General features: G+C 68.7%; 54 protein-coding genes (1 of these 54 only partly in view). 27 read left to right on the plus strand and 27 right to left on the minus strand.

What is annotated here, in order from left to right; all coding sequences use genetic code 11:
- From AC1DSC_RS24420 to AC1DSC_RS24440, 5 genes are all read left to right on the plus strand, one after another.
- On the plus strand, positions 1-216 hold a 216-nt coding region (locus AC1DSC_RS24420; RefSeq protein WP_478131935.1), incomplete at its 5' end, for a hypothetical protein.
- Positions 217-231: 15 nt separating this feature from the next.
- A complete protein-coding gene (gene nirD, locus AC1DSC_RS24425; protein ID WP_369663008.1) occupies positions 232-663 on the plus strand; it encodes a nitrite reductase small subunit NirD in 432 nt (143 codons plus the stop codon).
- Between the two features lie 14 nt (positions 664-677).
- On the plus strand, positions 678-1502 hold the full coding sequence (gene cobA / locus AC1DSC_RS24430; RefSeq protein ID WP_436287703.1) for a uroporphyrinogen-III C-methyltransferase: 825 nt from the start codon (positions 678-680) through the stop codon (positions 1500-1502).
- 62 nt (positions 1503-1564) lie between these two features.
- Complete coding sequence (locus tag AC1DSC_RS24435; RefSeq protein ID WP_012747948.1) at positions 1565-2377, plus strand: formate/nitrite transporter family protein; 813 nt, start codon at positions 1565-1567, stop codon at positions 2375-2377.
- A 24-nt stretch (positions 2378-2401) separates the two neighbouring features.
- Positions 2402-4135: a bifunctional protein-serine/threonine kinase/phosphatase gene (locus AC1DSC_RS24440; protein ID WP_369664491.1), complete on the plus strand. Its 1734-nt coding sequence runs from the start codon at positions 2402-2404 to the stop codon at positions 4133-4135.
- A gap of 27 nt (positions 4136-4162) precedes the next feature.
- Here AC1DSC_RS24440 and AC1DSC_RS24445 read toward each other — a convergent pair whose 3' ends face one another.
- The 5 genes from AC1DSC_RS24445 to AC1DSC_RS24465 all read right to left on the minus strand — a co-directional run bounded on the left by AC1DSC_RS24445 (position 4163) and on the right by AC1DSC_RS24465 (position 10099).
- Entirely contained in the window at positions 4163-8242 is a 4080-nt protein-coding gene (locus AC1DSC_RS24445; protein ID WP_412511023.1) for an autotransporter outer membrane beta-barrel domain-containing protein, read from the minus strand.
- A gap of 238 nt (positions 8243-8480) precedes the next feature.
- Complete coding sequence (locus tag AC1DSC_RS24450) at positions 8481-9113, minus strand: L,D-transpeptidase (protein WP_369663006.1); 633 nt, start codon at positions 9111-9113, stop codon at positions 8481-8483.
- A 10-nt stretch (positions 9114-9123) separates the two neighbouring features.
- Positions 9124-9432 (minus strand): proteophosphoglycan ppg4, encoded by a 309-nt coding sequence (locus AC1DSC_RS24455; RefSeq protein ID WP_369663005.1) that lies wholly within the window; start codon positions 9430-9432, stop codon positions 9124-9126.
- 134 nt (positions 9433-9566) lie between these two features.
- Complete coding sequence (locus AC1DSC_RS24460) at positions 9567-9812, minus strand: hypothetical protein (RefSeq protein ID WP_369663004.1); 246 nt, start codon at positions 9810-9812, stop codon at positions 9567-9569.
- Positions 9813-9838: 26 nt separating this feature from the next.
- Positions 9839-10099 (minus strand): hypothetical protein, encoded by a 261-nt coding sequence (locus tag AC1DSC_RS24465; protein ID WP_369663003.1) that lies wholly within the window; start codon positions 10097-10099, stop codon positions 9839-9841.
- 282 nt (positions 10100-10381) lie between these two features.
- Here AC1DSC_RS24465 and AC1DSC_RS24470 point away from each other — a divergent pair, with 282 nt between their 5' ends.
- From AC1DSC_RS24470 to AC1DSC_RS24510, 9 genes are all read left to right on the plus strand, one after another.
- Positions 10382-10792 carry a type IV pilin protein gene (locus AC1DSC_RS24470; RefSeq protein ID WP_369663002.1) on the plus strand — a complete coding sequence of 137 codons (411 nt, stop codon included), beginning with the start codon at positions 10382-10384 and terminating at the stop codon, positions 10790-10792.
- Positions 10786-11385 (plus strand): prepilin-type N-terminal cleavage/methylation domain-containing protein, encoded by a 600-nt coding sequence (locus AC1DSC_RS24475; protein ID WP_062366863.1) that lies wholly within the window; start codon positions 10786-10788, stop codon positions 11383-11385. The genes AC1DSC_RS24470 and AC1DSC_RS24475 overlap by 7 nt, the downstream gene beginning before the upstream one ends.
- Complete coding sequence (locus AC1DSC_RS24480; RefSeq protein ID WP_012747939.1) at positions 11382-12554, plus strand: PilW family protein; 1173 nt, start codon at positions 11382-11384, stop codon at positions 12552-12554. The genes AC1DSC_RS24475 and AC1DSC_RS24480 overlap by 4 nt, the downstream gene beginning before the upstream one ends.
- Positions 12551-13117, plus strand: a complete 567-nt coding sequence (locus tag AC1DSC_RS24485) for a pilus assembly PilX family protein (RefSeq protein WP_369663001.1) — start codon at positions 12551-12553, stop codon at positions 13115-13117. Before AC1DSC_RS24480 ends, AC1DSC_RS24485 begins: the two co-directional genes overlap by 4 nt.
- Positions 13118-13163: 46 nt before the next feature.
- The gene (locus AC1DSC_RS24490) at positions 13164-16259 is read left to right on the plus strand and encodes a pilus assembly protein (RefSeq protein ID WP_369663000.1); all 3096 of its coding nucleotides are present in this window, start codon (positions 13164-13166) and stop codon (positions 16257-16259) included.
- Positions 16260-16272: 13 nt separating this feature from the next.
- Complete coding sequence (locus AC1DSC_RS24495; protein ID WP_369662999.1) at positions 16273-16788, plus strand: GspH/FimT family pseudopilin; 516 nt, start codon at positions 16273-16275, stop codon at positions 16786-16788.
- Between the two features lie 120 nt (positions 16789-16908).
- Positions 16909-17751, plus strand: a complete 843-nt coding sequence (locus AC1DSC_RS24500) for a DUF6502 family protein (protein ID WP_062366867.1) — start codon at positions 16909-16911, stop codon at positions 17749-17751.
- Positions 17751-19142: a DUF5666 domain-containing protein gene (locus tag AC1DSC_RS24505; RefSeq protein ID WP_436301613.1), complete on the plus strand. Its 1392-nt coding sequence runs from the start codon at positions 17751-17753 to the stop codon at positions 19140-19142. Before AC1DSC_RS24500 ends, AC1DSC_RS24505 begins: the two co-directional genes overlap by 1 nt.
- A gap of 91 nt (positions 19143-19233) precedes the next feature.
- Positions 19234-20112 carry a L,D-transpeptidase family protein gene (locus tag AC1DSC_RS24510; RefSeq protein WP_369662997.1) on the plus strand — a complete coding sequence of 293 codons (879 nt, stop codon included), beginning with the start codon at positions 19234-19236 and terminating at the stop codon, positions 20110-20112.
- On the opposite strand, the gene AC1DSC_RS24515 is transcribed toward AC1DSC_RS24510, so the two are convergent.
- Positions 20109-20693, minus strand: a complete 585-nt coding sequence (locus AC1DSC_RS24515; protein WP_012747932.1) for a hemerythrin domain-containing protein — start codon at positions 20691-20693, stop codon at positions 20109-20111. The two genes, AC1DSC_RS24510 and AC1DSC_RS24515, sit on opposite strands and share 4 nt — an antisense overlap.
- Positions 20694-20882: 189 nt before the next feature.
- On the opposite strand from AC1DSC_RS24515, the gene AC1DSC_RS24520 reads away from it, so the two are divergent.
- Positions 20883-21392 carry a universal stress protein gene (locus AC1DSC_RS24520; protein ID WP_012747931.1) on the plus strand — a complete coding sequence of 170 codons (510 nt, stop codon included), beginning with the start codon at positions 20883-20885 and terminating at the stop codon, positions 21390-21392.
- A gap of 17 nt (positions 21393-21409) precedes the next feature.
- Here the strand turns inward: AC1DSC_RS24520 and AC1DSC_RS24525 are convergent, their stop codons facing one another.
- Complete coding sequence (locus AC1DSC_RS24525; protein ID WP_062366875.1) at positions 21410-21631, minus strand: hypothetical protein; 222 nt, start codon at positions 21629-21631, stop codon at positions 21410-21412.
- 247 nt (positions 21632-21878) lie between these two features.
- Here AC1DSC_RS24525 and AC1DSC_RS24530 point away from each other — a divergent pair, with 247 nt between their 5' ends.
- A complete protein-coding gene (locus AC1DSC_RS24530) occupies positions 21879-22109 on the plus strand; it encodes a BON domain-containing protein (protein WP_012747929.1) in 231 nt (76 codons plus the stop codon).
- Positions 22102-24453, plus strand: a complete 2352-nt coding sequence (locus AC1DSC_RS24535) for a phosphoketolase family protein (RefSeq protein ID WP_369662996.1) — start codon at positions 22102-22104, stop codon at positions 24451-24453. Before AC1DSC_RS24530 ends, AC1DSC_RS24535 begins: the two co-directional genes overlap by 8 nt.
- Positions 24454-24466: 13 nt before the next feature.
- Here AC1DSC_RS24535 and AC1DSC_RS24540 read toward each other — a convergent pair whose 3' ends face one another.
- The 10 genes from AC1DSC_RS24540 to AC1DSC_RS24585 all read right to left on the minus strand — a co-directional run bounded on the left by AC1DSC_RS24540 (position 24467) and on the right by AC1DSC_RS24585 (position 34058).
- The gene (locus AC1DSC_RS24540; protein WP_369662995.1) at positions 24467-25159 is read right to left on the minus strand and encodes a sulfite exporter TauE/SafE family protein; all 693 of its coding nucleotides are present in this window, start codon (positions 25157-25159) and stop codon (positions 24467-24469) included.
- A 2-nt stretch (positions 25160-25161) separates the two neighbouring features.
- The gene (hemN, locus tag AC1DSC_RS24545; RefSeq protein ID WP_369662994.1) at positions 25162-26574 is read right to left on the minus strand and encodes an oxygen-independent coproporphyrinogen III oxidase; all 1413 of its coding nucleotides are present in this window, start codon (positions 26572-26574) and stop codon (positions 25162-25164) included.
- On the minus strand, positions 26571-26867 hold the full coding sequence (locus AC1DSC_RS24550; RefSeq protein WP_436287702.1) for a FixH family protein: 297 nt from the start codon (positions 26865-26867) through the stop codon (positions 26571-26573). Before AC1DSC_RS24550 ends, hemN begins: the two co-directional genes overlap by 4 nt.
- A gap of 12 nt (positions 26868-26879) precedes the next feature.
- Entirely contained in the window at positions 26880-28340 is a 1461-nt protein-coding gene (gene ccoG, locus AC1DSC_RS24555; protein WP_369662992.1) for a cytochrome c oxidase accessory protein CcoG, read from the minus strand.
- Positions 28341-28358: 18 nt separating this feature from the next.
- A complete protein-coding gene (gene ccoP / locus AC1DSC_RS24560) occupies positions 28359-29270 on the minus strand; it encodes a cytochrome-c oxidase, cbb3-type subunit III (RefSeq protein ID WP_369662991.1) in 912 nt (303 codons plus the stop codon).
- Positions 29271-29289: 19 nt separating this feature from the next.
- Positions 29290-29430 (minus strand): CcoQ/FixQ family Cbb3-type cytochrome c oxidase assembly chaperone, encoded by a 141-nt coding sequence (locus AC1DSC_RS24565; protein ID WP_012747922.1) that lies wholly within the window; start codon positions 29428-29430, stop codon positions 29290-29292.
- A 13-nt stretch (positions 29431-29443) separates the two neighbouring features.
- Positions 29444-30073 (minus strand): cytochrome-c oxidase, cbb3-type subunit II, encoded by a 630-nt coding sequence (ccoO, locus tag AC1DSC_RS24570; protein WP_278878322.1) that lies wholly within the window; start codon positions 30071-30073, stop codon positions 29444-29446.
- Between the two features lie 9 nt (positions 30074-30082).
- The gene (ccoN, locus tag AC1DSC_RS24575) at positions 30083-31522 is read right to left on the minus strand and encodes a cytochrome-c oxidase, cbb3-type subunit I (protein ID WP_012747920.1); all 1440 of its coding nucleotides are present in this window, start codon (positions 31520-31522) and stop codon (positions 30083-30085) included.
- Positions 31523-31587: 65 nt separating this feature from the next.
- The gene (ccoS, locus tag AC1DSC_RS24580; protein WP_012747919.1) at positions 31588-31725 is read right to left on the minus strand and encodes a cbb3-type cytochrome oxidase assembly protein CcoS; all 138 of its coding nucleotides are present in this window, start codon (positions 31723-31725) and stop codon (positions 31588-31590) included.
- A complete protein-coding gene (locus AC1DSC_RS24585) occupies positions 31725-34058 on the minus strand; it encodes a heavy metal translocating P-type ATPase (RefSeq protein ID WP_369662990.1) in 2334 nt (777 codons plus the stop codon). Before AC1DSC_RS24585 ends, ccoS begins: the two co-directional genes overlap by 1 nt.
- Positions 34059-34163: 105 nt before the next feature.
- On the opposite strand from AC1DSC_RS24585, the gene AC1DSC_RS24590 reads away from it, so the two are divergent.
- Positions 34164-34607 carry a universal stress protein gene (locus AC1DSC_RS24590; protein ID WP_369662989.1) on the plus strand — a complete coding sequence of 148 codons (444 nt, stop codon included), beginning with the start codon at positions 34164-34166 and terminating at the stop codon, positions 34605-34607.
- A gap of 20 nt (positions 34608-34627) precedes the next feature.
- On the opposite strand, the gene AC1DSC_RS24595 is transcribed toward AC1DSC_RS24590, so the two are convergent.
- Positions 34628-35620: an AraC family transcriptional regulator gene (locus AC1DSC_RS24595; RefSeq protein ID WP_012747916.1), complete on the minus strand. Its 993-nt coding sequence runs from the start codon at positions 35618-35620 to the stop codon at positions 34628-34630.
- A 237-nt stretch (positions 35621-35857) separates the two neighbouring features.
- On the opposite strand from AC1DSC_RS24595, the gene AC1DSC_RS24600 reads away from it, so the two are divergent.
- Positions 35858-36907, plus strand: coding sequence for an aldo/keto reductase (locus tag AC1DSC_RS24600; RefSeq protein WP_369662988.1), 1050 nt, complete (start codon positions 35858-35860; stop codon positions 36905-36907).
- Here AC1DSC_RS24600 and bioD read toward each other — a convergent pair.
- From bioD to bioA, 3 genes are read right to left on the minus strand one after another with little or no spacing between them, the layout of a single operon-like run.
- Positions 36890-37690 (minus strand): dethiobiotin synthase, encoded by an 801-nt coding sequence (gene bioD, locus AC1DSC_RS24605; protein ID WP_369662987.1) that lies wholly within the window; start codon positions 37688-37690, stop codon positions 36890-36892. The two genes, AC1DSC_RS24600 and bioD, sit on opposite strands and share 18 nt — an antisense overlap.
- A complete protein-coding gene (gene bioF / locus AC1DSC_RS24610; RefSeq protein ID WP_369662986.1) occupies positions 37687-38919 on the minus strand; it encodes an 8-amino-7-oxononanoate synthase in 1233 nt (410 codons plus the stop codon). The genes bioD and bioF overlap by 4 nt, the downstream gene beginning before the upstream one ends.
- Positions 38903-40300: an adenosylmethionine--8-amino-7-oxononanoate transaminase gene (gene bioA / locus AC1DSC_RS24615; RefSeq protein WP_369662985.1), complete on the minus strand. Its 1398-nt coding sequence runs from the start codon at positions 40298-40300 to the stop codon at positions 38903-38905. The genes bioF and bioA overlap by 17 nt, the downstream gene beginning before the upstream one ends.
- A gap of 427 nt (positions 40301-40727) precedes the next feature.
- On the opposite strand from bioA, the gene AC1DSC_RS24620 reads away from it, so the two are divergent.
- Both AC1DSC_RS24620 and AC1DSC_RS24625 read left to right on the plus strand, forming a co-directional pair.
- Positions 40728-40925 carry a hypothetical protein gene (locus AC1DSC_RS24620; protein ID WP_012747911.1) on the plus strand — a complete coding sequence of 66 codons (198 nt, stop codon included), beginning with the start codon at positions 40728-40730 and terminating at the stop codon, positions 40923-40925.
- Between the two features lie 42 nt (positions 40926-40967).
- Positions 40968-41681: a UdgX family uracil-DNA binding protein gene (locus tag AC1DSC_RS24625; RefSeq protein ID WP_369662984.1), complete on the plus strand. Its 714-nt coding sequence runs from the start codon at positions 40968-40970 to the stop codon at positions 41679-41681.
- On the opposite strand, the gene AC1DSC_RS24630 is transcribed toward AC1DSC_RS24625, so the two are convergent.
- A complete protein-coding gene (locus AC1DSC_RS24630) occupies positions 41645-42253 on the minus strand; it encodes an alpha-ketoglutarate-dependent dioxygenase AlkB (RefSeq protein WP_369662983.1) in 609 nt (202 codons plus the stop codon). The genes AC1DSC_RS24625 and AC1DSC_RS24630 overlap by 37 nt on opposite strands.
- Complete coding sequence (locus tag AC1DSC_RS24635) at positions 42222-44579, minus strand: helicase C-terminal domain-containing protein (protein ID WP_369662982.1); 2358 nt, start codon at positions 44577-44579, stop codon at positions 42222-42224. The genes AC1DSC_RS24630 and AC1DSC_RS24635 overlap by 32 nt, the downstream gene beginning before the upstream one ends.
- 135 nt (positions 44580-44714) lie before the next feature.
- On the opposite strand from AC1DSC_RS24635, the gene AC1DSC_RS24640 reads away from it, so the two are divergent.
- The 5 genes from AC1DSC_RS24640 to AC1DSC_RS24660 all read left to right on the plus strand — a co-directional run bounded on the left by AC1DSC_RS24640 (position 44715) and on the right by AC1DSC_RS24660 (position 51333).
- Positions 44715-48233, plus strand: coding sequence for a response regulator (locus tag AC1DSC_RS24640; protein WP_369662981.1), 3519 nt, complete (start codon positions 44715-44717; stop codon positions 48231-48233).
- Positions 48230-49084, plus strand: a complete 855-nt coding sequence (locus AC1DSC_RS24645; protein ID WP_081247642.1) for a CheR family methyltransferase — start codon at positions 48230-48232, stop codon at positions 49082-49084. The genes AC1DSC_RS24640 and AC1DSC_RS24645 overlap by 4 nt, the downstream gene beginning before the upstream one ends.
- A complete protein-coding gene (locus AC1DSC_RS24650; protein WP_012747906.1) occupies positions 49081-49686 on the plus strand; it encodes a chemotaxis protein CheB in 606 nt (201 codons plus the stop codon). Before AC1DSC_RS24645 ends, AC1DSC_RS24650 begins: the two co-directional genes overlap by 4 nt.
- Complete coding sequence (locus AC1DSC_RS24655) at positions 49676-50896, plus strand: hybrid sensor histidine kinase/response regulator (RefSeq protein WP_062366906.1); 1221 nt, start codon at positions 49676-49678, stop codon at positions 50894-50896. Before AC1DSC_RS24650 ends, AC1DSC_RS24655 begins: the two co-directional genes overlap by 11 nt.
- Positions 50897-50970: 74 nt before the next feature.
- The gene (locus AC1DSC_RS24660) at positions 50971-51333 is read left to right on the plus strand and encodes a response regulator (RefSeq protein ID WP_369662980.1); all 363 of its coding nucleotides are present in this window, start codon (positions 50971-50973) and stop codon (positions 51331-51333) included.
- 20 nt (positions 51334-51353) lie between these two features.
- Here AC1DSC_RS24660 and AC1DSC_RS24665 read toward each other — a convergent pair whose 3' ends face one another.
- Both AC1DSC_RS24665 and AC1DSC_RS24670 read right to left on the minus strand, forming a co-directional pair.
- On the minus strand, positions 51354-51713 hold the full coding sequence (locus AC1DSC_RS24665; RefSeq protein ID WP_012747903.1) for a hypothetical protein: 360 nt from the start codon (positions 51711-51713) through the stop codon (positions 51354-51356).
- Between the two features lie 124 nt (positions 51714-51837).
- Positions 51838-52785, minus strand: a complete 948-nt coding sequence (locus AC1DSC_RS24670) for an adenylate/guanylate cyclase domain-containing protein (RefSeq protein WP_012747902.1) — start codon at positions 52783-52785, stop codon at positions 51838-51840.
- Positions 52786-53057: 272 nt separating this feature from the next.
- Here AC1DSC_RS24670 and AC1DSC_RS24675 point away from each other — a divergent pair, with 272 nt between their 5' ends.
- Positions 53058-53294: a hypothetical protein gene (locus AC1DSC_RS24675; RefSeq protein ID WP_012747901.1), complete on the plus strand. Its 237-nt coding sequence runs from the start codon at positions 53058-53060 to the stop codon at positions 53292-53294.
- A 22-nt stretch (positions 53295-53316) separates the two neighbouring features.
- Here the strand turns inward: AC1DSC_RS24675 and AC1DSC_RS24680 are convergent, their stop codons facing one another.
- Together AC1DSC_RS24680 and tadA are read right to left on the minus strand one after the other, a co-directional pair.
- Positions 53317-54276, minus strand: coding sequence for an LD-carboxypeptidase (locus AC1DSC_RS24680; RefSeq protein ID WP_278878787.1), 960 nt, complete (start codon positions 54274-54276; stop codon positions 53317-53319).
- A protein-coding gene (gene tadA / locus AC1DSC_RS24685) for a tRNA adenosine(34) deaminase TadA (protein WP_369662979.1) crosses the window boundary here: on the minus strand, positions 54273-55287 show its 3' portion. 95 nt of this gene lie beyond the right edge of the window; the window shows 1015 of its 1110 coding nt (coding positions 96-1110); its start codon lies beyond the right edge, outside the window — the gene reads right to left on this strand; its stop codon occupies positions 54273-54275. The genes AC1DSC_RS24680 and tadA overlap by 4 nt, the downstream gene beginning before the upstream one ends.

A 55287-nucleotide genomic window follows, 5' to 3' on the forward strand; every position in this document is an offset into this window, starting at 1 on the left:
GAGCGCACGGTGCACTACATCGGGCGGGTGGGGCTGGACCATGTGAAGAAGAAGATCCTGGAGGACACCGAAGGCCGCAAGGCGCTGTGGGAGCGGCTGCAGTTCGCGCTGGATGGGGAGCCCGATCCGTGGTTCGAGTCGAGCCAGGCCTCGGTGGATGTGCGGCAGTTCACGCCGGTGGCGGTGGTGGATGACAAGGCGACCCAGGCGGCCTGAAAGGAGCAACAGCAAATGAGCAACAACAACAGCAACCCCAACAACAGCGGCAACGAGTGGCAGGTGATCTGCCGCGTCGAGGACATCCCGGTGCTGGGGGCGCGCCGCGTGGCACGGCCGGTGGGCGTGGATGTGGCGGTGTTCCGCAATGCCGAGGACCAGGTGTTCGCGCTGCTGGACCGTTGTCCGCACAAGGGTGGGCCGCTCTCCCAGGGGATCGTGTTCGGCACCAGCGTGGCGTGTCCGCTGCACAACTGGGCCATCGGGCTGGAGGACGGGTGTGCCAAGTCGCCGGATGTGGGGTGCACGCCGAAGTTTGCGGTGAAGGTCGCCGAAGGCGTGGTGCATCTGGATTCGAAAGAACTCGCGACGCATGCCGTCGAACTGGAACGCCCCGTTGCAGGGCCCGCGAACCGCACCCGCCTGTCCGAAGACACGGCCGCCTGAACCGCGGAGCCACCATGAGCCTCACTCTGACTTCTTCGACGCCTGCGACGCATGTGCGGGCGCCCATGGCGCTCGGCCGCTGCACCCTCGTCGGCGCCGGCCCCGGCGATCCCGAACTGCTCACGCTGAAGGCGCTCAGGGCCATCCAGTCGGCCACCGTGCTGCTCGTCGACGACCTGGTCAGCGACGACATCGTCGCCATGGCAGCGTCGGGCGCGCGCGTGATCCACGTCGGCAAGCGCGGCGGCTGCAAGAGCACGCCGCAAAGCTTCATCGAGCGGCTGATGATCATGGCGGTGCGCGAAGGCGAGCACGTGGTCCGGCTCAAGGGCGGCGACCCCTTCATCTTCGGCCGCGGCGGCGAAGAGGTCGAGCACCTCGCGCAGGCCGGCATCCATGTGGAGGTGGTGAACGGCATCACCGCCGGCCTGGCCGGGCTGACCTCGCTCGGCGTGCCGCTCACGCACCGTGCGCATGCGCAGGGCGTGGTGTTCATCACCGGCCACGCGAAGCCCGGATCGCCGGGGCCGGACTGGCGCACGCTGGCGGCCACGGCCCATTCGGCGCGCCTCACGCTGGTCATCTACATGGGCGTATCGAGCGCGGGCTCGATCCAGGACGAACTGCTGAGCGGACTGCCGCCGGCCACGCCTGTCGTGGTGGTGCAGAACGCCAGCCTGCCGTTGCAACGGCACGCCGTCGGCACGCTGGCGACGCTGCAGCGCACGATTGCCGACAACAGCCTTGGCAGCCCCTCGATCATCGTGGTCGGCGATGTCCTGCAAGGGCTCGCGGCCGCAGCTTCCTCCGCGCAGCCCGCGCTGGAGAAGGCCGCCTGAGGCGCGGCCCCTCCCCCTTTTTCCGTTCAGCTTCTCACCCTTCAATTCCAAAGAAAAAATCCATGGCCTACCTGCAGCCTTCCGAATTCGTCACCAAGATGGTGGACGCCGGTGAATCCAAGATCTTCATGTCCACGCGCGACACGCTCATCCGCGCCTTCATGGCGGGCGCGATCCTCGCGCTGGCGGCGGTGTTCTCCGTCACCATCAATGTGCAGACCGGCTACTCGATCATCGGCGCGATCCTGTTTCCCGTCGGCTTCTGCATTCTTTACCTGCTCGGCTTCGACCTCCTGACCGGCGTGTTCGTGCTGACGCCGCTCGCGCTGATCGACAAGCGGCCGGGCGTGACCATTGGCGGCGTGCTGCGCAACTGGGGCCTGGTGTTCGTCGGCAATTTCCTCGGCGCCTTCACCGTGGCCGTGCTGATGGCCATCGTCTTCACCTTCGGCTTCACCAGCCCGCCCGACAAGGTCGGCCAGGTGATCGCCACGATCGGCGAAGCGCGCACGCTCGGCTACTCCGCCCATGGCGCCGCGGGCATGCTGACGCTCTTCGTGCGCGGCATGCTGTGCAACTGGATGGTGTCCACCGGCGTGGTGGGTGCGATGATCTCGACCTCGGTGACCGGCAAGGTGCTGGCCATGTGGATGCCGATCATGGTGTTCTTCTTCATGGTGTTCGAGCACTCGGTGGTCAACATGTTCCTGTTCCCCTCGGCGCTGCTCATGGGCGGCAATTTTTCGATCATGGACTACATCATCTGGAACGAGATCCCCACCGTGCTGGGCAACCTCGTCGGCGGCCTGTCGTTCACCGGCCTGACGCTGTACGCCACGCACGTGCGCACGGCGCCCAAGCGCGTTCCGCGCTGACCTGCGCACCGACGCCGCGTGACGATGCGCTCCGGCCTCGCGGTCTCCATCGGCCAGTACTCCGACAAGGGACGCAAGGATTCCAACCAGGACTTCCACGGCGCCGCCCTGCCGGAGGCGCCGGGCCGCAGCGCCAAGGGCGTGGCCGTCGCCATTGCCGACGGCATCAGCAGCAGCGACGTGAGCCACGTGGCCAGCGAGTCGGCGGTCAGGAGCTTCCTGACCGACTACTACTGCACCTCCGACGCCTGGAGCGTGAGCCGCTCGGCGCAGCGCGTGCTCACGGCCGCCAATGCCTGGCTGCACGCGCAGACCCAGAACAGCAGCGGCCGCTTCGACAAGGACCGCGGCTACGTCTGCACCTTCAGCGCGCTGGTGATCAAGTCGACCACGGCGCACGTCTTCCATGTGGGCGACACGCGCGTCTACCGCTGGCATGCCGGGGCGCTCGAGCAGCTGACCGAAGACCACCGCGTCTCGGTGGCCGGCGGGCACGGCTATCTGAGCCGGGCGCTGGGCGTGGGTCCGCATGTGGAGATCGACTACCAGGCCCTCGCCATCGAGAAAGGCGATGTCTTCCTGCTGACCTCCGACGGCGTCCATGAACACGTGGATGCGGCCGCCATCAGCACCGCGCTCGATGCCCACCCCGGCGACCTGGACGCCGCGGCAAGAAGCATCGCCGAGGAAGCGTACCGGCGCGGCAGCCCCGACAACCTGACGGTGCAGATCGTGCGCGTCGACGCCCTGCCCGACGGCGAGGTCAATGAACTGCAGGTGCAGCGCGCGGCACTGCGCCTGCCGCCGATGCTCGAAGCGCGCATGCAGTTCGACGGCTACACCATCGTGCGCGACCTGCACCGCAGCAGCCGCAGCCACATCTACCTGGCGGTCGACAACGACACGGGCGAGCGCGTCGTGCTCAAGACGCCGTCCGTCGACCTTCAGAACGACGAGGCCCATCTCGACCGCTTCCTGCTCGAGGAATGGGTGGCGCGGCGCATCGACAGTGCGCATGTGCTCAAGCCGCATGTGCCGCAACGCAAGCGCAGCTATCTTTATGTGGCCATGGAGTTCGTCGACGGGCAGACGCTCGCGCAGTGGATGGTCGACAACCCGCGGCCGAGCCTGGAGTCGGTGCGCGGCATCGTGGAGCAGTTGGCCAAGGGGCTGCAGGCCTTCCATCGCATGGAGATGCTGCACCAGGACCTGCGGCCCGAGAACATCATGATCGACCGCACGGGCACGGTGCGGATCATCGACTTCGGCTCGGCCTGGGTGGCGGGCCTGGGCGACAGCAAGCTGGCCGACCCGGCCCAGGTGCTGGGCACGGTGCAGTACACGGCGCCCGAATACTTCGTCGGCGACGGCGGCTCAGCGCAGTCCGACCTGTTCTCGCTGGCCGTGGTCGTCTACCAGATGCTGACTGGCCGCCTGCCCTACGGCGCGCAGGTGGCGCGCATCCGCACGCGCGCGGACCAGCGCAACTTGCAGTACCGCCCGGCACTCGAAGCGCAGCGCGCCATCCCCGCATGGATCGATGAAGTGCTGCGCAAGGCGCTGCACCCCAACCCGCTCAAGCGCCATGAAGCGCTGTCGGAATTCGTCGAGGACCTGCGCCAGCCGCATCCTGATTTCCTGGCCCGGCGCGGCACGCCGCTCGTCGACAAGAACCCGGTGGTCTTCTGGAAATGCACCGCCTTGCTGCTGGGCATGGCGGTGGTGGTGCTGCTTGGTGTGATCAGCCTGCGCAGCTGAGGGAGCGAAGGCCGCCCGCTCGGCCGCTCACCACTTGACCCGCACGCCGAGCGACGCGTTGACCGAACTCTTCACCTTGGCGTCCCCGCCCGAGGACCAGAGCTTGCCCACTTCGCCGTACAGGCTGGTGGTGTTGCCCAGCGCCAGCGTGAAGCCGCCCGCCAGCTCGGTGCTGGTGCCGCCGGTCGGCGCCGCGATGTCGGTGCGCGTGGCGCCGTTCACGAAGCGCGCCACATCCGCGCCGCTCGAACTCTTGTAGACGTTGAAGCGGCCGTACGGCTGCAGCGTGCCCAGGCCGGTGGCGAGCTCGCCCTTCACGCGGATGCCCGCGCGTGCGATCCAGCCGCTGTCGGCCTCGGGCTGGACCACCGCGCCGACGATGGCCGAGTTGTTCAGGTCCAGGTGCTGGTGGATCAATTGCAGCTGCGGCTCCACGCTCCAGCCGCTCGCGCCCAGCGCGAAGGCCTGGCCCACTTCGATCGAGCCCAGCAGGCTGTGGCCCTTGCCTTCCACGCCGCCGCCGAGGTTCGGCTGCACCGTGTAGCGGTGCCGGCCCGACTGCACCACGGCGTCGGCATACAGGCCGCTGTCGCCGCTGTAGGTGCCGTAGATGCCCACGTACTGGCTGCGCAGGTCGTTGCGGCCCACGCGCAGGTTCTGCAAGCCGCTGGCAAAGCCGTTGACGCGCGCATCGCCGTCGAGCTGGCCCACGTAGAGGCCAGCGCGCCAGTTGGGTGCGGCCAGCAGGTCGGTGCCGGCCTGGACGCCGGTCAAGCGCCCCTTGCTGGTGGGCGAGACGGTGCCGCCCTGCCGGATGTCGAGGTCGGCGGAGAGCACGCGTGCCCAGGCGCGGCGCTGCGAACCCGCCGGCGCTGCGGCCGTGCCCTTCACATCGTCGTCGCCCACGCGCTTGCGCAGGTCGCCCAGCATCGCGATGCTGCCCTGGCGCAGCTGGCTCGGTAGCGCGGAATACAGCGAGGCCTCGGCGCGGTAGGTGGGCACGACGACAGGTGGCGCGGCTGGAAGGTCCGGGGGAGACGGCGCCACGGGATCGGCCGGCGGGACCACGTTCGTGGTGGAGCGCAGGTACCAGTTCTCCCCTGCCCCACCCGCATCGGCGGCATGCAGGCGGTACTCGTAGGCACCCGCATCCACATGGCCGCCCGCGAGCGAGAAGGCGCTCTTCGTGGTCTGCGCGGTGGTGGTGGCGCCGTTGCGTGCACTGATCACCTCGATGCCGTTGCCGCTGGTGAGTGCGCCCAGTCCGCTCAGGTTGGTGACCTGCACCGTCGTGCTGCCGCTGGCAACGGCAGTGGGTCCGTCGAGCACCAGCCGGTCGCTCGCGCTGCCATCGGCGCCCAGCGCGGTGCCCAGGCGCAGCACGCCGTTGTTGCCGGCGTAGGGGCCGCTGACGGTCAAGGTGGTGCCCGGCGCACTGCCGACGAGCGAGACGGTGCCGCTGTTGGCAAGCGAGGCCACCGTCTGGCTGAAGCCCGCCAGGTCCAGCGTGGCGCCGGCCGCCACGCTGTGCGCGGAGCTCGCGCTGAAGGTGTTGGCCGCGCCGGCACGCAAGGTGCCCTGGGCCACGTTGGTGGCACCGGTGTAGGTGTTGGCGCCCGTCAGCGTGAGCGTGCTGCTGCCCTGCTTGGTGATGAAGCCGCCGCCGCTGATCGCGCCGCTGAGCGTTTCGCTGAAGGTGCCGGTGTCGATGACGGGGTCGTTGCTGCCGGTCAGCTCGATGGCATTGGCGATGGTCAGTCCGTCGGCGCTGAAGCCGAGCGTGGTGCCGTCGTCCATCGCCAGCGTGCCGGTGCCCAGCGCCTGGCTGTGGCCGAGGTCGAGGCGGCCCTGCTTCAGCGCGGTGCCGCCGGTGTAGGTGTTGGCGCCCGACAGCGTCAAGGTGCCGGTGCCGACCTTCACGAGCGAGCCGCCGGTGCCGCCGTTCTCGCCGCCATCGGCGATCACGCCGCTGATCGTCGTGTTCGTGCCCAGCGCCCCCACGCTGACGGCCTCGGCGCCCAGAAGCAGGCGCCCGGCGCCCGACAGCGCACCGATCGAGAGCCCGCCGGTGTGGTACGACGCATCGACACTGCCTCCGGCGCGGTTGTCGATGGTGGCGCTTTCGGCACTGCTGGTGTTCACGAAATAGGTGATGCCGCCGCTGCGATTGATGATCTTCGCGGAGCCCGCGCTGCTGCTGTCGTAGAAGCGCGCCTGCCCGCCGCTGTTGTCGATGTTGGCGTTGCCGGCCGTGGCGTTCTGGATGAAGAAGGTGGTGCCCGAGGGGTTCAGGATCGTCGCCTGCTCCGCCGATGCAGTCTCGCGGAAGTATGTGAAAGCGTAGTCATTGTTGGTGATGCTTGCCGTGCCTGCGCGGCTGTCGCCATAGAAGTCGGTGCCGCTGCCGTTGTTGTTGACGATGCTGGCCGTGCCTGCGGTGCTGGTGCCGTTGAATCGGGTGTAGCCGTTCTGGTTGGTGATGGACAGCGATCCCGCATTCACGCCGGTCTCGAACGTGAGCGACGCGTTGACGATGACGGGTCCGCTGCCCAGGGCTCCGCTGGCTGTCGCGATCAACGACCCGTCGTTGACAAGGGTGCCGCCGCCGTAGTTGTTGGCCGCGCCGAGCACCAGCGTGCCGGCGCCGGTCTTTTGCAGGCTGCCGCTGCCGGAAAGCACGCCGTTGAGTGTCAGCGCCTGCGCAGGATCAATCTCGAAAGCCGCACCGCCCGCGCCCACCGTGACATTGCGCGTGCCGGCGGTCGTGCCGGTGGCGCGCAAGGTGCCGCCGTCGAGCGTGAGCGTGCCGGCCGAGCTGCCGAGGGCGGCGTCGTCGGCAATGGCGAGCGTGCCGCCCAGCACGTGCCAGGGCGTCAGTTCGGTGGTGGTGCCGGTCAGCGTCCAGGTGCTGGCGCCCGTCTTCTCGTAGCGGTCGAAGCCGCGGTAGGTGGCGGCGCCGAGCGAGGTGGTTCCATCGGTCAGCGCGCCGGCCAGGCGCAGCACATTGCCGATGCCGTTCGCAGTCAGCGTCCCGGTGATCACCGAGCCGCCCTGCAGTTCGAGCGAGTTGTCGTTGCCGGTGATGCGCACCGCATCGCCACGCGTAGCGCCATCGCCGGCGAAGCCCCCGGTCAAGATGCCGGTGTTGACGATGGTGTTCGTGTTGCCGCGGATGCGCAGGCCCGCACCGCCGATGCCGTTGGCAGCGCTGCTTCCGCCGGCACCGCCTGCACCTCCCACCAGCGCACCGGTATTGAGCACCGAGTTGCCGCTGGACTCCAGCGCCAGGCCGGCACCGCCTTCGCCGCCGCCGCCCACCAGGCCGCCGATGGTGACGGTGCCACCACTTCCGCCATTTCCGCCCGTGGCAGTGCCGGTGTTGTTGACAATGGCGCCTCCGCCTTGCAACACGATGCCATCGCCGCCGCCACCACCGCCGCCGGCCCATTGGCCGACGCCTCCGTTGCCCCCATTGCCGCCCGTGACCGTCAGGCTCGCATTGTTGACCACTGCATTCGCGGCGACGGCCTGAAGGCCCGCGCCGCCACCGCCGCCGCCGCCGGACAAGCGCCCAATGCCACCGTTGCCGCCGTTGCCACCCAGGAGAGTGGTCCCACCTACCACGGTGATGGATGTGTCGGTGGTGTACACGGCGGCACCGCCGCCACCGCCACCGCCGGCGCCATAGACAGGGTCGGGGTCGGCAACGCCGTTGGTTCCCGACGCCCCAGTGGCGGAGCCCGCGGCACTGGTGGCGCCTACCGCGCCGCCCGTACCGCCAGCCCCCGCCGCACCGTTGCCGCCAGCACCCCCGGCTCCGGCTGTCGGCGCCTGTCCATTGCTGGTGGGGTACTCGCCGACGCTGCCGCCCCCGGCTCCGGCGCCATTTCCCGCGCCGCCGCGGCCACCGGTGCCTCCGGCCACCATGGCTGCGCCGCCGCCGGCGGCCTGCGCGGAGGCCGTTCCCGGCAGGCTCACAAGCGCCAGCAGGCACACGGCCGCCGCGGCGGAAGACGAAGCTCCTCGCCTGCGCCGCCGTGAAAGCTCCGAAACGGCCACCCACGCGCCCAGCGCAGCGTTCCAGACGCTGCAATGAATGTTGTTCATGCCCTCGCTCCTCGTATTGATTGGTATTGGCTATGCGGAACCTGTGGCGAAGGCGGCCTCATTCCGCGTTCCCGGCAGGCATCGCGATGGAGCAGCGGGAAATATTGAAACAATAGTTGACATATAAAGACACTTCGTCACAACCTCTGGCTTTATGCCAGAGTGCGTGTCTTCTTTCAACTGTTTGTGAGAGGCGAGAGGCTTGCCCGCGCGCCGTCCTGCCCAGTCCAGGCGGCCGCTATTCAGGCCGGCTCAGGAATTCGAAGCGCTGGTGCGGCGCCACGGTTTCGGGCAGCACGTACACCACGCCGCGGCGGCTGCCGAGCGCGGGCTTGATGTAGGCGTCGTAGAACGCGGCCGGCACATTGATGCAGCCATACGAAATGCGGTTGTCGGCCACGCTGGGCGACGCCAGCCGCTCCAGGCGGCGCTCCGACTTGACGGTGGCGCGCACCCGGTGCATCGAGACGGCGGCGTCGTAGTCGATCCAGACGATGTCTTCGCCTTGGGCGTTGCGACCCGGCTCCGTCCTGAAGCGCCCCGCCGGCGTCGTGCGCTCCTCAGGCCGAATCCTGGACATCTCGCGCTCGCCGATGCCCGGCACGGAGTCGTCCCCGTGCGCCAGGCCCAGCAGCACGGGCGACGAACCCTGGAGCCGGCCAGCCGCGTCGAAGACGAAGACGCGGGCGTTCCTCTTGTCGACCACCGCGAACGGGGCCGCCCGGTTGTCCGCCGTGGCCACCACGGCCCGCGCGAGCCACTGCGCATCTTCCACCGCGGGCGGCGACGGGGCCGACGCCGACAGCGACAGAAGCGAAAGCGAGACGAACACGGCAAGCGCGCGGCTCGCCGTGCCCGGCGCAGCTGTCACGGCACCGCGCTCAGTTGCGGTCGGCGCGTGCACGCCGCATGGCAGGCGTGTCGCCCGACGCGGCCATGGTGCTGCTGGAACTGCTGCTGGTGTCAGGCGAGCTTTGGGCCGTGGGCGCGGAGGAGCTTCCCGAGGTGCTGCCGCTCTGCGTGTTCTGCGGCGTCACGCCCGTGGTGCCCATGGCGCCGCCCGACGGATTCTGCTGGCCGGCCGCCGTGGCCGGATTGGCGGGCGCCGTGGTGGGCGGGTTGCCTTGCGCGAAGGCCGCGCCTGCGGCACCCAGGGCGAGCGCTGCAAGGAGTCTGGAAGTGCTGTTCATGGTCATGTCTCCTGAAGAGAAGCCGGCAATCCCCGGCAGAAAAGGCCGTGTCGAACCGGATGCCCGACCTCAGGAAAGCTAGGAGCCTCGCGGCTGCGCGGGGTCGGTTCGCTGCGCGGCGCGGTGTAGGAGCGCTACCTCTTGGCGTCCGGGTCGGGGCCTTCCTGCGCCTTGTCTTGCGGCTTGTCCTGCGGCGCCTTGGGCAACTTGACCTTGGTCACCGTGACCGACACCGGGTCGCTCGCGGGAAAGGATTCCTCGACCCCGCTGTCCAGGGCCTCCTCGCTCGGCGCCTGTTCGGTCGGCTTGGCGGGCTCGACCGGCGGCTTGCCGTGGTTCTTGGAGGTGGGAAAGGGAAAGGCTTTTTCCGAAGAAGTCATCTTGGGCTCCTCAGGCCATCCAAGCATCAGGGCTTGGACGGCTCCTGGTTGGTTTCGGCGCGGAGATCCTCCCGCAGCCCGAAGGGCGCGGAATCGTCATGGCGCGAGGCCTCCGCGTTCTTGCGCTTGCGCGCCATGCGCTCGGCCGGCGCCGGTGCCGAGTCCTGTTCGCCTGCCGCCGATGAACTGCTCGCGAACTTGTCGCCTGCGCCGATGTTGTCGACGCCCCCGTCGGTGGTGGGCCGCGATCCGTCGCCTGAACCGAGGCTTCCGGGTGCTCTGGTCATGTCGATCGACTCCTCTCTGTTCGCTTTGGGAACACAAGTTGGAACGAACCCATTCTGGGAGGTAGCCCGGTCCCGCACGTAGGACGAGGCCAGCGTCCCTGAGTCGGAAGCTTCCTCGCCCCAGGGCCGCCGTTCGGTTGTTGAATGTTGCTGAAGCGTTTCTCCAAAGGCGCAACACCTTGCCGGCGGCGCTCGAATGGATCAGCATCGAATGCCCCCTATTCACATTTGTATGTGATAAATTCACATAAATAACATTGTGAAACATTGATGGCCAGCTGAATGAAAAAGCACTCGTTCCCGCGCAAGCGCAATGGCTTCACATTGATCGAGCTGATGATCACGGTGGCGATCATTGCGATCCTGGCGTCCATCGCGTATCCCAGCTACCAGCAGTACATCATCCGGTCCAAGCGCTCGGCGGCCCAGGCGCAGATGATGGACATCGCCAACCGCCAGCAGCAGTTCCTGCTGGCCAACCGCAGCTACGCCACCAAGGACGCCCTCACGGCCAGCGGCTACACGCTGCCCGCGGAGGTTGCGGCCAACTACGGCTACACCATCACGCTGCAGGACGCCGGCACACAGGTGCCCAGTTTTCTCCTGACCTTCAGCCCCACGGGAAGCCAGCAGAGAGATGGCGACCTCACCCTCGACAACCAGGGCGTCAAGACGCCGGCGGGCAAATGGTGAGGCGCCATTTGTCTGCCGCACCGAACGGCCGAGGGCAGCGCGGCGCCACGCTGCTCGAGGTGCTGGTCACGCTGCTGATCGTCTCGTTCGGGCTTTTTGGGCTCGTGGGCCTGCAAGCACGCCTCCAGTCGTCGGAGATGGAGTCCTACCAGCGCTCGCAGGCGCTGATCCTGCTCAACGACATGGCCAGCCGCATCGAGATCAACCGCCGCATGGCCTCCAGCTACGTCACGACTGCGCCGCTGGGCGCCGGAGCCACTTGCCCGACCGCCACCGCCACGCGCTTGCAGGTCGACGTCAAGGAGTGGTGCAACGCGCTGCAGGGCGCAGCCGAAACCTCCAGCGGCACCAAGCTTGGCGCGATGATCGGCGGCCGCGGCTGCGTGCAGGACCTGGGCAACAACGAATACCTGATCACGGTCGCCTGGCAAGGCCTGGTGCCCATCGCCGCGCCGCCGGAGGGCGTGCCCTGCGGCAAGGACCTGTACGACGCAGCTGCCCCGGCCTCGGCCAGCGAACCGGCGCCGGCCTGTTCCAGCGACAGGTGCCGAAGGACCGTGACGACGCTGGTGCGCATCGGGAATCTCTCATGAGCCAGGCCAGCTTCGCGATCGCGGTTCAGCGCCCTGCCCGGCGGACACGCGCCTCGCTGCGCCAGCACGGCCTCACGCTGATCGAGCTGATGGTGGCGATCACCATCATGCTGATCGTCGTGGCCGCGCTGCTGGCGCTGTTCCTCAACGTGAACAACACCCAGCGCGAGATGGTCAGGGTCAATCGCCAGATCGAGAGCGGCCGCCTCAGCATCTTCGTGCTTGAGAACGAGGTCTCGCACGCGGGCTTCTGGGAAAACTACATGCCCGAGTTCGACGACCTCACCGTCAGTGGCGTGCCCCAGAAAGTACCCACCGGCACGGCGCCCGATCCCTGCCTGGCCTACTCGGCGGCCAATTGGACCGACGACTACAAGCGCAGCCTGCTCGACATGCCCGTGCAGGCCTACGCCGCGGTGCCCGCCAGCTGCACCGATCTGCTGCCGAATCAGAAAGCCGGCACCGACGTGCTGGTGGTGCGCCATGCCGAGACCTGCGTGCCGGGCGCGCCCAACTGCGAAGCCGACACGCTGGGCAAGCTCTACTTCCAGTCGTCGTTCTGCGGTACGCAGAAGCCCTCGGACTTCGATCTCAGCACGGCGGGCTTTGCCACCATGCTGGCCAAGAACTGCACGGCGCCGGCGCCCAAGCGCAAGTTCATCTCCGACATCTACTACGTGCGCACCTACGCCGAGACCGTGGGCGACGGCATTCCGACCTTGGCGCGCTCGCGCTTCGACCTCTCGGCCACCGGCCTGGCGCAGCAGCCGCCGGTTCCCCTCATCGAGGGCATCGAGGGCTTCCGCGTGGAACTGGGCCTGGACACGCTCAGCAAGACCGGCGCGCTCGTGAACTACGCCCAGGCCATCAACTGGGCCGACGTGGCCAACAGGTCCACGCCCACCAATCGCGGCGACGGAAGCCCCGATGGCGATTTCGTGCACTGCAGCACCGCGCTGCCCTGCACGGCCGACCAGCTGATGAACGTGGCGGCCGTCAAGCTCTATGTGGTCGCCCGCAGCCTGGAGATTTCTCCCGGCCACACGGATACGCGCACCTACAACATGGGAAGCGGATCGCTCGGCCCCTTCAACGACCACTACAAGCGGCATGCGTTCACCACCGCGATCCGCATGACCAACGTGACCGGACGCAGGGAAACGCCGTGAAGCCATCGACAACGCACTCCACCATGCGCCGGCAACAAGACGGCGCGGCGTTGATCGTCGGGCTGATCATGCTGGTGCTCATCACGCTGGCCGTGACGGCGGGGTTCACGCTCAGCAACACCAACCTCAAGTCGGTCGGCAACATGCAGAGCCGGAACGAAGCCGTGGCCGCTTCCAACCGCGCCATCGAGGAAGTGGCGGCCTCGCTGCTGCTGCCGGGCGTGGACGGCTCGCCTTCGCTTGCGGCGCCGCAGCGCACCGTGAGCATGGTGGACATCAACAACGACGGCACGATCGATTACGAAGTCCAGATTGCACCGCCGACCTGCGTGCGGGCGACCAAGTCGACGGATACCGGCGGCGGCGGCGCGGTGGGACCCGGCGGCATCGGCGGCGGGGCATCCACCGCCGGCTCGGGCCTCAATGCGCTGCCCGACCAATACAACTCGGTGTGGGACATCAGCACCAGCGTGACCGATGCCGTGAGCGGCACGGTCACCTCGGTTCGCCAGGGCGTGCGCGCGCTCCTGAGCAAAGAGCAGTTCCTGGCGCTGTGTTCATAGCCATTCCCCTCCTCCCGATGATCACGACGACGAACGGATCGCAATCATGAAAAAGAACTTCTTCCGGTCGCTCTGCGCCGCTGCGATGCTGATGCTCGGCCTGGGCTCGGCCCAGGCGGAAGACATCGATCTTTTCGTCGGCTACAACCAGACCACCACGGAGGCGCCGAATGTGCTGTTCGTGGTGGACAACACGGCCAACTGGACCCCGCTCTTCACCGCTGAAATGAACGCGCTGGCGAGCGCCTTCGAAAGCCTGCCCGTGGGCAAGTTCAAGGTGGGCGTGATGATGTTCACCGAAACGGGCGGAGGCAATTCGAACGTCGATGGTGCTTACCTGCGCGCTGGCGTGCGCTTGCTCGATGCTGCCAACAAGACGAACTACGGCGCGCTGATCCGTAGCCTCGATGTGCGGGACGACAAGTCCAACGGCGGCAAGGCCGGCAAGATGATGGCGGAGGTCTACCGCTACCTGAGCAACGGCGCACCCATGGCTGGCAACAACAAGGCCAAGGCGGACTACGCGGGCAATACCTTTGGAACCGCCGCATCCAAGGCAATCTATGCGCTGCCGGGAAACCCCTTGACGGCCGTTGATAGCAACACCTATATCGGTCCGAACACGGCCAACTGCATCGGCACCTACGTCATCTACATCAGCAATGGTGCCGCACAGGACAACAACAGCGACACCACGACTTCCACCGATGCCCTGCGCGCCGCGGGCGGCACGACCACCGCCATTACGCTGAACCCGAGCGGCTCGCAGGACAACGTGGCCGACGAATGGGCCAGGTTCCTGCAAAGCAGGATGGGCGTGAAGGTCTACACCGTCGAAGCCGCGACGGCCAGCGGCGGCCAGGGGCCGGGCTGGACTGCATTGCTCAAGAGCATGTCCAAGCAGAGCAATGGCGAGTACTACGACATTTCCACCAATCCCAACCTGGGCAAGGCGCTGAGCGATGCGCTCGACGACATCTTCAGCAAGATCCAGTCGGTCAACAGCGTGTTCTCGTCGGTGAGCCTGCCCGTGAGCGTGAACACGCAGGGCACCTACCTGAACCAGGTGTTCGTGGGCATGTTCCGCCCCGACGATTCCGCCTATCCCCGCTGGAACGGCAATCTCAAGCAATACAAGCTGGGCGTGGATGGCAGCAACCAGCTGATCCTGCAGGACGCCTCGGGCGCCAACGCCATCAACAACCAGACCGGCTTCATTGCACCTTGCGCGCGGAGTTTCTGGACGCCGACCAGTCGCAACACCTATTGGAGCTTCAACCCCTCCGGCGATTGCATCAGCAGCGACACAACCATCGACCTTCGCGCTTCGGACAGCCCGGACGGCAACGTGGTCGAGAAAGGCGCACAAGCCTACATGCTGCGCCAAGTGGCCACCGCCGACCGCAACGTCATGACCTGCGCGCCGGGCGCCTGCTCGGCCTTGACCACCTTCGCCGATGGCAATGCGGGCATCACGTCGACGGCCCTCGGGGCGCAAACCACCACCGAACGGACCGCGTTGATCAACTGGCTCCGGGGCCTGGACAACAAGGGCGACGAGCGCAAGGACACCACCGGAAATCCCCTGACCTCCACCACCGCCATGCGCCCCTCGGTGCACGGCGACGTGGTGCATTCGCGGCCGGTGGCCATCAACTACGGCAGCGACGACCTGGCGAACGCGCAGGTGGTGGTGTTCTATGGCGCCAACGACGGCGTGCTGCGCGCCGTCAACGGCAATCAGGCCACCTCCATCGGGTCGGCAGCGCCCGGCAGCGAGCTGTGGTCCTTCGTGCCGCCGGAGTTCTACGGCAGCATCAAGCGGCTGTACGACAACACCACGCGGATCAACTTTCCGGGCATTCCGGTCAGCGTGGGCGCCACCGCGCCCAAGCCCTATGGCATGGACGGCCCGATGGCGGCCTACCGCCAGGGCACATCGGCATGGCTCTATGCGAGCATGCGCCGCGGCGGCCGGCTGATCTATGCGTTCGACGTGTCCAACCCCGCGTCGCCCGTTCTCAAATGGCGCCGCGGCTGCCCGAACCAGGACAACGATACGGGCTGCGACAGCGGCGCCAACGACATGAGCGGCATCGGCCAGACTTGGTCGGCACCGAAGATCGTGAAGGCCAGCGGCTATGGCGCCGGCAACACGCCCATGGTGATGTTCGGCGGCGGCTACGACAAGTGCGAGGACGTCGACACCACCACGCCCGCCAGCGCCTGCGGCTCGGCCACCAAGGGCAACAAGATCTATGTGCTGGACGCCAGCACTGGCGATGTCCTCAAGACCTTCGACACCGTCCGCGCGGTCAGCGGCGAGGTCACCATCGTGAACGACAGCACCGGCCTCGCCAAGTTCGCCTACGCGGCCGACCTGGGCGGCAACGTGTACCGCATCACCATCGGAAGCGGCGCGCCCGCCAGCTGGAGCATGGTCAAGATCGCCTCGCTCGGCTGCAGCGACACCGTGACCGCCTGCACGCCCAACCGCAAGTTCATGTTCGGTCCCGACGTGGTCGAGGACAACGGCATGTACGTGCTGCTGCTGGGCTCGGGCGACCGCGAGAAGCCGCTGCGCTCCTACGCCGCCGCGCTCAGCGTCTCCAACCGCTTCTACATGCTGGTCGACAAGCCCTCCGACACCGCCTGGCTCACCGCGGAGGCCAGCCACTGCGACGGCAACTCGCTGCTGTGCCACAACTCGCTCTTTGCCATCACGGGCACCACGGCGCCGTCCGCGACCGAGCTCGCGGCCAAGAAGGGCTGGTACCTCGCGCTTGCGGCCGGCGAGCAGGTGGTGACCTCGTCGGTCACGGCCTATGGCAACACGACCTTCAACACCCACACGCCCACCGACCCGGCCGTGAGCCAGTCGTGCCGCTCCAACCTGGGCACCGCCAACGTCTACAACCTGTCGTACCTGGACGCCACGGGGCAGAACGGCGCGCGCTTCCAGAACGTGATTGGCGGCGGCCTCGCGCCATCGCCCGTGGTCGGCCGGGTCATGGTGGGCGACACCTTGCGCGACGTGGTGATCGGCGCCAACCCCGACTCGTTCCTGAGCCCGAAGGGCGCCACGGTCAAGGCCGCCTTCAAGCAGCCCAAGGGCCGCGTCTACTGGTTCATCCAGAAGTAAAAGGAAAAAAGGGATGGCCATGGCCGGCACGCGCGCTCGCGGTTTCACGCTCATCGAGCTGATGATCACCCTCGTGGTGCTGATCGTGCTGGTGTCGGTGGCGGTTCCCTCCTTCGACTACATAAGGCTTTCGACCCGGCTGAATTCCTACGCGACCGATCTCGTCGCCGGCAGCCAGCTCGCGCGCAGCGAGGCCATCAAGCGCAACGCGCCCGTCACGCTGTGCGCCTCGTCCAACGGCACCAGTTGCGCCACCGACGGTCAATGGGAGGCCGGCTGGATCATCATCAGCAGCGGTGCGACACCCACGGTGATCCAGAAGCAGCCCGCAGCCGCCAGCGGCTACCGCATCCGCGACAGCGGCGGCCTCAGCGCGCTCGCCTTCGAAGGGACCGGCGTCGGCGCCACCGCGGCCAACTTCACGATCTGCCGGGCTACCCCGCAGGGTACCCCGAAGCGGCTGGTCAAGATCAGCGCCACCGGCCGTTCCTCTGTCACGCGGACCGATGCAGGAAGCTGCGCCGCATGAATGAGGTCTTTTTTGTGCGATCCTCGGCGACGCGGACAATAGTGCACTGATCGACGGCCCGGGGCCCCCTTCAGTCCCGGCCGCCGCACCGCAATCGCATCAGAAGAAACGCCTCATTTCATGGAACACCAGCTCGACTGGGCACTGGCCGCCTGCGCCCGCATCCTGCGGCCGGTGGTCAGGCTCGCCCTGGCGATGGGGGTCAAGCACCCGCACCTGGAAGTCCTGCTGCGCGACCTGCTGCTCGAGGAGGCCAAGCGCTCCTGGCGCCAGCAGGGGGTGGCAAAGCCCAATATCAGCCAGCTGTCCGTCACCACAGGGCTCAACCGCAAAGCCGTGACGGCCAAGGTGCGCGACACCGTGGACGCCCTGCCCCACACCGAAATCTCGGCCGCGGCCAAGACTTTCACGCTGTGGCTGCAGATGGTGTCGCAGAACCAGTCCTTCCAGCGCTTGCCGATCACCTCCGAGGGCGACGATGCGCCCTCCTTCGAGACCGTGGCCAGGCTCGGCAGCCGCGGCAACGTGCACCATCGAACCATCCTGGACGAGCTGGTGCGCCTGAACATGGTGGCCGAGCAGGACGGCTATGCCGAGCTCAAGGCCAACGGCTTCGTGCCGGTGGACGACCTGCAGTCGATGCTGGCGTTCCTTGGCGACAACGGCCGCGACCACCTGCTGGCGGCGGTGTCCAACACGCTCGGCGAAGAGCCCCGCATGCTCGAGCGCTCGGTGTATGCGCGCGGCCTTTCCCTTCAGGATTGTGAAAATATCCACCAGATGGTGCGCGAGCGCTGGGCGGCCCTGCACCTGGAACTGGCGGGCGAGATGAACCGCGCGGTCGACCGGGCGCCAGAGGGCGCCAAGGGGCGCATGCGCGTCGGGATCTACACCTACTATGAAGACGAGGCGGCGCCCGGCGCGCCTCCCGTCCCCGCCCCGCGGGACAAAGGAACACGATGATGATGAAGAACCACCACTTCCGATGGATGCGCGGCATCCTCTTTGCCGGAGCCATGGCCTTGCTGCTCTCGTGCGGCGGTGGTGGTGGCGGCGGCGGCGGGGGTTCGGCAGGCAGCCTGGCCGGCATTGGCGGGAGCGGCGCGACAGGCTCTGGAAGCGATGGCGCGGGCACGGGAGGCGGCGGGACCGATGGCACCAGCGGTACAGGTGGTACAGGTGGCACAGGTACCGCGGGCGGCTCCGACGGCACGAGCACCGCCGGCAGCGGCAGCGGCGACGGTTCGGGCGTGGGCTCGGGCGGCACCGGCGTGAGCACCGCCGACGCCACCGGCATCGGCTCCGTCGGCGGGCTGGGCAGCATCATCCTGAATGGCGTGCGCTACAACACGGATACCGCCAGCACCAACCTCGAAGACACCACCGAACTGCAGATCGGCATGAGCGTGCGCATTGCCGGCAAGATCGACAGCGACTTCACCGCGGCCACGGCGCAGCAGGTCGATTCGGCTGCCGAGCTGCGCGGTGCCGTCTCGGCCATCGATGCCGTCGGCGGCAGCTTCGCCGTGATGGGCACCACGGTCACCATCGACAACGCCACGGTCTGGAGCGGCGCGAACAGCCTGGCTGGGCTCACGATCGGCGGCGTGGTGCAGGTCTGGGGCCTGCCCTCGGCGCCGGGCAGCTTGCGTGCCACGCGGGTTGAACTCAAGCCGGCTTCGGCTGAGCCGCTGGTGACCGGCGCGGTGCAAAACCTGGACCGGCTTGCCCAGCAATTCACGCTGGGCCAGCTCACGGTGCGCTACGGCAGCGCCACATTCTCGGGCGGCATCGACGCCTCCACGCTGGCCGAGGGCGCCATCGTCCGCGTGCGCGGCAGCGCTGCGCCGGTGCTGGGCACTTTCACTGCAAGCAAGGTGCAGGGCTGGTACGCGGTGCCCACGCAGAACGCGGCCGCGGTGCAGCTGGCGGGTGTCATCACGAACTACGCCGGGCTCAATGCCTTCAAGGTGCTGGGCACGGCCGTCGATGCATCGAATGCGCTCGTCACGGGTGGCCCGGCAAGCTCGGTCGGCAACGGCGTCAAGGTGGAACTCGACGGCTTCATGACCAATGGCGTGCTGGTGGTGAAGAAGCTGCGCATCCGCTATGTCCCCGGCACGGGCGGGCCGGTCGTGTTCACTGTCATCGGCCCTGTTACCAACTATCAATCCGCTTCCGACTTCAAGGTGAAGGGACAGCGCGTGAATGCCAGCGGCTCCGCAACGGTATTCGAAAACGGCACGATCGCCGATCTCGCCAATCTCCCCCCCAATCGCCAAGTCTCTGTGGTGGGCGACACGGTGGTCGACGGCGTGCTCATCGCGAACCGCGTCACATTCCTGACGCCCTGAACAGGCCGGCCGGGCCGCACCCCGGGAACTCGCGCAGGCCTCCGGGGTACCAACCTTCCAGGGCCGGCGCAACTCGCCTGCCCTGGCAGGCATGAAGGAAACGGGAGCACAAGAGAAGAGCACGGGCGCGGCCGTTCTCGGCAGGCTGCGCTGCGCCGCCCGGGCGCTCGTCTTTGCGGCGCTTGCAGGCGCGCTCGCCACCTGCTGGGCCGAAGACCCAATGGGCCTGCGCCAGGCTTTCATGGAACAGGTCGATCGCCGGCTCGATCCGCCACCCGACGAAGTGCAGCGCTACGGCAACCTCGCGCGCGATGAACTCAGGCGCGCGGGCATCGCCGAGGAGCCGCCCCAGTACGCGCTGCTGGTGGACCGCAGCGCCTCGGTCCAGGCCCTCTTCGTCTTCTGGCTGCCGGCCGGCGCCGCGCCCGTGCTGATCGGGGCAGCGCCGGTATCGACCGGGCGCCGCGGCGGGTTCGAGTACTTCGAGACGCCGCTGGGCGTGTTCGACCACTCGGTGGCAAACCCCGATTTCCGCGCGGAGGGCACGCGCAACGAATTCGGCATTCGGGGCTATGGCGAAAAGGGAATGCGCGTGTTCGATTTCGGCTGGCAGCAGGCGCGGCGCCTGTGGGGCCGGGGCGGCACGAGCACGATGCGGCTGCAGATGCACGCCACCGATCCCGACCGGCTCGAGGCGCGGCTGGGCAGCGTGCAATCGAAGGGCTGCATCCGCATTGCGGCCAGCCTGAACCGCTTCCTCGACCGCCTGGGCGTGCTCGATGCCGACTACCTCAGGGCCAAGGCCGAGGGCAGCGCGCCGTGGGTGCTGCCGCCGGACCAGGCGCCGGTCGAAGGCGCGGGGCGCTATCTCATCGTCGTCGACACCGGCCGCTCCGAACGGCCCGCCTGGTCGCCGCCGCCATCGCCGAAGCCCGGCCCGTTGCCCACGGGCGCCGATTCCGCGCCCTAAGCCGCAGGGCCCAGCCCGATCGGCGCGGGCACGATGTTCACGATGCGGGTGAAGAGCGCTTCGTACTCCCGCTCCGGCCGGTAGCCGGTGAGCGGATCGCGGTTGCGTCCGAACGCCTCGTCCAAGTCGCGCCAGTCCTCGGCAGTCAGCACCTTCTCGGCGAGCGGCAGGATCTCGCGCTCCTCGATCGCCATGTGGTCCAGGTAGAAGTCGACGTACTGCCCCATCGCGCTTTCGAAGGCGGCCCGCCGCGAGTCGCCCAGCATCTCGAAGGCCAGCATCGCGTGCTCCACGTTGCGGATCTTCCGCTCGCCCCAGGCATGGTCGTTGTCGAGCCGGTCCATCAGCTCGCGCGAGATCGGCGTGCGGGCGCGCAGCTTGGGAAACAGCAGCTCGCTCTCCTTGCGGTGGTGGCGCTTTTCCGGGAATTCGTCCACGTAGAACAGCATGGCGCGCAAGGCCGCGAAGTCGGGCGGGGTTCCCTTGCGGCGGTGCTGTTCGAGCAGCATGATGATGGAGCGCAGCATGGCGGCAAGCGCCGCATGCTCCTGGCGAATGATGCGAACGGTGGCGTGGGTCATGGATGGCTCCTGTGCGTACCCGAGGATCGCGGGTCCGGGCCTGCACAGGCTTGCTGCAGATCAAACGCGATGCATCCCGTGCGGACCTTTTCGCCCGCGAGAACGCCTTCGCTTGATCCGCATCAAGCCGCGCCTCGCACCGGCCCGGACACTGGCCGCATACCCACCTCAAAGCAAAGCGAGGACACCATGTACCAGCGAATTCTTGTTCCTGTCGATGGAAGTTCGACATCCAGCCATGGCCTGGGCGAAGCGATTCGCCTTGCCAAGGTCACCGCAGGGCGCCTGCGCCTGATCCACGTCATCGACGAGCTCTCCTTTGCCCTGGCAATGGACGCCTATTCGGGCCGCACGGGCGACTGGCTCGATGAACTGCGCGCCGCCGCCGCCAGGCTGCTCGAGGAAGGCAAGGCAAGGGCCGCCGCCGAAGGCGTCGAGGCCGACTCGGTGCTGTGCGACAACTTCAGGGGGGCCGTTCCCGACCGGGTCACGGCCGAGGCGGCTTCATGGCCCGCCGACCTGATCGTGCTGGGAACGCACGGCCGGCGCGGCCTTGGCCGCATGGTGATGGGCAGCAGTGCGGAACAGATCCTGCGCAGCGCGAGCGTTCCGGTGCTGCTGGTGCGCGCGCCCGAGTCGCATGCCAAGGCGGAAGCGGCGCGCTTCACCATGCCGGGCGGCGCGGTGGCGAGCCAGTAGGCAGGCCGGCCGGGTGTCTACCCGTCCAGCGGCACGCCGCCGCCGAAACGGCTGGTCCACTGGTCCAGCAGTTCCTGCTGGACGGCCTTGGCCGACTGCTGCCAGGCAGCCAGCATTCCCCACTGGACCTGCTGCGCCCGCAGCACGCTCGCGCCGCAGGCCGCCTGCCAGTCGAGCAGGGAGCGAAAGTAGGCATCGGTCCATGCCGATGCGGGTGTTGCGGGAACGTTGCTGTCCATGCTGTTCTCCTGGGTTGTCCGGAAATGGAATCATGTGGGGCGAGCCGGGTCGGGCGCCGCGATGCAGCCGCGTCGAGCACATCCTATCGAGCGGGCGCGGTCCGCGCAAAAGCCGGCGCGAACTCAAAAAAGACCCGCAGGCCACATCGGAATTGCGCCGCGACGGCAAGGTGCGAAGCGTGTGCACCGATAGTGGAAGCCGCTCCTCTTTGTTTTTCTCTGTCTTTTCTTCTTCGAAAGGTTTGAGATGAACCCCGATATTCAACTCAGGCACGAGGTCTTCGCCCAGCTGAACTGGGACCCGGCGGTGTGCAGCTGCGATGTCGACGTGCGCGTGGCCGACGGCGTGGTCACCTTGCATGGCCAGCTGGCCAGCGAGGACCTGAAGAGCGCCGTCGAGCGCGCCGTGCGCCGGGCCGAAGGCGTCACGCTGATCGTCAACCGGCTGACCACCGCGGAATGCGCGAACAATGACTGAGCACGACGACTTCGCGTTGCTGGACGCCTGGTGGCGCGCGGCCAACTACCTGTCCGTGGGCCAGATCTACCTGATGGACAACCCGCTGCTGCGCGAGAAGCTGAGCCTTTCGCACATCAAGCCGCGGCTCTTGGGCCACTGGGGCACGACGCCGGGCCTCAATTTCGTCTATGCGCACATGAACCGCGCCATCGCGGCGCGCGAGCTCGACGCCATCTTCATCGCCGGCCCCGGCCACGGCGGCCCGGGCGTGGTTGCCAACACCTATCTCGAGGGCACCTACAGCGAGGTCTACCCCGCCATCGGCCAGGATGCCGACGGCATGAAGCGGCTCTTCACGCAGTTCTCGTTCCCGGGCGGCATTCCGAGCCACGTGGCGCCCGAAACGCCGGGCTCGATCCACGAAGGCGGCGAGCTCGGCTATTCGCTGCTGCATGCCTACGGCGCGGTGTTCGACAACCCCGGCCTGCTCGCCTGCTGCGTGATCGGCGATGGCGAGGCCGAAACCGGTGCGCTCGCGGCAAGCTGGCACTCCAACAAGTTCCTGAACCCCGAGAGCGACGGCGCCGTGCTGCCGATCCTGCACCTGAACGGCTACAAGATCGCCGGCCCCACGGTGCTCGCGCGCATTCCGGACGAAGAGCTGGCGCAACTGCTGCGGGGCTACGGGCACGAGCCGTACTTCGTTGTCGGCCACGAGCCCGCGCAGATGCACCGGCTGATGGCGGCCGCGCTCGACAAGGCGCTCGACGGCATCGACGCCATCCAGGCCGATGCCCGGAAGAACGGCTTCCGCGAGCGGCCGCGCTGGCCGATGATCGTGCTGCGTTCGCCCAAGGGCTGGACCGGGCCGCGGCAGGTGGACGGCGTGCCGGTCGAGGGCACCTTCCGCGCGCACCAGGTGCCGCTCACCGGCTTTGCCGCCAAGCCGGAGCATGTAGGCCTGCTCGAAGACTGGATGCGCAGCTACCGGCCCGAGGAATTGTTCGACGAAGGCGGCGCGTTGCGCCCCGAGATCGCGGCGCTGGCGCCCAAGGGAGCGAGGCGCATGAGCGCCAATCCGCACACCAACGGCGGCCTGCTGCTCCGGGACCTGGCCATGCCGCCCTTCCGCGAGCATGCGGTGGCGGTGGCCACGCCCGGCGCCGCGGATGCGGAGGCCACGCGCGTGGCGGGCCAGTTCCTGCGCGAGGTGATGCGCCGCAACGAGGCAGCGCGCAACTTCCGCGTCATGGGGCCGGACGAAACCACGTCGAACCGGCTGGGCGCGCTGTTCGAGGTCACGGCGCGGACTTCCACCGCCGAGATCCTCCCCGGCGACGACCATGTGTCGCCCGAAGGCCGCGTGATGGAGGTGCTGAGCGAGCACCTGTGCCAGGGCTGGCTCGAAGGCTACCTGCTCACCGGGCGCCATGGCTTCTTCTCGTGCTATGAGGCCTTCATCCACATCGTCGACTCGATGTTCAACCAGCATGCCAAGTGGCTCAAGGTGACGCGCGGCATCGGCTGGCGCCGCCCGATCGCCTCGCTCAACTACCTGCTCACCAGCCATGTCTGGCGGCAGGACCACAACGGCTTCAGCCACCAGGACCCTGGCTTTCTCGACCACGTGGTGAACAAGAAGGCCGAGGTGGTGCGCGTGTACCTGCCGCCCGATGCCAACACGCTGCTGTCGGTGGTCGACCATTGCCTGCAGAGCCGCAACTACGTGAACGTGATCGTCGCGGGCAAGCAGCCGGGCCCGCAGTGGCTGGACATCGAATCCGCGGTGCGCCACTGCACCGTGGGCCTGGGCATCTGGACCTGGGCCAGCAACGACCAGGATGCCGTGCCCGACGTGGTGATGGCCTGCGCCGGCGACGTGCCTACGCTCGAGACGCTGGCGGCCGTCGACCTGCTGCGCAGGATGCTGCCCGAACTGAAGGTGCGCGTGGTGAACGTGGTCGACCTGATGGCGCTGCAGTCGCCCGATGCGCATCCGCACGGCCTGCCGCATGCGGAGTTCGACGCCATCTTCACCACCGACCGCCCGGTGGTCTTCGCGTTCCACGGCTATCCCTCGCTGGTCCACCGGCTCACCTACAAGCGCACCAACCACGACAACTTCCATGTCCACGGCTACTGCGAGGAGGGCACCACCACCACGCCGTTCGACATGACCGTGCTCAACCGGCTCGACCGCTTCCACCTGGCGGCCGACGCCATTGCGCGCGTGGAGCGCTTTCGCGACAGCGCGGGCCATGTACAGCAGCATCTGCGCGACAAGTTGCTGGAGCACCGCGCCTACGTCACCGTGCACGGCAAGGACATGCCGGAGATCGAGGACTGGCGCTGGGCGGGCTGAGCCGGCGCGCCGCTCAGCGGCACCAGTCGGCGATCCGGTGGCCGAGGTCCGCCCAGAGCGCCTGCAGCGCCACCGCCGCCAGCAGCACGCCCGCCAGGCGCGCGCCCCAGGCCTGGAGCCGGCCGGTGCCGCCCCAGCGCAGCCGCTGCCACAGCCACGGCGCCAGCACCAGCGAGATGCCGCTGCCGATGGCAAACAGCACCATCGCGAGACCGCCCTGCAGCGGCCCGTTGCCCAGGCTGGCCAGCAGCAGCGCCGAGTAGAGCAGCCCGCAAGGCATGGCCACCCAGAGTGCGCCCGCGGCCAGCAGCCCCAGCGGCGTGCCGCCGGCCAGCGGGCGAAGGCGCGCTTCGAGCGTTCGGCCGACGCGCTGCGCCCATACCGGCTGCCGGCCCGCGACGGCCAGCATGGCGCCCCATGCGAACACGAACACATGCAGCAGCATCCACAGCGGCCTGAGCGCGGCGACCTGCGCGCTGGCCTGGGCCAGGCTGTCCACGCTTGCGGCCGCAATGGCGCCCGCGGCGGCGTAGCTTGCGATGCGGCCCACATGAAAGGCCGCCGGCGCCGCGAAGGCAGTGTTGGCATGGCCGCCCGCCGCCGCCGGCACGATGCGGATCACCGCGGCCGAGGCCACGCCGCACATGGCCACGCAGTGCGGGCCGCCTGCCAGGCCCATCAGCAAGGCGGCCCACGCGGTCTGCATGCTCAGACCACGCGCGAAAAGCGCGTGCGGTTCTCGCGGCAATAGCGGTCGAACACCATGGCGATGGCGCGCACCACGAACCAGCCCTCGGCCGTGACCTCGATGTCGTGGTCGCTGACCCGCACCAGTCCCTGGGCCACAAGCGGCCCGAGCGCCGCGAACTCGGCCGCGAAGTAGTGCCGGAAGTCGATGCGGTGCGCCTCGCCGATGGCGTCGAACACCACCCGCCCCCTGCACATCACCGCCATGATGACCGCGCGCCGCAGCACGTCGTCGCGCGACAGCGCAAGCCCGCGGACCACGGGCAGGCGGCCCTGGCCGAGCAGGTCGTAGTAGGTGTCCAGCGTCTTGGCGTTCTGGCTGTAGCTGGCGCCGATGCGGCCGATGGCGGAAACGCCGAGCGCCACCAGGTCGCCCTGCGGCTGCGTGCTGTAGCCCTGGAAGTCGCGCTGCAGCCGCCCCTGCCGCTTGGCCACCGCCAGCGGATCGTCCGGCAGCGCGAAGTGGTCCATGCCGATGTAGACGTAGCCCGCATCGCTGAGCGTGGCAATGGCGCGCGAGAGCATCCGCACCCGCGCGGCGGCGTCGGGCAGTTCGTCCGCGGCAATGCGCCGCTGCGGCTTGAAGCGTTCGGGCAGGTGTGCATAGGCGTAGAGCGCGATGCGGTCGGGCCGAAGCTCGCAGACCTGGGCCATGGTGCGCTCGAAGGACCTGTCGTTCTGGCGCGGCAGCCCGTAGATCAGGTCGGCGTTGATCGACTTGAATCCCAGCGCGCGCGCATCGGCCATCAAGCCGAACACCTGGTGCGCGGGCTGGATGCGGTGCACGGCCTTCTGCACCTCGGGGTCGAAGTCCTGCACGCCGAAGCTCAGCCGGTTGAAACCCAGCGTCGCCAGGCTGGCGAGCCGCGCGGCATCGACGGTGCGCGGATCGATCTCGATGGACCATTCGCCGCCGGGGACGAAGTCGAAGGATTCGCGCAGCATGGCCAGCAGTTCGCCCAGCTCCGCGTCGCTCAGGAAGGTGGGCGTGCCGCCGCCCAGGTGCAACTGGCTCACGGCGGCGCGGCGGCCCAGCTGCGCGGCCTGCAGCCGGGTCTCGCGCGCCAGGTAGGCCAGGTACTGGGTGGCCCGCTCATGGTGCCGCGTCACCACCTTGTTGCATGCGCAGTAGTAGCACAGCGATTCGCAGAACGGAATGTGCACGTAGAGCGACAGCGGCGGCGCCGAAGCGCCCGCATCGCGCCGCTCGCGCAGCGCCGCTGCGTACTCGTCCGCACCGAAGGCTTCGATGAACCGGTCGGCCGTGGGATACGAGGTGTAGCGCGGGCCCGCAACGTCGAACTGCCGCAGCACGGCAGCCGACAAGGGGGCGGCATCTGGAAGCCCCGTGGAGGCGGTGCAAGGCTGTGTCATTGCGGACGCTCGGGAAGATTGCGGGGCAGCGGCAAGGCCTCGGCCGGTGTCGCCGCGTGGTTCCTGCCGTTGACGGCGGGCATCAGTGTCTTGTCCGCCAGGGCCTTGTTGATTTCGACGCCGCGGCGGAAATAGTCTTCCGACACCAGCGGGTCGGCGCCGCCCCAGGCAACCCAGAAGGTCACGAAGCTTGCGACCACCACCAGCGCCGGGCCGGCAATCACCATCCACAGCAGCGGGTGGCGCCACCATGCATCGCCGGCAGCCGGCGGATCGTTCGTCGTTGCATTCATCTTTCGTCTCCTTCAGCGCGGCACCAGGAAGACCGCTTTCTCCGACACCTGAAAACCGCCGCGTTCGTCCCGGATGTCGAAGTGCACCGTGTGCGAGCCCGCGGGAACCGCGCCGTAGGGCACCTGCAGCCGCACCGCGACCCAGCGCGACTGCGCCGCACCCACCGCGACCGCCGCGCCGGGCGAGACGGTCAGGCCCTCGATGCCGTGGGCGGCAATGCGGTAGTCGCGCGGCTCCTCGGTGGCGTTCATGATCTGCAGCCGGTAGACGTTCTCGAGCGGGCCGTCCTCGACGATGCGGGCCAGCGAGGCGCGGTCGCGCACCACGTCCACCTTCAGCGGCGTGCGCGCCACGAGGCTCGCGAGCAGCCCGACGACCAGCAGCGACAGGATGGCGCTGTAGACCAGCACGCGCGGACGCAGCACCCGGCGCAGCAGCTGGCGGCGCGACCATCCGGCCTCCATGCCGTTCTGCGTGTCGTAGCGGATCAGCCGCGGCGCATAGGCCATCTTCTGCATCACCGTGTCGCAGGCATCCACGCACAGGCCGCAGCCGATGCATTCGTGCTGCAGCCCCTGGCGGATGTCGATGCCGGTCGGGCACACCTGCACGCACAGCCCGCAGTCGATGCAGTCGCCCAGCGCCATGCTGCGCGGGTCGATGCCCTTGCGCCGGGGCGCGCGCGGCTCGCCGCGCTTGGGGTCGTAGCTGACGATGAGCGTGTCGCGGTCGAACATGGCGCTCTGGAAGCGCGCATACGGGCACATGTACTTGCACACCTGCTCGCGCATGAAGCCCGCGTTGCCATAGGTCGCAAAGCCGTAGAAGAACACCCAGAACACTTCCCACGAGCCCATCCGGGTCTGCAGGAAGGCCATGCCCAGCTCGCGGATCGGCGTGAAGTAGCCCACGAAGCTGAAGCCCGTCCACATGGCGATGCCGATCCACACCAGGTGCTTGAACCACTTCTTCACCAGCTTCTCGAGCGACATCGATTCCCCGTCCAGCCGCATGCGCGCGGTGCGGTTGCCCTCGATCCGGTGCTCCACCCACATGAAGATCTCGGTGTAGACGGTCTGCGGGCAGGCATAGCCGCACCACAGCCGCCCGGCCACGGCGGTGAAGAGAAAGAGCGCCAGCGCGCTCACCACCAGCAGCCCCGAGAGGTAGATCAGGTCCTGCGGATACAGCACCAGGCCGAAGACGTAGAAGCGCCGCGCGGCCAGGTCGAACAGCAGCAGCTGCCGCTCGCCCCACTGGGCCCACGGCAGGCCGTAGAACAGCAGCTGGGTCAGGAAGACCATGCCCCAGCGCCAGCGCGCGAACATGCCGCGCACGGTGCGCGGATAGATCTTCTTGGAGGCCTCGTACAGGCCCACCGACTCGCTCTCGGCCGGCGCGATCGGAATGATCTTGCGCGTGCCGGGGCCGGCCTGGGCCGATGCGGCGGAAACGGGAGCGGATGGATCCATGGTGATGGCCTGGCGGCGTCAGGGCCCCGTGGCAGGGTTGGAAAGTCCCCACACATAGGACGCGAGCAGCTTGATCTGCGCCTCGGTGAGCCGGCCTTCCTGCGCGGGCATCTCGCTGTGCTTGCCGGCATTGACCATCTGCACGATGGCCGCCTCGCCGTAGCCATGCAGCCAGGTCTTGTCGCTCAGGTTGGGCGCGCCCACCGCCTGGTTGCCCACGCCGCCGATGCCGTGGCAGGCGGCGCACACCGTGAACTTTGACTTGCCGAGGCCGGCGCGCACCGAATCGTGCGGCGCACCTGAAAGGCTCAGCACGTAGTTCGCCACGTTCTTCACGTCGTCCTGCGTGCCCACCGCCGCGGCCATTGGCGGCATCGTGCCGATGCGGCCCTTGGTGATGGTCTCGGCGATCTTCTCGGGCGTGCCGCCGTGCAGCCAGTCCTTGTCGGTCAGGTTGGGAAAGCCCTTGCTGCCGCGCGCATCGGAGCCGTGGCACTGGGAACAGTTGTTCATGAACAGGCGCTCGCCGATGGCCATGGCCTTGGGTTCGCGCGCGATGTCTTCCATGGTCATGCCGGCGTAGCTCGCGTAGACGGGCGCCAGCGCCGCGGTGGCCTTGGCCACGTCCTCTTCGTACTCGCTCCGGGTGCTCCAGTTCGCCTGGCCGCTGAAGCTGCCCAGGCCCGGAAAGACCACCAGGTAGCCCACCGCGAAGACGATGGTCAGCACGAAAAGGCCGATCCACCACATGGGCAGCGGATTGTTGGACTCGCGCAGGTCCTCGTCCCACACGTGGCCGGTGGTGTTGTCCGCATCGGAAGGCACGCGCTTGCGGGCCGTGAGCCACAGCAGCAGCATGCATCCGAGGATGCTCAGCACCGCGCCCGCGGCAACGTAGTTGGACCAGAAGTTGTTGACGAAATCGCTCATCGTGGGCCCCTTTTGTTCTTCAGTCCTGCTCGAACGGCAGCTGCGCGGCTTCCTCGAAGCGCGGCGCGTTGCGGCGGGCATAGGCCCAGGCCACGATGCCGAGGAAAAGCACGAAGCACGAAACGGTGGCGGCAACGCGCAAGGTGGTGATGTCGATCATGGTTCGGTGCTCCCTACTTGAGCGCGAGGCCCAGCGATTGCAGGTACGCCACGGTGGCGTCCATCTCGGTCTTGCCGCGCACGTCGTCGGCGGCACGGGCGATCTCCTCGTCCGTGTAGGGCACGCCGACCTGGCGCAGCGCACGCATGTGGCGCGGAACGGCATCGGCATCGACCTGGGTCTTGTCCAGCCAGGCATAGGCCGGCATGTTCGATTCGGGCACCAGGTCGCGCGGGTTGTTCAGGTGGATGCGGTGCCATTCGTCGCTGTACTTGCCGCCCACGCGGTGCAGGTCGGGGCCGGTGCGCTTGCTGCCCCACTGGAACGGATGGTCGTAGACGAACTCGCCGGCCACCGAGTAGTGGCCGTAGCGCAGCGTCTCCGAGCGGAACGGCCGGATCATCTGCGAGTGGCAGTTGTAGCAGCCCTCGCGCAGGTAGACGTCGCGGCCGGCCAGCTGCAGCGCGGTGTTCGGCTTCAGGCCCTGGATCGGCTCGGTGGTCGACTTCTGGAAGAACAGCGGCACGATCTCGACCAGGCCGCCGATGGCGACGACCACGAGGATCAGCACGATCATCAGCAGGTTGTTGGTCTCCACCTTCTCATGGGTGAAGCCGGTGCTGGAGGGGGTCTTTTGCGTCATGGCGCTTCCTCAGGCGTGGGCAATGGCAACGGGGGGAATGGCGGCCTGCATGGAGCGCCCGGAGATGACGGTCATCCACACGTTCCATGCCATCACCAGCATTCCGGCCAGATACAGCAGGCCGCCGGCCAGCCGCACCACGTAGAACGGGAAGGTGGCCTTCACGCTCTCCACGAAGGTGTAGGTGAGCGTGCCGTCGGGATTGATGGCGCGCCACATCAGGCCCTGCATCACGCCGGCGATCCACATGGCGGCGATGTACAGCACGATGCCGATGGTGGCCATCCAGAAATGCGCCTCGATGGCCTTCACGCTGAACATGGCGGTGCGGCCGTACATGCGCGGGATCAGGTAGTACAGCGAGCCCATGGTGATGAAGCCCACCCAGCCCAGCGCGCCGGAGTGCACGTGGCCGATGGTCCAGTCGGTGTAGTGGCTCAGGGCGTTGACGGTCTTGATCGACATCATCGGACCCTCGAAGGTCGACATGCCGTAGAACGACAGCGCCACGATCAGGAAGCGCAGGATCGGGTCGGTGCGCAGCTTGTGCCAGGCGCCCGAGAGCGTCATCACGCCGTTGATCATGCCGCCCCAGCTCGGCGCGAGCAGGATCAGCGAGAACACCATGCCCAGCGACTGCGTCCAGTCCGGCAGCGCCGTGTAGTGCAGGTGGTGCGGGCCGGCCCACATGTAGGTGAAGATCAGCGCCCAGAAGTGGACGATGGAGAGCCGGTACGAATACACCGGCCGGCCGGCCTGCTTGGGGATGTAGTAGTACATCATCCCGAGGAAGCCCGCGGTGAGGAAGAAGCCCACCGCGTTGTGGCCGTACCACCACTGCACCATCGCGTCCTGCACGCCGGCATAGGCCGAGTAGCTCTTCATCCAACCCGCCGGAATCTCGGCGCTGTTGACGATGTGCAGCAGCGCCACCGCGATGATGAAGGCGCCGTAGAACCAGTTGGCCACGTAGATGTGGCGCACGCGGCGCATGCCGATGGTGCCGAAGAACACCACCGCATAGGCCACCCACACCACCGCGATCAGGATGTCGATCGGCCATTCGAGCTCGGCGTATTCCTTGCCCGTGGTGTAGCCCAGCGGCAGGCTGATGGCGGCGGCCACGATCACCGCCTGCCAGCCCCAGACCACGAACGACGCGAGCGCCGGCGCGAACAGCCGGACCTGGCAGGTGCGCTGCACCACGTGGAAGCTGGTGGCCATGAGCGCGCAGCCGCCGAACGCGAAGATCACCGCGTTGGTGTGCAGCGGCCGCAGCCGCCCGTAGCTGAGCCACGGGATGCCAAGGCTGAATTCGGGCCAGGCGAGCTCGGTGGCGATGATCACGCCGACCAGCATGCCGACCACGCCCCAGACCACGGACATGAGGGCGAGCTGCCGTACGGCGGTGTCGTCGTAGACCGCTGCGGGAGGATGGGGTTCTTGCATCGTGGTGCCTCTTGATGGACTGCGGGCAGTGTCCCCGCGCCCTCCTCCCGAGGGTTTGATGCAGATCAATCGCCGCGCAGGATGCGGTCGCCTTCGATCTCGATGTCTTCGAACTGCCCGCGCTCGATGGCCCACCAGAGGCCGCCAAGTATGGCGAGCACCAGCACGACCGACAGCGGGATCAGCAGGAAGAGGATGTCCATCAGCGCACCGCCCTGGCCTCGGAAGCTGCGGGGGCCGCGAGCCGCGCCGCATTGAGCACCACCACCAGCGAACTCGCCGCCATGCCCAGCCCGGCCAGCCAGGCGGGCAGCCAGCCCATGACGGCCAGCGGCACGCACAGCGCGTTGTAGCCGGCCGCCCATGCCAGGTTCTGCCGCACCACGCGCAGCGTTCGCCGCGCCTGCGCGATGGTGCGCGGAATGGCCGCGAGCGCATCGCCCGGCACCACGAAGTCGGTCCGTGCGCGCGCGAGCGGCACGGCGCGCCCGAAGGCGAAGGAGGCATTCGCGCGCGCCAGCGAAGGCCCGTCGTTCAGGCCGTCGCCCACCATCGCCACCTGCCGGCCTTCGGCCTGCAGCCGCCACAGGACCGCGAGCTTGTCCTCGGGCGTGCAGCCGCCCTGTGCGAATTCGATGCCGGCGCGCGCAGCGATCTCCCGCGCGGCGCTGTCGCGGTCGCCCGACAGCAGGCGCACCGTGACGCCTTCGGCCTGCAGCGCCGCCACCGCGGCGGCGGCGTCCCGGCGCAGCTCCTCGGCCAGCACGAAGCTCGCGATCCAGCCCTGCTCGTCGCTCAGGTGCACCTGCGGCGCCTCGACCTGCAGCGGCGCCACGCCGCAATGGTTCGCCGAGCCCAGCCGCACGCGCCGCGCCGGGCCGCCGGCATCGCCGCTTCGGCGCAGCAGGCCTTCGAGCCCGAGACCGGCCAGCTCAGTCGGTTGCGTGACCTCCCAGCCGGGCGGCGCGCGGAACTGCGCATTCCATGCATTCACCAGTGCACGCGCGCCCGGATGCAGCGAGTGCGCGCCGAGCGCGGCGCCGATCTCCAGCGCATCGCCCGGGCGCAAACCCTGGCGGCAGTACACGCGTTCCAGGCGCGGCGTGTCGCCGGTCAGCGTGCCCGTCTTGTCGAAGATCACCGTATCGACCGAGGCCAGCGCCTCCAGCGCCTGCAGGTTGGAGGTCAGCACGCCGCCGCGCGCCAGCGCGCCCGCGCTCGCAAGCATGGCGGCCGGCGTGGCGAGCGAGAGCGCGCACGGGCAGGTCACGATCAGCACCGCCACCGCCACCATCAGCGCGCGGCCCGGGTCGGCATGCCACCAGAAAGCCGCGGCGCCGGCAGCCGACACCAGCACCAGCACGAGAAACGGCCGCGCGATGCGGTCGGCGAGCTGGGCCAGGCGCGGCTTGCCGAGCGCGGCGCTTTCCATCAGCCGCACGATCTGCGCGAAGCGCGTGCCCTCGCCCACCGATTCGATGCGCAGCTGCACGGTGGCCGAGAGGTTGTGGCTGCCCGCCAGCACGCGCTCGCCGCGCGCCCGCGCCACGGGGCGGGATTCGCCGGTCAGCAGCGCTTCGTCGGTGCTGGTGCCGCCGTCGATCAGCACGCCGTCGGCCGGAAAGGCCTCGCCCGGGCGCACCCGCACCACGTCGCCCGCGGCCAGGCGCCGCACCGCCACGCGCTGCCAGCCGCCATCGGCCCCGAGCCGCTCGACGCCATCGGGCAGGCGGTTCATCACGGCCTCGAGCGAGCCGGCCGTGCGGTCGCGCAGCCGCGCCTCGAGCCAGCGGCCCGTGAGCAGGAAGAACACGAACATGGTCAGCGAGTCGAAATAGACCTCGTGTCCCAATGCGCCCGCGCCGTCGAAGGTGGCCGCGGTGCTGACCGCGAACGCAATGGCGATGCCGAAGGCGACCGGCACGTCCATGCCGATGCGCGCATGGCGAAGGTCGCGCCACGCACTGCGAAAGAACGGCCCGCAGGAGAAGAACAGCACCGGCAGCGTCAGCACCCAGGAGGCCCAGCGAAGCAGCTGGGCGGCGTCCGGCGTCATTTCCCCGGGCTGCGCGATGTAGGCCGGGTAGGCGTACATCATCACCTGCATCATGCAAAAGCCCGACACCAGCCAGCGCCAGAGCGCGAGCCGCAACTCGCGCGAACGGCGCTCGCGTGCGGAGCCGTCGGCGGCGGGCACCAGCCGGTAGCCGGCGGCCTCTGAAGCCTCGAACCAGCGCGAGGGCCGCGTCTGCGCGGCGGACCACAGCACGCGGGCACGCTGGCTCGCGGCATTCACCTGCACCTCGAGCACGCCCGCGACGCGCAGCAGCGCGGCCTCCACGGCGAGGCCGCAGCCCGCGCAGTGCATGCCTTCCACCGCCACCTGCGATTCCCAGCGCCCCGTGCCCGCATCGCCGCCATCGAGCGCATGGCCGAAGGCGGGCCATTCGGCGGGATCGTCGAGCACCTGCCACGCCTCACGGGGTGCCCGTGGGAGCGCGGCGGCCGGGGAAAAGGAGGCGAGCGCGGCTTGCATCGGGCAAGGCTAAGGGCCGGCCAGGCGCGCGCATTTGATCTGCATCAAGCGGCGCGGGTGGCTGCCTGCCTAAGCTCGCGGCACACGTCTCCGGAAAGAAAAACCATGTACAAGCGCATTCTCGTGGCCACCGACGGCTCCACGCTCTCGAAGAAGGCGGTCACGAGCGCGATCGCCCTCGCGAGCCGGCACGATGCCGACCTTGTCGCGCTCACCGTGGTGCCGCGCTACCCCAAGAGCTACTTCGACGGCGCGATGTCCTTCTCGCCCGAAGACATCGCCCGGGTCGAGAAGCAATGGGCCGACAAGGCACAGGACATGCTCGACGCCGTGGCCGCGCGCGCGGTGGCGAGCGGCGTGCAGCTGAAGACCGCCATCGCCAACTCGGACCTGGTGGCCGAATCGATCGTCGCCGCCGCAAAGAAGCACAAGTGCGACCTGATCGTCATGGCCTCGCACGGCCGCAAGGGCATCAAGCGGCTGCTGCTGGGCAGCGAGACGCAGCACGTGCTGACGCACTCCACGCTGCCCGTGCTGGTGCTGCGCTGACCGCGCGGCGGGCCTCAGCTTCAGGCGGCCTGCATCGAGCCCGCGCCGAGCGCGTCGTTCTCGGCGTCGCTGAGCCAGCGGCGCTTGTCGCGCAGCGGCGGCGCGCCGAACATGCGGCTGTACTCGCGCGCGAACTGCGACGGGCTCTCGTAGCCCACGCTGTGCGCCGCGCTCGACACGTCGGCGCCGGCCATCAGCATCTGGCGGCGCGCTTCCTGCAGGCGCAGCTGCTTCTGGTACTGCAGCGGGCTCATGGCCGTCACGGCCTTGAAGTGATGGTGGAACGACGACACGCTCATGTGCACTGCGCGCGCCATGTCCTCGATCCGCAGCGACTGCGAATAGTTGATGCGCAGCGCGCTGATCGCCTTGGCGATGCGCTGGGTGTGGCTGTCCTGCAGCGCGATCTGCCGCAGCCGCGCGCCCTCCCCGTTCACCAGCAGGCGGTACATGATCTCGCGCTTGATGAGCGGCGCCATGATCGGCACGTCCTCGGGCGACTCGACCAGCCGCAGCAGCCGCAGCACCGGCTCGAGCACCGGCATGCCGATGCGGTTGACGTACATGCCGCGGGAGGCAGGCGCATTGGCCTTCGCGGGCAGCTTCTCGTCGCCGATGAGCTTGCCGATCTCGTCGATCGCCAGTTCCAGCCGCACGCCCAGGTAGGGCTCGTTGTCGCTCGTCAGGCGCACCTGGCCGCACACCGGCAGGTCGACCGAGGTCACCAGGTAGTGCATCGGGTCGTACACATAGATGTCGTCGCCCACGATGATCCGCTTGGAGCCCTGCGCGATGAGCCCGAGCGCCGGGGTCGCGAAGGCATGCTTGGGGCCGTCGGGCTTGCTGATGCAGAACACCTGCAGGCCGGCCACCGGCGTTTCCACGGTGCCGTCCTGGCCGCGCGTGATGCGGTTGATCAGCGCGACCAGTTCCTTCCTGGCTTCGTCGAGTTCGGGCTCCAGCGGCATCGGCTGGGCAATGGCGGCAGCGATTTCGGGTGTGTCTTGGGGCATGTTCGGGGGGCCTTGTCACGGATGGGGCCGCGGTGGCGGCCGGCGTGGAGGATCGGGTGGTTCAAAGCTTAGCGCCACGCCAACGAATCTGCACGGCCCGTGCAGGAGGTCTGGAGAAATAGGCAAGGACTTTGCAGGAACGCGCTCGCCATGCCCGGCGCCGCGGCCGGATACTTTTGCGGACGGCGGGGGCTTTCCGGCCTCCTTCTTGCGCCACCCATCCAAAGGACATCTCTCATGCAGTACCGCAAATTCGGCCGCACCGGCCTGTTCGTTTCCGAACTCTGCCTCGGCACCATGACCTTCGGCGGCGCCAGCGGCATCTGGGGCCAGATCGGCAACCTCCAGCAGTCCGAGGCGGAAGGCCTGGTCGGCCGCGCGCTCGACGCCGGCATCAACTTCATCGACACCGCTGACGTGTATTCCGAAGGGTTGTCGGAAACCATCACCGGCCAGGCGCTGAAGAACCTCAAGGTGCCGCGCGAGAACGTGGTGGTCGCCACCAAGGTGTTCGGCGAGACCGGCAAGACCGCCAACGCGGCCGGCGCCTCGCGCTACCACATCATGGACGGCGTGAAGGCCAGCCTCAGGCGCCTGCAGCTGGACCACATCGACCTCTACCAGATCCACGGCTTCGACCCCGTCACGCCCATCGAGGAAACCGTGCGCGCGCTGGACAACCTGGTGCAGCAGGGCCACGTGCGCTACGTGGGCGTTTCCAACTGGGCGGCCTGGCAGATCATGAAGGCGCTGGGCATTGCCGAGCGCCAGGGGCTCGCGCGCTTCGAATCGCTGCAGGCCTACTACACCATCGCGGGCCGCGACCTGGAGCGCGAACTGGCGCCGATGCTGCAGAGCGAAAACCTCGGCCTGATGGTCTGGAGCCCGCTGGCGGGTGGCCTGCTGAGCGGCAAGTACGGGCGTGGCACCGAAGCCGAGAAAGGCAGCCGCCGCACCAGCTTCGACTTTCCGCCCGTGAACGTCGAGCGTGCCTACGACTGCATCGACGTGATGCGCCAGCTGGCCGAAGCGCGCAAGGTGTCGGTGGCGCAGATCGCGCTTGCGTGGCTGCTGCACCAGCCGGTGGTGACCAGCGTGATCGTCGGCGCCAAGCGCGTCGCGCAGCTGGACGACAACATTGCCGCCACCGCGATCCGGCTCTCCGCCGACGAGCTGGCCGAACTCGGCAAGGTGAGCGCCCTGCCCTCCGAGTACCCCGGCTGGATGCTCGAGCGCCAGGGCGGCGCGCGGGCGAAGCGGCTGGCTGAATCAGGCCAGCGCGGCTGAGCGGCTGAGCTCGGCCGGCGTCGCCGGGTGGCTGAACTCGGCCAGCTCCGCCGACCGGCGCGCCGCGTAGGCCGCCGTGGCGCGCAATGCGCGCAGGTCGAGGTGCCGCGCGGCGCTGGCCGCCGAGGGTTCGGCCAGGTGCGGCACCACACCGAGCAGCGGCGCACCGAGCCGGCCGCGCAGCGTCTGCAGATTGGCTTCGGGCGCCAGCATGCCCGGTTCGATGGTGCTCGCGATCCACCCCGCCAGCACGAGCCCGCGCGCGCGGATCGCCTCCGCCGTGAGCAGCGCGTGGTTCAGGCAGCCCAGGCGCAGCCCGACCACCAGGATCACCGGCAGTCCCAGCGCCACGGCCAACTCGGCGCTGTCGAGGTCGTCGCCGAACGGCACGCAGAAGCCGCCCACGCCTTCGACCACCACCGCGTCGGCGCACTGCGACAACGCCGCGAAGGCCGACAGCAGCGGCGGCAATTCGATGCGCACGCCCTCCTCCCTTGCCGCCAGATGCGGCGACATCGGCGCGCGCAGCAGGTACGGGCAGCGCAGGGCCAGCGGCGCATCGACATTGCCGGCCGCGCGCAGCTGCTCGACGTCATCGTTGCGCCAGGCGCCATCGACCAGCTCCAGCCCTGCGGCCACCGGCTTCATGCCGACCGCGCGCAGGCCCGAGGCGGCCAGCAGGCTCAGCATCGCGCTGCTGGCCAGCGTCTTGCCGACGCCCGTGTCGGTGCCGGTGACGAACCAGCGGCGGTGTGCCGTGGGTGCACGCAGCGCGGCGCTCATGCGGCCTCTTTCCACGGCCGCGCCAACGCATCGCCCAAGGCATCGAGCAGCCGCGCCACATCGTCCTCCGAGTGGCTGGCCGACAGCGTGATCCGCAGCCGCGCGGTGCCGGCGGGCACTGTCGGCGGGCGGATCGCGCCGACGCGCAAACCGCGGGCATCGAGTTGCGCCATCGCCTGCATCGCGCGCGCGTTGTCGCCGACGACCAGCGGCTGGATCGCGGTGGGCGATTCGGGCAGCCAGGCGCTGCCGTCCGCCGGCAGGATCGCCTCGAGGCCGCGGCGCAGCTGGGCGATGCGCGCCTTCAAATGGGCGCGGCGCAGGTCGCCTTCCTCGCTTTCGATCAGCGTGAGGCTCGCGAGCAGCGCATGCGCAATGGCCGGCGGCGCGGCGGTGGTGAAGATGTACGGCCGCGCGCGCTGCACCAGGTAGTCGATGACCGTGCGGTGCGCCGCCACGAACGCGCCCGACACCCCGGCCGCCTTGCCCAGCGTGCCGACGAGCACCAGCCGCTCCGAGCGCAGCCCCATGGCCTGCAGCACGCCGCGACCCGTGGCGCCGAGCACGCCAAAGCCGTGCGCATCGTCCAGCACCAGCCAGGCGTCGTGGCGCTCGGCCAGCGCGAGCAGCTCGGCCACGGGCGCGATGTTGCCGTCCATGCTGAAGACCGCATCGCTCACGATCAGCTTGACCGGCGCATCGCAGGCGCCGAGCTGCGCATCGAGCGCGGCCACGCCGCAGTGCGGATAGCGCTCGACCCGCGCCTTGGCCAGCCGCGCCCCGTCGATCAGCGATGCGTGGTTGAGAGACTCCGAAAAGATCACCGCCTCCGCGCCGCCGAGCGCCGACAGCACCGCGAGGTTGGCCATGTAGCCCGTGCAGAAGAACAGGCTCTGCGCCTCCGGGATGAACGGCGCCATCCAGCCGGCCAGCCGCTCCTCGAGCTCGGCGTGCGCGCGCGAGTGGCCGAGGATCAGGTGCGACCCGCCGCTACCCGTGCCGTAGCGCGCCGCGCCCTCGGCCAGTGCGGCGGCCAGCGCCGGATGCGCGGCCAGGCCGAGGTAGTCGTTGCTGCTGAAGCCGAGCATGGTGCGCGGCGCGCCCGCGCCGGCCAGCGTCAGCGATTGCCCGGGTGCGCAGGCGGTTTCGGCGATCTGCCGGCGGCGCCGCAGCGATTGCGCGTCGAGCGCCGTGATCTCGTCCTGCAGGCGTTCAAGCAAGCGCGGCATTGCGGCCTCCTTCCTCTGCGTGGGCGGAAGCGGCCACCGCTTCCAGCGTGGCCAGGGTGCCGTCGACCAGCCGGTCGATGTCGTCGTCGCCGATCGCGTAGGGCGGCATGAGGTAGACGGTCGGGCCGATCGGGCGCATCAGCAGTCCGTTTGCGCGTGCGGCCAGGTGAAAGCGTTCCGCGAACCGGGCGCCGGGCTCGCGCACGTCGAAGGCCGTGATCATTCCGCGCTGGCGCAGGTGATCGACGGGCATGCCGTGCAGCCCCTCGCGCAAGCGGCCGATCAGCCGCTCGGCGCGGGCGCGGTTGCGGCGCAGCGCGTCCTCGTGCTCGAACAGGTCGAGCGTGGCCAGCGCCGCGCGGCAAGCCAGCGCGTTGCCGGTGTAGGAATGGGAATGCAGGAAGCTGCGCGCCACGTCGTCGTCCACGAAGCCCTGGTAGATCGCATCGCGCGTCATCACCAGCGCCAGCGGCAGGTAGCCGCCGCTGATGCCCTTGGACAGGCACAGGAAGTCGGGCCAGATGCCGGCCTGCTCGCAGGCGAAGAAGCTGCCGGTGCGCCCGCAGCCCACTGCAATCTCGTCGGCGATGAGGTGCACGCCGTAGCGGTCGCACAGTGCCCGCACGAGGCGCAAGTAGTCGGGGTCGTGCATCGCCATGCCGGTGGCGCATTGCACCAGCGGCTCGACGATCACGGCGGCGATCGATGCATGCCGTTCGGCCAGCAGCGCTTCGAGCTCGGCCGCGGCACGGCGCGCCACGGCAGCGGCGTCTTCGCCCGACCGCGCGGCCCGGGCGTCGGGCGATGCCACGAGGTGCGCATTCGCGAGCAGCGGCGCGTACGCGTCGCGGAACACCGGCACGTCGGTCACATGCAGCGCGCCCAGCGTTTCGCCGTGGTAGCCCTGCCGCAGCGCGACGAAGTCATGCTTGCCGGCGCGGCCCGCATTGCGCCAGGCATGAAAGCTCATCTTCAACGCGATCTCCACCGCCGAGGCGCCGTCCGAGGCATAGAAGCAATGGCCCAGCGCATGGCCGGTCAGCGCGGCGAGCCGCTCGGCCAGCTCGACGGCCGGCGCGTGCGTGCAGCCCGCGAGCATCACGTGCGAGAGCGTGTCGAGCTGGTCCTTGAGCGCGGCGTTGATGGCCGGGTGCGCATGGCCGAAGAGATTGACCCACCACGAGCTCGTTGCGTCGAGGTAGCGGCGTCCGTCGTGGTCGAACAGCCAGACGCCCTCGCCCCGCGCGATCGGCAGCGGCGGCACCGCCTCGAGCCGGATGCTCTGCGTGCACGGATGCCAGACGTGGCGCCGGCTGCGCTGCTGCCAGCCGGCGTTTTTCGATGCGGCGGGCATCGAGGGAGAAGCAATCGTTGGCGGCATCCGCGCATTCCTTTGGGGCAAGGCGCGGGATCGTATCGGCGCCCATGCGGCGCGGCAAACCGCCGGTGCGGGCATCGGAATGCGGGCACTTGAACGACGTTGGCCGGGGTAGCACGCCCGTTCGGACCAAGGCCGCGCAACAGGGCGGCATCGTGTACGGAGGCGGGTCCGCAAGGCCAATGCAAGTTGTCTTGGCGGCGACAAAGATTTTTGCGGAGTATCGAGTTCTTACCTTGATCGAGGGGGTGGTTGGCGTGATCGGACAGCCTGGTGGCAGATATCGGCTATCGGCAAATTCCGCGCCCCACCGTGCCTGCGCATGAGGCTTGGACGACGCCCGCGGTGGGCCAATTCCGACACCGGCGGGCAGGCACCGCGCGGACAAATGAATGTCCATCCATTCATCATTCATTCGAAGGAGCAGCCCATGTCCAAGACGAACCCCAACACGCCCGACGAGCGTGGTTCGTTGCCTCCCCAGCACAACAAGGCCGGCCACCAGAGCCCGACACCGCGCAACGAGCCGCGCCGCACCACCGAGAGCCGCCACGACCGCGAAAGCCACGTCGGCGGCAGCAACCAGAGCCAATCGCGGCGTGGCGGCGCCGGCGGTTCCACGCATTGACGAGAGCGGCCTGAAGGCCGCCGAACTGCCCGAGCCGGCAACATGTCCCATCGCAACGAAGCCACGGCCGCGCTGAAGGCGCTCAGCGTGGCGACCGATGCCTGCCGCGAATGCCCGCTGGGCGCGCATGCGACCCAGTCGGTGTTCGGCGAAGGCCCGGTCGGCGCGGCGCTGATGGTGGTGGGCGAGCAGCCCGGCGACAAGGAAGACCTGGTCGGCCGCCCCTTCGTGGGCCCGGCCGGCAAGCTGTTCGACCGCGCAGTGGCCGAGCTCGGCTGGTCGCGCGAGAAGCTCTACGTGACCAATGCGGTGAAGCATTTCAAGTACGAGCCGCGCGGCAAGCGCCGCATGCACAAGACCCCGGGCCAGCGCGAAGTGGATGCCTGCCACCACTGGCTCGAAAGCGAGATGGAGCTCGTGCAGCCGCGCGCCTACATCGCGCTCGGCGGCACGGCTGCGCGCTCACTGCTCGGCCGGCCGGTCGCGGTGATGAAGGAGCGCGGCCAGTGGGTCGAGGATGCCGCAACAGGCCGCCGCGTGCTGGTCACGCTGCATCCCTCCGCCCTGCTGCGCGGCGATCCGCTGCAGCGCGAAGCGGCTTGGGAAGCCTGGCTCAAGGACCTGTCGATGGCTTCGGAGCTGATGAAGAAAGCCGGGGCCAGGCGCCCGGCCGAAAAACAGCCCGCCGCAAAAAAGCCGGCCGCAAGGCCCGCCGCAAGTCACGCGCGCCGCCGCGTGCGCATGGTGATGGAATAGCGCAGCGCCTCGGTCGGCGCGATGCTGTGCTGCCAGGCCCAGCGCGCTTCGCCGCGCAGCATGTAGATGGAGCGCGGCTCGATCAGCAGCTGCAGGCTCGCAGGTGCGCTGGCGCTGGCCGGCGGGTAGGGACGCAGCTGCATCACTGCGTCGCCCTGCAGCGAAACGCCCACGATGTCCTCGAAGTCCGGCACGTCGCGGTGCCAGCCGAGCGGCGTGCCGGGCCGGTATTCGGAGATCAGCATGTGGGCGAAATCCTCGGGCGCCATGCCCATCCACGCGGCCACCCGCGCACGCAGCGGATGAAGCGCGGGCGGCATGGCCGCGCCGGGACGCAGCCGCTTCTTGTCGAAGTCGTAGCTGCCGCCAAAGCTGATGCCGCGGCGGCGCGCGGTGTATTCCTTGTAGCGCATCTCGCGCAGCTCGAAGCCCTGCACGAGCCGCAGCAGCTCGGCTTCCTCGGCGCGCGTGAGGAATTCGCGCTCGTAGCGCAGGCCTTCGACGGCGGCCGCGGGCGCCTCGCCGAACAGGTCGGGCTCGTCAGCGAACTGGATGTGCCTGGCTGAGCGCATCGATGCTCTCTCCTTCGCCCACGTGTGCCGGGCCGCCCAGGCGCAGCTCCCACCAGGGCGGCAGCAGCTGCCGGATCTCGGCGCGCGCAAAGCGGTCGTCCAGCAGGTGCAGCACGCCGCTGTCCTGCTCGGTGCGGATGACGCGGCCGGCCGCCTGCACCACCTTTTGCAGGCCGGGATAGAGGTAGGTGTATTCGTAGCCCTTGCCGAAGCGCGCCTGCATGCGCTCGCGCGTGATCTCGTTGAGCGCGTTGTGCTGCGGCAGGCCCAGGCTCGCCACGAAGGCGCCGATCAGCCGGCTGCCGGGCAGGTCGATGCCTTCGCCGAACGCACCGCCGAGCACGGCAAAGCCGATGCCCCGGCCGCCCTCCTCGAAGCGTGCGAGAAAGCCGTGGCGGTCGGCCTCGGCCATGCCGCGCGTCTGGGCCCACACGGGCACGCCGGGGTGCCTGGCCAGGAAGGCCGCGCAGGCTTTTTCGAGGTAGTCGAAGCTGCTGAAGAACGCGAGGTAGTTGCCCGGCATGCGCTCGAACTGCTCGCCGATGATCCCGGCCACGCGAGCGAGCGAGCCCGCGCGGTCGCGAAAGCGGGTCGACACGTTCATGGCCACCTCCACGCGCAGCTGCTGGCTGCGGAATGGCGAGGCCACGTCGAGCAGCATCGTTTCCGGCGGCAAGCCGAGCGCGTCGCGGTAGAACTCGAACGGCGACAAGGTGCCCGAGAAGCAGGTGCACGATGCGGCGTCCGCGAAGCGCGGCTCGAGGAACGGCGCCGGCACCAGGTTGCGGATCGCGAGGCTGCGCTGCTGCTGGTCGTGCGCGGGGCCCAACGTGCGCTCGAAGACCGAATGGTCGTCGAAGGCGTCGGCCAGCCGGGCGAACTGCAGCGCATCGAAGAAGAAGCGCTGCAGCGGGCCCTGGGCCGCGTCGGGCGTGGCCGCGAAGTACTCGCCCATGGCCGTGTTGGCGGCCTGCAGCGTGCGCGCGAAGCGCTCGGGAATCTCGTCGGCGGTGTCGTAGGGCTCGGCCTGCGCCTGCTGCACCGTGTCCCATTCGCGGTACAGCCGGCCCAGCGCGCCGCGCACCGAGGCCGGCGCCACGCGGTGGGCCTCTTCGAGCGCGAGGCCGTCGAGCCGCGCCGTGTACATGCCGCGCGCGCGCTCCAGCAGGTTGTGCGCCTCGTCCACCAGCACCGCCGCGCGCCATTCGGCATCCTTCATGGTGGCGTAGAGAAAGGCGCTGCCGTCGAAGTAGTAGTTGTAGTCGCCCACGATCAGGTCGCACCAGTGCGCCATTTCCTGCGCGAGGAAATAGGGGCACACGCTGTGCGCCAACGCAATTCTTCGCAGCGCCGGCCGGTCGAGCCGGGCGGCCTGCGCGGCTTCTTCGCGCGCGGCGGGCAGGCGGTCGTAGAAGCCCTTGGCCAGCGGGCAGGCATCGCCGTTGCAGGCCCGGTCGGGGTATTCGCAGACCTTTTCGCGCGCGGTGAGTTCGAGCACCCGCAGCTGCGCGCAGTTCTTGCCCAGCACGCCGACGGCCTCCAGCGCCACGGCCCGGCCCGAGGTCTTGGCGGTGAGAAAGAAGATCTTGTCGATCTTGCGCGCGGCCCGCGCCTTCAGCAGCGGAAAGATGGTGGCCAGCGTCTTGCCGATGCCGGTGGGTGCCTGCGCCATCAGGCAGCGCGCGTTTACGGCGGCGCGGTAGACGGCTTCGGCCAGTTCGCGCTGGCCGGGCCGGAACGAGCCGTGCGGAAATTCAAGCCGGCCGAGCGCATGGCCGAGCGCCGCATGGTGCGCGGCCTCGCTCTGCGCCCAGGCGCTGTAGCGCTCGCACAGCAGTTCGAAATGCGCCTGCAGCGCGGCCCGCGTGTGCTGCTCTTCCAGCACGGTTTCGTCGCCGGTGCCGAGGTCCAGATAGACCAGCGCCACGGTGATGTGCTCGTAGCCGTGCACCTCGCAGAGCATCCAGCCGTAGCAGCGGGCCTGCGCCCAGTGCAGCGCCCGGTGGTTGCCGCGGATGGCGTCGAAGTCGCCGCGGAAGGTCTTGATCTCCTCGACGCGGGGTTCGCGCGGGTCGTGCCCGTCGGCACGGCCGCGCACCTGGAGCGCGCCGCAGCGGGAGACCAGCGGCACCTCGCTTTCATAGCCGTCGCCGCGCCGGCCCTGCACCAGCGCATGGCCGGCCATGCCTTCGAGCGCGCTGGGTGCAGGCACGAAGCGCAGGTCGAGGTCGCCGGCCTTGGCACCGAAGGCGCACAGGGCCTTGACGGAGACGGCGCGGGCATCGGGCGCGTCTTCGGTCGGCGGGGTGGAAAGGTCCGTGGTCACGGCTGATGCTGTATAAAACAACAGTATAGCGAGACCACCGCACCGGGGGCAAAGGCGGTATCGGGCCTTTCTCCGACACCCGGCGCTCCAGAATTCGGCAAAACTTCAAAAGTTTTGCTTACAAATCTTGTTCGAATGAAAACGCCGACCGCGATCGACCCCGACGACTTCGACCGCCAGCTGAGCCGCAATCTCAAGTGGCCGCTGCTGGGCGGGGTGATCGGCGCGCTGGTGTTCGTCAGCCTGATCGTGTTCCTGCTGTTCACCATCAGCCGGGTCGAGCAGAGCGACCGCGTGACGCGCAGCGCCAGCGAGCTGCAGGGCCGCAGCATCGACATGGAAACCGGCCTGCGCGGCTTCCTGATCACCGGCGATGAAAGCTCTCTCGAGCCCTACCACCGGGCGCTGCCAAGAATCAAGAGCGACACCGCCGCGCTTCGCGAGCTGGTGCTGGACAACCGGCAGCAGGCGCAGCGTGTCGAGCGCATCGCAGCGCTGCAGGAGGCCTGGAACGGGTTCGCAGAAGACCTGATCGCGCTGCGCCGCGCCGGCGGCAACTACCCGCAGGCGGTGCGCCAGGGCCGGGGCAAGCAGCTGCGCGACGACATGCGCTCTGAATTCACGGCCTTCATGGACACCGAGGAGGGCCTGCGCTACCAGCGCAACGAAGAGGTCAACCGCACGGCCTGGCTGGTGGTGGCCGTGTTCCTGCTGTTCACGCTGGTGTTCACCGGCATGGTGGCCTACTTCGGCCGCCGGCAGCTGGTGCGGCTTTCGGACAGCTACGACGCGGTGCTGCGGGACCAGGCCGAGCATGCCGAGCGGCTGGCGCAGCAAGCCTGGCTGCGCAGCGCGCAGACCGAACTGGTGGGCGAGCTGGTGGGCGAACTCAATGCCAACGACCTGGGCCGCAAGGTCCTGGCCTTCTTCTCACGCTACCTGGGCAGCGCGGTCGGCGCGCTGTACGTGCGCGAGCGGCAGGGCACGCTGCGCCGCGCCGCGAGCTACGGCTTCTCGATGGAAGCGGAGGCCTCGCCGCAGGTGTTCTCGCCGACCCAGAGCCTGGTTGGCCAGGCGGCGGCCGAACGGCGCCGCATGCTCGTGGAGCCGATCCAGGCCGACTACCTGAAGGTCAATTCGGGCCTGGGCGAAATGGCACCCACGGCCGTGCTGCTGGTGCCCGTGTCGAGCGACGGCGTGGTGAACGGCGTGGTCGAGCTCGGACTGCCGGCCGTGCCCGATACGCGGACCAACGAACTACTCGACCTGGTGGCCGAGGACATCGGCGACTCGCTCGCGGCGGCGCGTTACCGCGAGCAGCTGCAGGACGCGCTGGCCGAAACGCAGCAGCTGAACGAGGAACTGCAGGTGCAGCAGGAAGAGCTGCGCACCGCCAACGAGGAGCTCGAGGAGCAGTCGCGTGCGCTGCGGGCTTCGCAGGCCATGCTGGAGAACCAGCAGGCCGAGCTGGAGCAGACCAACAGCCAGCTCTCCGAGCGCACCGAGGCGCTCGACCAGCGCAACGCCGCCCTGCGCCGCGTGCAGCGCGACCTGGAAGACCGCGCCGACGAATTGCAGCGCGCCAGCCGCTACAAGTCGGAGTTCCTGGCCAACATGTCGCACGAGCTGCGCACGCCGCTCAACAGCGCGCTGATCCTGGCCAAGCTGCTCGCCGACAACCCGCAGGGCAACCTGAGCCCCGAGCAGGTGAAGTTCGCGGAATCGATCTACGCGTCGGGCAACGACCTGCTGGTGCTGATCAACGACATCCTCGACATCTCCAAGGTCGAGGCCGGCAAGCTCGAAGTGGTGGTCGAGGAGGTGGCGCCGGGCAAGCTCGCGCAGAGCCTGGAGAGCACCTTCAGGCCGCTGGCCGCCGAGAAGCAGCTGGCCTTCCGCCTGGAAATGCAGCCCGGCACGCCCGCCACGCTGGCCACCGACCGCCACCGCGTCGAGCAGATCCTGAAGAACCTGCTCTCCAATGCGATCAAGTTCACCAACAGCGGCGAGGTGGCACTCACGGTCTCGGCGGCCGCGGACGGCGGCGCGGTCTTCGCGGTGAGCGATTCGGGCATCGGCATTGCCCCCGAGCAGCAGGAGCTGATCTTCGAAGCCTTCCAGCAAGCCGACGGCACCACCAGCCGCCGCTATGGCGGCACCGGCCTGGGGCTTTCCATTTCGCGCGACCTCACGCGCCTCCTGGGCGGCACGCTCACGCTGCAAAGCCAGCCCGGACAGGGCAGCACCTTCACGCTGCAGCTGCCGGCCGCGGCGCCGCAGGCCTTGCCACAGGCTTCGCAAAAGGCCTCGCAGCATGCAGCTCGGCCCCCTGCCGCGGCGCCCGCCAGGTCCGCAGCGGCGCGCGCGCCCTTCCCTGCTGCGCACGCCACGCCCGCGGCACCCTCGCCGCCGGCTGCCGTGCCGCCGCCCGCCTTTGCCGACGACCGCACGCTGCCGCCCGACCAGGTGCGCCGGGTGCTCGTGATCGAGGACGAGCCGCAGTTCGCGCACATCCTCTACGACCTGGCGCATGAGCTGGGCTACCGCTGCCTGGTGGCCCATGGCGCGGCCGACGGCTTCGAACTGGCGCACCAGTTCCTGCCCGATGCCATCCTGCTCGACATGCGCCTTCCCGACAGCACCGGGCTCGGCCTGCTGCAGCGCCTGAAGGATTCGCCGCAGACGCGCCACATCCCCATCCACGTGGTCTCGGCCGCCGACGACGCGCAGGCCGCCGCCCTGCACATGGGCGCCATCGGCTATGCGCAGAAGCCGGCCACGCGCGCCGAGCTGACGCAGGTGTTCGCCCGGCTCGAGGAAAAGCTCACGCAGAAGGTCAAGGCCGTGCTGCTGGTCGAGGACGATGCGCTGCAGCGCGAAAGCGTGATCCGGCTGATCGGCGACGAAGACATCGAGATCGCCGCCGTGGGCTCCGGCGAAGAGGCGCTCGAACTGCTGCGCAGGCGCGTGTTCGACTGCATGATCACCGACCTGCACCTGCCCGACATGCAGGGCAGCGAGCTGCTCAAGCGCATGGCGTCGGAGGAAATCGTCTCGTTCCCGCCGGTGATCGTCTACACCGGGCGCAACCTCACGCGCGGCGAGGAAGCCGAGCTGCAGCGCTATTCGCGCTCCATCATCATCAAGGGCGCGCGCTCGCCGGAACGCCTGCTCGACGAGGTCACGCTGTTCCTGCACAAGGTCGAGGCCGAGCTGTCCAGCGAGCGCCAGGGCATGCTGAAGGCGGCGCGCGGGCGCGACCGCATCTTCGAGGGCCGCACCATCCTTTTGGTGGACGACGACGTGCGCAACCTCTTCGCGCTCACGAGCGCGCTGGAGCAGCGCGGCGCCGCGGTCGAGATCGGCCGCAACGGCCGCGAGGCGCTCCAGAAGCTCGACCAGGCGCGCGAGATCGACCTGGTGCTGATGGACGTGATGATGCCGGAGATGGACGGCCTGGAGGCCACGCGCCGGCTGCGCGCGGACCCGCGCTTCGAGAAGCTGCCCGTGATCGCCATCACCGCCAAGGCCATGAAGGACGACCGCGAGCAGTGCCTGGCCGCGGGCGCCAGCGACTACCTGGCCAAGCCTGTGGACTTGGAGCGCCTGTTCTCGCTTCTGCGCGTGTGGATGCCCAAAATGGAGCGGCTGTGAACCCCAATGCCGCATCCCTGCCCCTGCCATCCGCGTTGAGCAACACGGAGATCGAGCTGCGGCTGCTGATGGAAGCCATCTACCTGCGCTACAGCTACGACTTCCGCAACTACACCGTGGCTTCGCAGAAGCGCCGCGTGCTGCACGCGCTCGCGCAGCTCGGGCTGCCGAGCATCTCGGCATTGCAGGAGAAGGTGCTGCGCGATCCGCTGCTGTTCGGCCGGCTGCTCGAATTCCTGACGATTCCCGTGAGCGAGATGTTCCGCGACCCGGCCTACTTTCTCGCGCTGCGCCGGCACGTGGTGCCGATCCTGCACACCTATGCGTCCCTCAAGGTGTGGGTGGCGGGCTGCAGCACCGGCGAGGAGGTCTTTTCGCTGGCGATCCTGCTGCGCGAGGAAGGCCTGCTCTCCCGCACGCAGATCTATGCCACCGACATCAACCCCGCTTCGCTCGAGAAGGCGCGCCAGGGCATCTTCCCGATCGAATCGATCCGCGGCTACACGGCCAACTACCAGCGCGCCGGCGGACGCAGTTCGTTCTCCGACTACTACACCGCGGCCTACGACGCCGCGCGCTTCGACCCGGCGCTGTGCGCCGACGTCATCTTTGCCGACCACAGCCTGGCCACCGACAGCGTCTTTGCCGAGACGCAGTTCGTGTCGTGCCGCAACGTGCTCATCTATTTCAACCGCGAGCTGCAGGACCGCGCGCTCGGCCTGTTCCACGAGTCGCTCTGCCACCGCGGCTTCCTGGGCCTGGGCGCGAAGGAGAGCATCGACTTCTCGAGCTATGCCGGGCGCTTCGACGCCCATTCGCAGCCGGAGCGCATCTACCGGAAGGCCACATGAAGCCGGATGCCCGCCCCTTCCCTGCGCGGCGCGTCGAGGCCGTGGTGGTCGGCGCGTCCGCGGGCGGCATCGAGGCGCTGCTGGCGCTCCTGCACGGCATTCCACCGCCGTGGCGGCTTCCGGTGGTGGTGGTCCTGCACCTGCCCGAAGGCCACCAGAGCCACCTGGCCGAGATCTTTGCCGAGCGGCTGCACATGCCGGTGCACGAGGCCGCCGACAAGATGCCGGTCGCGCCCGACAGCCTGTACTTCGCGCCGCCCGGCTATCACCTGTCGATCGAGCGCGACCGATGCTTTTCGCTCAGCTGCGAGCCGCCCGTGCACTTTTCGCGGCCATCGATCGACGTGCTGATGGCCTCGGCCGCCGACGCCTACGGCCCCGCGCTCGCCGGGTTCCTGCTCACGGGCGCGAACGACGACGGCGCCGAAGGCCTGTTGCGCATTCACATGGCCGGCGGCCTCACCGCCGTCCAGGACCCGGAGGAAGCCCAGATTCCCACCATGCCCAGGGCAGCCATTGCCCGCCATTCCCCCGATCACGTGCTTGCCCTGCGCGAGCTTCGCACATTGCTGCTGCAACTGGAGTCCGCCCATGCCCATTGACGTCGAAAGCAAGCTGCTGATCGTCGATGACCTGCCCGAAAACCTTCTTGCGCTCGAGGCCCTGATCCGCGGCCCGGGCCGTGCGGTGTACCGCGCCTCCTCGGCCGAGGAGGCGCTTGCGCTGCTGCTGGACCACGAATTCGCGCTGGCCATCCTCGACGTGCAGATGCCCGGCATGAACGGCTTCGAGCTGGCCGAGCTGATGCGCGGCACGGAGCGCACGCGGCACATCCCGATCATCTTCGTGACGGCCGCGGGCCGCGATTCGAACTACGCCTTCCAGGGCTACGAAAGCGGCGCGGTCGACTTCCTCTACAAGCCGCTCGATCCGCATGCCGTCACCGGCAAGGTCAACGTGTTCGTCGACCTGCATTGCCACCGCAAGGCGCTGCGGCACGAAATGAATGCGCTCGCGGTGGCCAACCAGAAGCAGGAAGAACTGGTCCAGCAGCTGCGCCACACGCAGGGCGAACTCGAACGCGCGGTGCGCATGCGCGACGACTTCATGTCGATGGTCTCGCACGAGCTGCGCACGCCGCTCAACACCCTGTACCTCGAAACGCAACTGCGCCAGGTCCAGGTGTCCAGGGGCAAGCTGGAGTCCTTTGCCGCGGATCGCCTGCCCGCGATGATCGAGCGCGACCAGCGGCAGATCCGCAACATGGTGCGGCTGATCGACGACATGCTCGATGTCACGCGCATGCGAAGGGACGCGCTGTCGATCCAGCCCAAGCCGGTCGACCTGGCCGCGCTCGCACGGGCCGTGGTGGAAGGCCTGAAGCAGCAGGCCGAGGCCGCGGGCTCTGTCATTGCATTGGAAGCGCCGGGCGAACTGCGCGGCGTGTGGGACGAGTTCCGCATCGAGCAGGTGCTGACCAACCTGCTGACCAATGCACTGCGCTACGGCGGCGGCAAGCCCGTGGAGATGATGCTGTGGGAACGTGACGGCACCGCGCACATCACCATGCGCGACCAGGGCATCGGCATTGCGCCCGAAGACCAGGAGCGCATCTTCGAGCAGTTCGAACGCACCGACGACAGCCGCAAGCACGCGCCCGGCCTGGGCCTCGGGCTCTACATCACGCGCAAGATCGTGGGCCTGCACGGGGGACGCATCGAGGTGGAGAGCCGGCCCGGCGAAGGCGCGCTGTTCCATGTCGAGCTGCCGCTGCAGGCTGCCGCCAAGACTGCGACGCAAGTGCGGGCGTAGGCGCCTTCCTACTGCACGGGAGGCGATTGGCCGGGATACTGGGCGGATACAACTTGCTTGAAAGCCTTCTCCCAGTGAACGTGCTGATCGTCGATGACAACGAAGCCGCGGCAGACCTGCTGCAGGAACTCCTGACGCTGCAGGACCATACCGCCCGCTGCACCTACACGGCGCAACAGGCCATGGATGCGGCGGCTGAGGAGCGCTTCGATGCAGCGCTCATCGACCTCACGCTGCCCGACTTTCCCGGCACCGAGGTGGCGCGGCGGCTGCGTTTGGCCGCCGCGGACCGCGGCCCCCGGCTGCTGGTCGCCATTTCGGGCTTTTCGGAGGAAGAGGCGGCCGGCGGCGCCGCAGCGCAGAAGCTGTTCGACCACCATCTTCAGAAGCCCATCGACATGGGCGAACTCACCGCCATCCTGTCCGGGCCGCGCTGAGCGGGGTATTCGGCGGGCTGTCAGTCCCGGTCTTCGTATTCCCGGTCGTTGTCCCACTCGTCGCCGTTCGGCGGGCGATACGGGTAGCCCGGCCCGTAGTAGATCCGTCCGGGCGGCGGCGCATAGACGGGTGCGGGACGGTAGTACACGGGCGGCGGCGGACGGTAATAGACCGGCGGGGCCGGCGCGTAGTAGATCGGCGCCGGATAGTAGGCAGGCGGCGGAGGCGCGTAGTACGGCGCCGGATAGCCGCCCGCCCCGATCTGCACCGACCAGCTTCCGCGCGCGCTGGCCGCGCCCGCGGCGAGCAGCGCACTGGCCGCCATCGCGCCAAGGGCCATCCATTTGAAGACGGACGAACGCTTGTTTTCGAGTTTCACTGCAGCTCCATTGAGAAGGTGCCGACGGCCAGCACTCATGGTGGTTGCAACGCCCGAGGCCCTCTGCGAGTGCACCTGCCGCCTCGCCGGATCGTTGCCAAACGTCACTGCGCGGCGTGTGCGCTCAGCCCGTGATTTCGCGGCGCGAAAGCTGCACCTCGGCGCCGGTGGTGTTGAAGGCGATGGTCGGCGCGGTGAAATCGCTCAGCGGCGCGCCCAGGCCGATTTCGCCGCGTCCGTGCAGCACGCATTCCTCGCGCCTGAGCGCCACTTCCTGGCTCGGTCCGCCGTTGCCATGAAACCGGACCCAGGTGCCGTAGGTGCTCAGGTCGGTCAGCACGCAGCTGCCATGCCGCAGCTCGATGCGCGCATGCAGCCGGGAGACCCGCGGATCGTTGACCACGAACTGCGCATCGCTCACGCGCCCGAGGTGGATCGGCAGCTCTTCGGTGCGGAAGGTGGACCGCACGTCGAGCCACGCCAGTTCGATCTGCCCCAGCGATGAATCGGGCAGCCGCAGCGGCGTCAGCGCGGCCGGCAGCGTGAGGAACGAGGTCATCTCCTCCTGCCAGTCGATGCGGTGGACGGCCGACATCTCGCTGCGCCCGCGAATGGTGATGAGCCCCAGGTCGCGGTGCCGCACAGCCGTCTCGCCCAGCTGCGCAATGGTTGCATCGGTGGCCCAGATCTGGCCCGGCCCCGCCAGGTCGCTCAGGCGCGACGCCAGGTTGACCGCATCGCCGAAGCAGTCGCCCTCGACCTCGACCACCTCGCCGCTTGCCACGCCGATCTGCAGCGCCATGCGCAGCGGCACGGGCCAGGTCATGAGGCGCTTCTGGTGATAGCGCTGCAGTTCGATCACGGCCTGCATGGCGGTGGCCGCGTTCGAAAAAAGGGCGAACACGCCATCGCCGAGCGACTTCACGACCCTGCCGCCGTGTGCCTGGCAGACGCCGCCGATCCATTGGGTCAGCCGCGTCACCGTGTCGGTGGCGCGCGCATTTCCCATGGCTTCGAAAACCCTGGAGCTTCCGGTGAGGTCTGCGAATACGACTGTGGAATTGACGTCCATGCTGTGACAGCGGCCTGCTTATATTGCTTTTGTACTCAAATCACTACAGAGGCTTTAAGTGCAACGTAAAGTGTGTTGTTTACAAACAAGAAACAGTGTTTCAGAACTTGTGAATCGGCCGTCCGAGGCTTAAGGTAGCGACCGTCCTGGCTCCCGGCAATACGCCTTTAGTCCACATGCTGCCTCTTCGTCGTTTTTTCCGCCTTCTCGGAATTCCCGGTATCGGGGCTCCCCGGGTAGGAGAGAACCAGCTGGGACGCATCCGGGCCGCCATGCTGTCGGTGCTGCAGGCGCACGGCGGGCACTCGGTCCAGCGCGTGGCGCAGCGCGTGCGCTTTGCGTCCGACGTGGAAGCGCTCTGGTACCTGCGCCAGGACGTGATGGTTGCCCTGAGTGCCATCGACGGCGAAGCCGCTGCCCGCCGCCAGATGAAAGCCATCAACAGCATGTTCAAGGGCGGCCTGCCCGGCTCGATGGGCCCGCGCGCCCATCAGCGCTTCACCCACTGAAGGATAGCGCGGCGCCGCGCGTTCAATGCGCATGGCCGTGGCTGTGGTCATGGTCATGGCCGCCATGCCGGTGGCCCCACACCATGAAGACGTCGCGCCCTTCGGCCGCCAGCTCGACCTTCGCGCCCACAGGCAGCAGCACCTTGGTCGGCACGTGCCCGAATGGCAGGCCCGTGAGCACGGGCACCTTGAGCATGGCGCGCAGCCGGTCGACCACCGCATCGAAGCCGAAGCCGCGGTCGTAGCCCGGCACCTTGCGCATGCCCGTGAACTGGCCGAAGACGATGGCGCGCTGCCTGGCCAGCACGCCGGCCATGCGCAGCTGGTCGAGCATGCGCTCGATGCGGTAGGGATGCTCGTTGGTGTCTTCGATGAACAGCACGCCCTTCTCCACTACCGGGAAATAGGGCGTTCCGAGCAGGCTCGCGAGCACGCACAGGTTGCCGCCCCACAAGGTGGCGTCATGCACGGGCTTCACCTTGAGGCCGGCATCGCGCACCGGCATGCGCCAGCCGGTGCCTTCGCCCTGCCCGCTCGCCAGGTCGTCGAAGCAGGCTTCCATGATGTCGTCCGCGCCGCCTTCGGCACCAAAGTCTTCGCCGACCGCGGGGCCGGCCCAGGTCACGGCGCCGGTCTTGGCGAAGAGTGCGCACTGCAGCGCGGTGAAGTCGCTGAGGCCGACGAATTCGGTGCCGCGCTGGATCGCCTTGGCCACGGCCTTGTACGGAATGGCGTCGAGGATGCGCGTGAGCCCGTAGCCGCCGCGTGCGATCAGCGCTATGTCGGCGCCGCTCGCGGCCGCGCGGCCGATGGCAGCGAGGCGCGTCGCGTCGTCGCCCGCAAAGCGCTGGTGCACGGCCAGCGCGGCTTCGTCGATTTCGACCTCGTAGCCCAGGGCCTTGAGTCTTGCCACGCCGCGCCGGAAGGCGGCCTTGTCGCGAATCGCGCTGGAGGGGGAATAGATGTAGATGTGTTTGCTCACGGCGTCGAGTATCCCATTGCGTTGCGCACCGCCCGGGCGAGCAGCGCAGCCTGCTGCGCATTCGGGCCGGACGACGACGCGATGGGGCCGAGCGCGCGCAGCGCGGCCTGGTAGCCGCGGTCGGGGAACGGCGCGCGCCATGCATCGCTCACCGGCTCGCCGCCTTCGGGCGCGAGCAGCACGGCCGCAAACAGGCCGCCCTTTTCGGCATGCAGCCGCGTGGCCAGGCCGGTGGCCGCGGCGCTGTGCACCAGCACCATCGGCGGCGGCTGCAGGCGGTCGAGCCATTCGCCCAGGACCTGGCAGTGCCATTCGATGCGGTGCGCCGCCTCGCGCTTGGGCTTGTCGCTCTTGCCGAAGCCGATCAGGTCGGGCACCAGCGTGCGCAGCCCGGGTGCGCCGACGAGGCGGCGAAAGAAGTAGCCCCATTCGCCCGGACCATGAAGGCAGAGGCACGCGGCGGCCGAGCCGTCCTGCGGCCCTTCGTCGAGGTAGTGCATGCGCCAGCCCTGCAGGCTGGGCAGGTCATGGACGTAGCGCGGCTCGAAGGCGTAGCCCGCGAGCGCGTCGAAGCGCTCGGGCGGTGTGCGCAGCGCATCGTCGCGCAGGGGCTGGGCCTGCTCGCGCGCCGCATCGCGGCGCTGCTGGAAGAAGCCTTGCAGCAGTGCGCTGCAATCCGCGGCCAGCACGCCGCCCTGCACCTGCGTGCGGTGGTTGAGCCGGGGTTCGGCAAAGAGGTCGAGCACCGAGCCGGCCGCGCCGGTCTTGGGGTCGGCCGCACCGAACACCACGCGCGCGAGCCGCGCATGCAGCATGGCGCCCGCGCACATGGCGCAGGGCTCGAGCGTGACGAACAGCTCGCAGCCGTCGAGCCGGTAGTTGCCGAGCGCGGCGGCGCCGGCGCGCAGTGCGTTGATTTCGGCATGGGCGCTCGGGTCGTGCTGCGCGACCGGCGTGTTGCGTCCGCTGGCCACGAGCTGCCCGTTCCTGACCAGCACCGCGCCGACCGGC

The sequence above is a fragment of the Variovorax sp. 01N425 genome, from assembly GCF_056399465.1.

Bases quoted from the DNA above. Each gene is read 5' to 3' on its own strand.
- nirD (WP_369663008.1), top strand. From the start codon at position 232: ATGAGCAACAACAACAGCAACCCCAACAACAGCGGCAACGAGTGGCAG.
- cobA (WP_436287703.1), top strand. From the start codon at position 678: ATGAGCCTCACTCTGACTTCTTCGACGCCTGCGACGCATGTGCGGGCG.
- AC1DSC_RS24435 (WP_012747948.1), top strand. From the start codon at position 1,565: ATGGCCTACCTGCAGCCTTCCGAATTCGTCACCAAGATGGTGGACGCC.
- AC1DSC_RS24440 (WP_369664491.1), top strand. From the start codon at position 2,402: ATGCGCTCCGGCCTCGCGGTCTCCATCGGCCAGTACTCCGACAAGGGA.
- AC1DSC_RS24445 (WP_412511023.1), bottom strand. From the start codon at position 8,242: ATGAACAACATTCATTGCAGCGTCTGGAACGCTGCGCTGGGCGCGTGG.
- AC1DSC_RS24455 (WP_369663005.1), bottom strand. From the start codon at position 9,432: ATGAACAGCACTTCCAGACTCCTTGCAGCGCTCGCCCTGGGTGCCGCA.
- AC1DSC_RS24460 (WP_369663004.1), bottom strand. From the start codon at position 9,812: ATGACTTCTTCGGAAAAAGCCTTTCCCTTTCCCACCTCCAAGAACCAC.
- AC1DSC_RS24465 (WP_369663003.1), bottom strand. From the start codon at position 10,099: ATGACCAGAGCACCCGGAAGCCTCGGTTCAGGCGACGGATCGCGGCCC.
- AC1DSC_RS24470 (WP_369663002.1), top strand. From the start codon at position 10,382: ATGAAAAAGCACTCGTTCCCGCGCAAGCGCAATGGCTTCACATTGATC.
- AC1DSC_RS24475 (WP_062366863.1), top strand. From the start codon at position 10,786: ATGGTGAGGCGCCATTTGTCTGCCGCACCGAACGGCCGAGGGCAGCGC.
- AC1DSC_RS24480 (WP_012747939.1), top strand. From the start codon at position 11,382: ATGAGCCAGGCCAGCTTCGCGATCGCGGTTCAGCGCCCTGCCCGGCGG.
- AC1DSC_RS24490 (WP_369663000.1), top strand. From the start codon at position 13,164: ATGAAAAAGAACTTCTTCCGGTCGCTCTGCGCCGCTGCGATGCTGATG.
- AC1DSC_RS24495 (WP_369662999.1), top strand. From the start codon at position 16,273: ATGGCCATGGCCGGCACGCGCGCTCGCGGTTTCACGCTCATCGAGCTG.
- AC1DSC_RS24500 (WP_062366867.1), top strand. From the start codon at position 16,909: ATGGAACACCAGCTCGACTGGGCACTGGCCGCCTGCGCCCGCATCCTG.
- AC1DSC_RS24505 (WP_436301613.1), top strand. From the start codon at position 17,751: ATGATGAAGAACCACCACTTCCGATGGATGCGCGGCATCCTCTTTGCC.
- AC1DSC_RS24510 (WP_369662997.1), top strand. From the start codon at position 19,234: ATGAAGGAAACGGGAGCACAAGAGAAGAGCACGGGCGCGGCCGTTCTC.
- AC1DSC_RS24515 (WP_012747932.1), bottom strand. From the start codon at position 20,693: ATGACCCACGCCACCGTTCGCATCATTCGCCAGGAGCATGCGGCGCTT.
- AC1DSC_RS24520 (WP_012747931.1), top strand. From the start codon at position 20,883: ATGTACCAGCGAATTCTTGTTCCTGTCGATGGAAGTTCGACATCCAGC.
- AC1DSC_RS24525 (WP_062366875.1), bottom strand. From the start codon at position 21,631: ATGGACAGCAACGTTCCCGCAACACCCGCATCGGCATGGACCGATGCC.
- AC1DSC_RS24530 (WP_012747929.1), top strand. From the start codon at position 21,879: ATGAACCCCGATATTCAACTCAGGCACGAGGTCTTCGCCCAGCTGAAC.
- AC1DSC_RS24535 (WP_369662996.1), top strand. From the start codon at position 22,102: ATGACTGAGCACGACGACTTCGCGTTGCTGGACGCCTGGTGGCGCGCG.
- AC1DSC_RS24540 (WP_369662995.1), bottom strand. From the start codon at position 25,159: ATGCAGACCGCGTGGGCCGCCTTGCTGATGGGCCTGGCAGGCGGCCCG.
- hemN (WP_369662994.1), bottom strand. From the start codon at position 26,574: ATGACACAGCCTTGCACCGCCTCCACGGGGCTTCCAGATGCCGCCCCC.
- AC1DSC_RS24550 (WP_436287702.1), bottom strand. From the start codon at position 26,867: ATGAATGCAACGACGAACGATCCGCCGGCTGCCGGCGATGCATGGTGG.
- ccoG (WP_369662992.1), bottom strand. From the start codon at position 28,340: ATGGATCCATCCGCTCCCGTTTCCGCCGCATCGGCCCAGGCCGGCCCC.
- ccoP (WP_369662991.1), bottom strand. From the start codon at position 29,270: ATGAGCGATTTCGTCAACAACTTCTGGTCCAACTACGTTGCCGCGGGC.
- AC1DSC_RS24565 (WP_012747922.1), bottom strand. From the start codon at position 29,430: ATGATCGACATCACCACCTTGCGCGTTGCCGCCACCGTTTCGTGCTTC.
- ccoO (WP_278878322.1), bottom strand. From the start codon at position 30,073: ATGACGCAAAAGACCCCCTCCAGCACCGGCTTCACCCATGAGAAGGTG.
- ccoN (WP_012747920.1), bottom strand. From the start codon at position 31,522: ATGCAAGAACCCCATCCTCCCGCAGCGGTCTACGACGACACCGCCGTA.
- ccoS (WP_012747919.1), bottom strand. From the start codon at position 31,725: ATGGACATCCTCTTCCTGCTGATCCCGCTGTCGGTCGTGCTGGTGCTC.
- AC1DSC_RS24585 (WP_369662990.1), bottom strand. From the start codon at position 34,058: ATGCAAGCCGCGCTCGCCTCCTTTTCCCCGGCCGCCGCGCTCCCACGG.
- AC1DSC_RS24590 (WP_369662989.1), top strand. From the start codon at position 34,164: ATGTACAAGCGCATTCTCGTGGCCACCGACGGCTCCACGCTCTCGAAG.
- AC1DSC_RS24595 (WP_012747916.1), bottom strand. From the start codon at position 35,620: ATGCCCCAAGACACACCCGAAATCGCTGCCGCCATTGCCCAGCCGATG.
- AC1DSC_RS24600 (WP_369662988.1), top strand. From the start codon at position 35,858: ATGCAGTACCGCAAATTCGGCCGCACCGGCCTGTTCGTTTCCGAACTC.
- bioD (WP_369662987.1), bottom strand. From the start codon at position 37,690: ATGAGCGCCGCGCTGCGTGCACCCACGGCACACCGCCGCTGGTTCGTC.
- bioF (WP_369662986.1), bottom strand. From the start codon at position 38,919: ATGCCGCGCTTGCTTGAACGCCTGCAGGACGAGATCACGGCGCTCGAC.
- bioA (WP_369662985.1), bottom strand. From the start codon at position 40,300: ATGCCGCCAACGATTGCTTCTCCCTCGATGCCCGCCGCATCGAAAAAC.
- AC1DSC_RS24620 (WP_012747911.1), top strand. From the start codon at position 40,728: ATGTCCAAGACGAACCCCAACACGCCCGACGAGCGTGGTTCGTTGCCT.
- AC1DSC_RS24625 (WP_369662984.1), top strand. From the start codon at position 40,968: ATGTCCCATCGCAACGAAGCCACGGCCGCGCTGAAGGCGCTCAGCGTG.
- AC1DSC_RS24630 (WP_369662983.1), bottom strand. From the start codon at position 42,253: ATGCGCTCAGCCAGGCACATCCAGTTCGCTGACGAGCCCGACCTGTTC.
- AC1DSC_RS24640 (WP_369662981.1), top strand. From the start codon at position 44,715: ATGAAAACGCCGACCGCGATCGACCCCGACGACTTCGACCGCCAGCTG.
- AC1DSC_RS24650 (WP_012747906.1), top strand. From the start codon at position 49,081: ATGAAGCCGGATGCCCGCCCCTTCCCTGCGCGGCGCGTCGAGGCCGTG.
- AC1DSC_RS24655 (WP_062366906.1), top strand. From the start codon at position 49,676: ATGCCCATTGACGTCGAAAGCAAGCTGCTGATCGTCGATGACCTGCCC.
- AC1DSC_RS24670 (WP_012747902.1), bottom strand. From the start codon at position 52,785: ATGGACGTCAATTCCACAGTCGTATTCGCAGACCTCACCGGAAGCTCC.
- AC1DSC_RS24675 (WP_012747901.1), top strand. From the start codon at position 53,058: ATGCTGTCGGTGCTGCAGGCGCACGGCGGGCACTCGGTCCAGCGCGTG.